43 protein-coding genes and 1 pseudogene are annotated in these 50,617 nt (G+C 40.7%); 26 read left to right on the top strand and 18 right to left on the bottom strand.

Annotated features, from left to right (window positions below; all coding sequences use genetic code 11):
- Nucleotides 1-53: 53 nt before the first annotated feature.
- Nucleotides 54-782, bottom strand: a complete 729-nt coding sequence (locus V7L20_RS21980) for an ATP-binding protein (protein WP_334746129.1) — start codon at nucleotides 780-782, stop codon at nucleotides 54-56.
- A gap of 54 nt (nucleotides 783-836) precedes the next feature.
- Here V7L20_RS21980 and V7L20_RS21975 point away from each other — a divergent pair, with 54 nt between their 5' ends.
- The gene (locus V7L20_RS21975) at nucleotides 837-1,400 is read left to right on the top strand and encodes a Uma2 family endonuclease (protein WP_334746128.1); all 564 of its coding nucleotides are present in this window, start codon (nucleotides 837-839) and stop codon (nucleotides 1,398-1,400) included.
- 14 nt (nucleotides 1,401-1,414) lie between these two features.
- Here V7L20_RS21975 and V7L20_RS21970 read toward each other — a convergent pair whose 3' ends face one another.
- Nucleotides 1,415-2,761, bottom strand: coding sequence for a WD40 repeat domain-containing protein (locus V7L20_RS21970; RefSeq protein WP_334746127.1), 1,347 nt, complete (start codon nucleotides 2,759-2,761; stop codon nucleotides 1,415-1,417).
- Nucleotide 2,762: 1 nt separating this feature from the next.
- Nucleotides 2,763-4,328: an AAA family ATPase gene (locus V7L20_RS21965; protein WP_334746126.1), complete on the bottom strand. Its 1,566-nt coding sequence runs from the start codon at nucleotides 4,326-4,328 to the stop codon at nucleotides 2,763-2,765.
- A 485-nt stretch (nucleotides 4,329-4,813) separates the two neighbouring features.
- Here V7L20_RS21965 and V7L20_RS21960 point away from each other — a divergent pair, with 485 nt between their 5' ends.
- From V7L20_RS21960 to V7L20_RS21950, 3 genes are all read left to right on the top strand, one after another.
- Nucleotides 4,814-5,002, top strand: coding sequence for a hypothetical protein (locus V7L20_RS21960; RefSeq protein WP_334746125.1), 189 nt, complete (start codon nucleotides 4,814-4,816; stop codon nucleotides 5,000-5,002).
- 113 nt (nucleotides 5,003-5,115) lie between these two features.
- The gene (locus V7L20_RS21955) at nucleotides 5,116-5,841 is read left to right on the top strand and encodes a GDSL-type esterase/lipase family protein (protein ID WP_334746124.1); all 726 of its coding nucleotides are present in this window, start codon (nucleotides 5,116-5,118) and stop codon (nucleotides 5,839-5,841) included.
- A 194-nt stretch (nucleotides 5,842-6,035) separates the two neighbouring features.
- Complete coding sequence (locus V7L20_RS21950) at nucleotides 6,036-6,470, top strand: hypothetical protein (protein WP_334746123.1); 435 nt, start codon at nucleotides 6,036-6,038, stop codon at nucleotides 6,468-6,470.
- Between the two features lie 363 nt (nucleotides 6,471-6,833).
- On the opposite strand, the gene V7L20_RS21945 is transcribed toward V7L20_RS21950, so the two are convergent.
- Nucleotides 6,834-7,166, bottom strand: a complete 333-nt coding sequence (locus V7L20_RS21945; RefSeq protein WP_334746122.1) for a hypothetical protein — start codon at nucleotides 7,164-7,166, stop codon at nucleotides 6,834-6,836.
- A gap of 1,661 nt (nucleotides 7,167-8,827) precedes the next feature.
- Here V7L20_RS21945 and V7L20_RS21940 point away from each other — a divergent pair.
- Nucleotides 8,828-9,997, top strand: coding sequence for a PAS domain S-box protein (locus V7L20_RS21940; RefSeq protein WP_334746121.1), 1,170 nt, complete (start codon nucleotides 8,828-8,830; stop codon nucleotides 9,995-9,997).
- Nucleotides 9,998-10,074: 77 nt separating this feature from the next.
- Here V7L20_RS21940 and V7L20_RS21935 read toward each other — a convergent pair whose 3' ends face one another.
- A complete protein-coding gene (locus V7L20_RS21935; protein ID WP_334746120.1) occupies nucleotides 10,075-10,764 on the bottom strand; it encodes a CPBP family intramembrane glutamic endopeptidase in 690 nt (229 codons plus the stop codon).
- Between the two features lie 53 nt (nucleotides 10,765-10,817).
- Between V7L20_RS21935 and V7L20_RS21930 the strand changes: the two are divergent.
- Together V7L20_RS21930 and V7L20_RS21925 are read left to right on the top strand one after the other, a co-directional pair.
- Nucleotides 10,818-10,985: pseudogene (locus tag V7L20_RS21930) on the top strand (Uma2 family endonuclease); the annotation flags it as partial.
- Nucleotides 10,986-11,084: 99 nt separating this feature from the next.
- Nucleotides 11,085-11,876 (top strand): Rpn family recombination-promoting nuclease/putative transposase, encoded by a 792-nt coding sequence (locus V7L20_RS21925; RefSeq protein ID WP_334746119.1) that lies wholly within the window; start codon nucleotides 11,085-11,087, stop codon nucleotides 11,874-11,876.
- 170 nt (nucleotides 11,877-12,046) lie between these two features.
- On the opposite strand, the gene V7L20_RS21920 is transcribed toward V7L20_RS21925, so the two are convergent.
- The 3 genes from V7L20_RS21920 to V7L20_RS21910 all read right to left on the bottom strand — a co-directional run bounded on the left by V7L20_RS21920 (nucleotide 12,047) and on the right by V7L20_RS21910 (nucleotide 15,258).
- Complete coding sequence (locus tag V7L20_RS21920; protein ID WP_334746118.1) at nucleotides 12,047-13,282, bottom strand: DUF445 domain-containing protein; 1,236 nt, start codon at nucleotides 13,280-13,282, stop codon at nucleotides 12,047-12,049.
- A 178-nt stretch (nucleotides 13,283-13,460) separates the two neighbouring features.
- A complete protein-coding gene (gene ubiE / locus V7L20_RS21915; RefSeq protein ID WP_334746131.1) occupies nucleotides 13,461-14,153 on the bottom strand; it encodes a bifunctional demethylmenaquinone methyltransferase/2-methoxy-6-polyprenyl-1,4-benzoquinol methylase UbiE in 693 nt (230 codons plus the stop codon).
- A 166-nt stretch (nucleotides 14,154-14,319) separates the two neighbouring features.
- A complete protein-coding gene (locus V7L20_RS21910; RefSeq protein WP_334746117.1) occupies nucleotides 14,320-15,258 on the bottom strand; it encodes a response regulator in 939 nt (312 codons plus the stop codon).
- A 306-nt stretch (nucleotides 15,259-15,564) separates the two neighbouring features.
- Between V7L20_RS21910 and V7L20_RS21905 the strand changes: the two genes are divergently transcribed.
- From V7L20_RS21905 to aqpZ, 3 genes are all read left to right on the top strand, one after another.
- Nucleotides 15,565-16,653: a RuBisCO accumulation factor 1 gene (locus V7L20_RS21905; protein WP_334746116.1), complete on the top strand. Its 1,089-nt coding sequence runs from the start codon at nucleotides 15,565-15,567 to the stop codon at nucleotides 16,651-16,653.
- 493 nt (nucleotides 16,654-17,146) lie between these two features.
- Nucleotides 17,147-17,371 (top strand): hypothetical protein, encoded by a 225-nt coding sequence (locus V7L20_RS21900; RefSeq protein WP_334746115.1) that lies wholly within the window; start codon nucleotides 17,147-17,149, stop codon nucleotides 17,369-17,371.
- 221 nt (nucleotides 17,372-17,592) lie between these two features.
- Nucleotides 17,593-18,345: an aquaporin Z gene (gene aqpZ, locus V7L20_RS21895; RefSeq protein WP_334746114.1), complete on the top strand. Its 753-nt coding sequence runs from the start codon at nucleotides 17,593-17,595 to the stop codon at nucleotides 18,343-18,345.
- Between the two features lie 275 nt (nucleotides 18,346-18,620).
- Here aqpZ and V7L20_RS21890 read toward each other — a convergent pair whose 3' ends face one another.
- Complete coding sequence (locus V7L20_RS21890) at nucleotides 18,621-18,863, bottom strand: hypothetical protein (protein ID WP_334746113.1); 243 nt, start codon at nucleotides 18,861-18,863, stop codon at nucleotides 18,621-18,623.
- Nucleotides 18,864-19,141: 278 nt separating this feature from the next.
- On the bottom strand, nucleotides 19,142-19,639 hold the full coding sequence (locus V7L20_RS21885; RefSeq protein WP_334746112.1) for an FAD-dependent oxidoreductase: 498 nt from the start codon (nucleotides 19,637-19,639) through the stop codon (nucleotides 19,142-19,144).
- Nucleotides 19,640-19,756: 117 nt separating this feature from the next.
- Here V7L20_RS21885 and V7L20_RS21880 point away from each other — a divergent pair, with 117 nt between their 5' ends.
- The gene (locus V7L20_RS21880; protein WP_334746111.1) at nucleotides 19,757-22,180 is read left to right on the top strand and encodes an ATP-dependent helicase; all 2,424 of its coding nucleotides are present in this window, start codon (nucleotides 19,757-19,759) and stop codon (nucleotides 22,178-22,180) included.
- 446 nt (nucleotides 22,181-22,626) lie between these two features.
- Here the strand turns inward: V7L20_RS21880 and V7L20_RS21875 are convergent, their stop codons facing one another.
- The 3 genes from V7L20_RS21875 to V7L20_RS21865 form a co-directional block, all read right to left on the bottom strand.
- Nucleotides 22,627-23,202 (bottom strand): GNAT family N-acetyltransferase, encoded by a 576-nt coding sequence (locus V7L20_RS21875; protein ID WP_334746110.1) that lies wholly within the window; start codon nucleotides 23,200-23,202, stop codon nucleotides 22,627-22,629.
- A gap of 142 nt (nucleotides 23,203-23,344) precedes the next feature.
- A complete protein-coding gene (locus tag V7L20_RS21870; RefSeq protein ID WP_334746109.1) occupies nucleotides 23,345-24,013 on the bottom strand; it encodes a DUF1345 domain-containing protein in 669 nt (222 codons plus the stop codon).
- Nucleotides 24,014-24,421: 408 nt separating this feature from the next.
- On the bottom strand, nucleotides 24,422-25,303 hold the full coding sequence (locus tag V7L20_RS21865) for an SDR family oxidoreductase (RefSeq protein WP_334746108.1): 882 nt from the start codon (nucleotides 25,301-25,303) through the stop codon (nucleotides 24,422-24,424).
- Nucleotides 25,304-25,859: 556 nt separating this feature from the next.
- Between V7L20_RS21865 and V7L20_RS21855 the strand changes: the two genes are divergently transcribed.
- On the top strand, nucleotides 25,860-27,008 hold the full coding sequence (locus V7L20_RS21855) for an alanine--glyoxylate aminotransferase family protein (protein WP_334746107.1): 1,149 nt from the start codon (nucleotides 25,860-25,862) through the stop codon (nucleotides 27,006-27,008).
- Nucleotides 27,009-28,116: 1,108 nt separating this feature from the next.
- Here V7L20_RS21855 and V7L20_RS21850 read toward each other — a convergent pair.
- Nucleotides 28,117-29,544 carry a hypothetical protein gene (locus tag V7L20_RS21850; protein WP_334746106.1) on the bottom strand — a complete coding sequence of 476 codons (1,428 nt, stop codon included), beginning with the start codon at nucleotides 29,542-29,544 and terminating at the stop codon, nucleotides 28,117-28,119.
- Nucleotides 29,545-30,365: 821 nt separating this feature from the next.
- Nucleotides 30,366-31,394 (bottom strand): DMT family transporter, encoded by a 1,029-nt coding sequence (locus V7L20_RS21845; RefSeq protein ID WP_334746105.1) that lies wholly within the window; start codon nucleotides 31,392-31,394, stop codon nucleotides 30,366-30,368.
- 251 nt (nucleotides 31,395-31,645) lie between these two features.
- On the opposite strand from V7L20_RS21845, the gene V7L20_RS21840 reads away from it, so the two are divergent.
- From V7L20_RS21840 to V7L20_RS21785, 12 genes are all read left to right on the top strand, one after another.
- Nucleotides 31,646-32,026: a hypothetical protein gene (locus tag V7L20_RS21840; protein WP_334746104.1), complete on the top strand. Its 381-nt coding sequence runs from the start codon at nucleotides 31,646-31,648 to the stop codon at nucleotides 32,024-32,026.
- Nucleotides 32,027-32,151: 125 nt separating this feature from the next.
- Nucleotides 32,152-32,880, top strand: a complete 729-nt coding sequence (locus tag V7L20_RS21835) for a DUF4079 domain-containing protein (protein WP_334746103.1) — start codon at nucleotides 32,152-32,154, stop codon at nucleotides 32,878-32,880.
- A gap of 45 nt (nucleotides 32,881-32,925) precedes the next feature.
- Entirely contained in the window at nucleotides 32,926-34,344 is a 1,419-nt protein-coding gene (locus V7L20_RS21830; protein WP_334746102.1) for a sensor histidine kinase, read from the top strand.
- A gap of 194 nt (nucleotides 34,345-34,538) precedes the next feature.
- A complete protein-coding gene (locus V7L20_RS21825) occupies nucleotides 34,539-36,407 on the top strand; it encodes a hypothetical protein (protein ID WP_334746101.1) in 1,869 nt (622 codons plus the stop codon).
- Between the two features lie 194 nt (nucleotides 36,408-36,601).
- The gene (gene gshA / locus V7L20_RS21820) at nucleotides 36,602-37,741 is read left to right on the top strand and encodes a glutamate--cysteine ligase (RefSeq protein WP_334746100.1); all 1,140 of its coding nucleotides are present in this window, start codon (nucleotides 36,602-36,604) and stop codon (nucleotides 37,739-37,741) included.
- Nucleotides 37,742-38,588: 847 nt separating this feature from the next.
- Entirely contained in the window at nucleotides 38,589-39,110 is a 522-nt protein-coding gene (locus tag V7L20_RS21815; protein WP_334746099.1) for a phycocyanin subunit beta, read from the top strand.
- Between the two features lie 90 nt (nucleotides 39,111-39,200).
- Entirely contained in the window at nucleotides 39,201-39,689 is a 489-nt protein-coding gene (gene cpcA, locus V7L20_RS21810; RefSeq protein WP_334746098.1) for a phycocyanin subunit alpha, read from the top strand.
- Between the two features lie 399 nt (nucleotides 39,690-40,088).
- Complete coding sequence (locus V7L20_RS21805; RefSeq protein WP_334746097.1) at nucleotides 40,089-40,901, top strand: phycobilisome linker polypeptide; 813 nt, start codon at nucleotides 40,089-40,091, stop codon at nucleotides 40,899-40,901.
- A 131-nt stretch (nucleotides 40,902-41,032) separates the two neighbouring features.
- Nucleotides 41,033-41,902: a phycobilisome linker polypeptide gene (locus tag V7L20_RS21800; protein ID WP_334746130.1), complete on the top strand. Its 870-nt coding sequence runs from the start codon at nucleotides 41,033-41,035 to the stop codon at nucleotides 41,900-41,902.
- A gap of 93 nt (nucleotides 41,903-41,995) precedes the next feature.
- Entirely contained in the window at nucleotides 41,996-42,223 is a 228-nt protein-coding gene (locus V7L20_RS21795; RefSeq protein ID WP_334746096.1) for a phycobilisome linker polypeptide, read from the top strand.
- A gap of 11 nt (nucleotides 42,224-42,234) precedes the next feature.
- Nucleotides 42,235-43,080, top strand: coding sequence for a HEAT repeat domain-containing protein (locus V7L20_RS21790; protein ID WP_334746095.1), 846 nt, complete (start codon nucleotides 42,235-42,237; stop codon nucleotides 43,078-43,080).
- A gap of 170 nt (nucleotides 43,081-43,250) precedes the next feature.
- On the top strand, nucleotides 43,251-43,979 hold the full coding sequence (locus V7L20_RS21785; RefSeq protein ID WP_334746094.1) for a HEAT repeat domain-containing protein: 729 nt from the start codon (nucleotides 43,251-43,253) through the stop codon (nucleotides 43,977-43,979).
- Nucleotides 43,980-44,090: 111 nt separating this feature from the next.
- Here V7L20_RS21785 and V7L20_RS21780 read toward each other — a convergent pair whose 3' ends face one another.
- The gene (locus tag V7L20_RS21780) at nucleotides 44,091-44,741 is read right to left on the bottom strand and encodes an HD domain-containing protein (protein ID WP_334746093.1); all 651 of its coding nucleotides are present in this window, start codon (nucleotides 44,739-44,741) and stop codon (nucleotides 44,091-44,093) included.
- 274 nt (nucleotides 44,742-45,015) lie between these two features.
- Between V7L20_RS21780 and pruA the strand changes: the two genes are divergently transcribed.
- Complete coding sequence (pruA, locus tag V7L20_RS21775; protein WP_334746092.1) at nucleotides 45,016-48,051, top strand: L-glutamate gamma-semialdehyde dehydrogenase; 3,036 nt, start codon at nucleotides 45,016-45,018, stop codon at nucleotides 48,049-48,051.
- Nucleotides 48,052-48,298: 247 nt separating this feature from the next.
- Here the strand turns inward: pruA and V7L20_RS21770 are convergent, their stop codons facing one another.
- Nucleotides 48,299-49,009, bottom strand: a complete 711-nt coding sequence (locus V7L20_RS21770; protein WP_334746091.1) for a cadmium resistance transporter — start codon at nucleotides 49,007-49,009, stop codon at nucleotides 48,299-48,301.
- Nucleotides 49,010-49,276: 267 nt separating this feature from the next.
- On the opposite strand from V7L20_RS21770, the gene V7L20_RS21765 reads away from it, so the two are divergent.
- Nucleotides 49,277-49,714 (top strand): hypothetical protein, encoded by a 438-nt coding sequence (locus tag V7L20_RS21765; RefSeq protein ID WP_334746090.1) that lies wholly within the window; start codon nucleotides 49,277-49,279, stop codon nucleotides 49,712-49,714.
- Between the two features lie 42 nt (nucleotides 49,715-49,756).
- Here the strand turns inward: V7L20_RS21765 and V7L20_RS21760 are convergent, their stop codons facing one another.
- Entirely contained in the window at nucleotides 49,757-50,554 is a 798-nt protein-coding gene (locus tag V7L20_RS21760) for a sulfite exporter TauE/SafE family protein (RefSeq protein ID WP_334746089.1), read from the bottom strand.
- Nucleotides 50,555-50,617 lie beyond the last annotated feature (63 nt).

Raw genomic sequence — 50,617 nt, 5'->3', positions numbered from 1 at the left:
AAGTGGACAAATCAAATCAGTCGCTAAAAAATTTTGTGTATGCTAACTTCTGGTTACCCTAATTTTCTCTCATCACAATGAATTAGCCCTGCCTTGGAAAGGGGGGTTGGGGGGATCTCTTGAAGGGTTAAGTAACTTTGAATATATGCCTGAATATCTTGCCGATTTTCTTCTGAATAATCTGCTAAATCAAGACTTTGCGACGGTGTTTCAATTAATAAACCTGACTTCTCTGGCAAGAAAGGTCTACGAGTGAGGAGAAAATAGACCTTATCTGGGAGATAGCGGGAGAGATAAAACAGATTTGTACTAGGTGGTTGGCTGTTACGGTCAATGCAATTCAACCCATCAATGGCTATTATCAGTTTTTGATCAAGTTCTAACTCATCGCTGATTTGCTGGAGAAGACTAGAGAAAAACCAACTTCCCTCTGTGGCGTTATCAGGAAGAGAGGTGTAATTAAGCGAGTATTGATTAATGAGTTGTGTGCAGATATTTATGAGAAATTCGTCGGCACGATTTTTATCCTCAAGTTCGGCATTGTAATAAATAACTTGAGGATTGTTTGTCACATATTTGGCGAAGATGGTACTTTTACCGCTACTAGGTGCGCCAATGATGGTGAAGTAACCCTGGTTGTGGCGGTGGAGAAAGTTGTTAATAGCCGTGAACATAAATTCACGACTGACAAAATTGTGGCTTTTTTCTTGAATGATTTGCTCAAACTCTGTTGGATGTCCTCTGGAATTGATTGCAGTGGGTGGTTTGGGTGGTGAGTTCATAATTTTGGAAATTTTGGAGAATAATTAAGAGATAAGGCAACAGTGGAGGTGGCGATGTCTGTACAATTGCTAAGACGGAAATTTACTGTTGAGCAATATCATAAGATGGTTGAGTCGGGGATTCTCACAGAATATGACCGAGTGGAATTGATTCGGGGAGAGATTATTGAGATGTCGCCTATTGGAACAAAACACGCTGCTTGTGTGAAACGGTTAAACAAACTCTTGTTTCAGAAGTTACGGGATAGAGTTCTCATTGCTATTCAAGACCCTGTGGAACTGAACGATAACTCAGAACCTCAGCCAGATGTGGCATTACTTAAACCCCGTGATGATTTCTACGCCACTGCACATCCCCAATCCCAAGATATCTTTTTATTAATTGAAGTAGCTGATTCGACTGTAATGTATGACCGGCAAGAGAAAATTCCTTTATATGCAGAAGCAAACATAATTGAAGTTTGGTTAGTAGATATTAACGAGCAAATTGTGGAAGTTTATCAACAACCAACAGCCGCAAGATATCAGCTTATGCAAAAGTTCGCTAGTGGCCAAACTTTATCAATTAAAGCTTTTCCTAATATAAACATTACCGTCAATGAAATCTTTGGCAGATAAAATTATTTCTCTCCTCATTCCTCTCTCATCCCTTGAAGACGCAAAAAATGTATCCTACCTAATTGTTCGCCTGCCACAATTGTCATGCCGTCTGGTGCAACTGCACAGCAATTAATGGAACTATCCCCTGTGAAAGTGGCAGTGAATTCTCCTGTTGCCAAATTCCAGATTTTGAGGGTCTTGTCATCGGAAGCGGAAATTATCTGCTGACCATTGGGGGTAATGGCGATCGCTTTTATTGGATAATTATGTCCTGTAAAAGTAAATAGTTCTTCTCCTGTTGCCAAATTCCAGATTTTGAGGGTCTTGTCATTGGAGGCGGAAATTATCTGCTGGCCATTGAGGGTGATGGCAACTGCTTTTACCGAGTCCTTATGACTATTGAGGGTCAATAGTTGTTTTCCAGATTCCAGGTTCCAGATTTTAAGGGTCTTGTCTCTAGAAGCAGAAATTATCTGCTGACCATCAGGGGTGACAACAACGGCATTTACCCAACCGTTATGACCATTGAGGGTCAATAGTTCTTCTCCTGTTATTAGATTCCAGATTTTGAGGGTCTTATCTCTGGAAGCAGAAATCACCTGCTGACCATCAGGGGTGACAGCAACGGCATTTACCCAGCCATTATGACCATTGAGGGTAAATAATTCTTCTCCTGTTATTAGATTCCAGATTTTGAGGGTCTTATCTCTGGAAGCAGAAATCACCTGTTGACCATCAGGGGTGACAACAACTGCATTTACTGAGTTATTGTGACCCTTGAGGGTAAATAATTCTTCTCCTGTTATTAGATTCCAGATTTTGAGGGTGGAGTCAATTGAAGTAGAAATCACCTGCAAGCCATCAGAAGTGACGGTGACTCCACTTACCCCGGAAGTATGACCAGTGAGGGTACGTAGCAAGCGTCCTCCTGGTGGAATTAAGCTAGGAATCAATGGACACAACCAGGGGAAACTTGTTACTTGCTTTGCTTGTGCCAATAATGCCTGAATTTCCTCTGGCATTTTCTGGCTTGATAAACGTCCCCACAATTGACTCGCTAATTGTCTCTCATCCGTTGCTAAAATATGCGCTGATAGTTGCAATGTTCCTTGGATAAATTTTAGTGCCTTTACTTTCTCCAGGTTGTATTTGGAGTTTTCTAATACCTCTAAATCGTCAACCAAATCATAATCTTCAATTAGCGCTTGCACTCCAAACTCAGGATGGTTAATCTTTGCACTTAGGAAATTAAAATCAGTCAGAGTTTGGTAATACTTCTGCAAATTTCCCGACTTCATCAAGTTTGACGCTAAACTACCCAAGTAAGCACGTTGAAAAGCAGGACTTTGTACCGCTAACTTGTCAGCAAATTTTCCCATCTCACGCCACCTTCCTTTCAAGGTAGTCCACAATACGTTGATTAACCTCTTGAAGTCGCTTCCGTTTGGAATCTAGAACCCCTTGTGCTTTCAAGAAGTCTAAAAAACTAGTGTGATAGATGCTATAGCACTTTTCTCCCTCTATATCTTGCGACTTCAAATATTCAACCCACTCATTTAAAACTGATTGCACATCATATTCATCCTGTTCAGTAATCTCCGCTATCATCTCACAGGGAATTGGTGTGCCAATCTCCACTAAAATAAACAGGATAAATACTTTTACTTCTTGGGGTTTTTCATCCATTCCCATCTGTACCCAATGGACTTGATAATAGTCCTGAAGACCATTAGGTAATTGCTTTAAATTCAGATCATTATAATCACCCTTAGCAATTCCTGACAAAATATAGCGCAAGTACATAAAATTATTTTCACTCTTAGTTGCCACCTGCTCCACAAAATCGTTATCAGAAATATTGCGGTCTTGAATCCATTGTCTAAGTGCATTCTTATAGTCTTGACCGCTATTCAAAATAAACCGAATATATTCTTTAATATCTTCACGACTCAAATTAATATACTGACTTCCCCTTAAATCTAGCTCCTCTACCGGGACATCTGGTGTAGACAAGCGTTTTTTATCTCTGGTATAGGGTCGTCTAGTTAAGACAAAATATAAATTTTCAGGGAGCGACGGTGGTAAATCTAAAAGATTTCCCCCTGCTTCTTGCTCCACTTCATCCAAAGCATCAACTACAATTACAAGACGATCGCCAGCAGTCAGTTGTTTGCTAACCTGTTCTAGTAAATCTGCTAAATTAGCCTTCTCGGCATTCTGCAACTGGTAACGCTTAATTAATTGTTTGCGAAGATTTTCAAGAAATAGCTCCGGTCGATTGCGACCATCGGAGCGAATATTAAAATAGCATGGTGACTTATTGTCCCAGACGTATTTAGCAGCAATGGTACTCTTCCCCATCCCCGCATCACCCACTACTGTAAAATAACCACTGCGATTTTTATTGCAAAATTGCTTAAATGCGTCAAAAACAAACTTACAACCGCAAAACGAGCGAATTTTTTCTCTAATTAATGACTTAAATTCTGCTGGATACTCGTCTAAATTCCATTCAGGGAAAGGCTCAAATTCTTTGGATTTAGTTGTTTTAGCAACCTTAATAAATATTTTTCCAAACTCTTCTAACTGCACTTGTAGTTCAATTCTCATCAATCGGATATCAAATTCTGAATCCTTACCCTGCAAAAACTTTTCTACTTCCTTGTAGAAACCCAAGGGATTATTTGAAGTATAAGCACTCCAAAAAGCATTTTTAATTTCTCTTTCTCGAAAAAGATTCAGCAGTACTTCCTGCTTATCCACACCATAGTCAATTAAAGAATAAATATAAACACCATCAACATCTTTAGGTGGTTGTACTGGGTCAAAATTGAATTGTTTTAAAGTTCTAACTACAGTTTCATTGCGTTGAGCTTGATTAATAACTATAGAAGCCGCAGGTTTAGCAATACTTTTAAGTGCATTAACTACAGGATCAATATTCATCTTTGCTAGCAGTAAAGATAACTTTTACACCTGTAACCTATCCTAACGACTGATGCTAAAATTAAGCAAATACACAGTTATATCATAGCGATACCTTTCCTTCTCTACGAGAGGCTGCGCCAATGGAACGTTACGCGTAGCTTGCTTAAGAATAAGAGTACGATAAGCTGCGTTAACGCTCCCTCTTCTCTCTTCCTCAGTGTCCTCTGCGCCTCTGCGGTTCGATTCTCAGACTCATTTATTGCAGTATGAGCGCTCACTTATACTTAAAATAAAATGAAATATGGTGCAGGCGTAGCCCGCACTTCTCTACGAGACGCTGCGCATAGCTTGCTTCTCTGAAGGAGTACGGCATGGTTCGACTTCGCTCATCAGCCGCTCAGTGACCATCGTAGACATCGCATAGACGTTTCAGTACCAAACTCCAAACTTGAGCTTTTAAACCGCAAGTTTCAGGCTCAAAGGTGCAAGTTTCAGCATAAAAGGTGCAACTTTCAAGCTCAAAGGTGCAACGTTCACCCTCAGAAGCTCAACCTTCACCCTCAGAGGCTCAACATTCACCCTCAGAAGCTCAACCTTCACCCTCAGAGGCTCAACGTCCACCTTCAGAAGCTCAACCTTCACCCTCAGAAGCTCAACATTCACCTTCACAAGCTCAACTGTGGCAATATTAACCTTGCAACCATATCAACAAGTAGAAACCCCATATATGCTTGGACATTAAAGATAGCCATCTATGGTATAGAAATGTATAGAATCTTGTAAAGATATAAAATATAGTTTTTAAATGCACACATTTCTAGCTTCTTCCTCAATGCAGGTGTCTGTACCACCAAATCACTTTCAGCCAATGAAGATTGTCGCGCTGGGGGACAGCTTAATTTATGGATTCGGCGACCCAGAAAAAGGGGGATGGATTGAGCAACTACGGCGATGGTGGATGTTGCCGGATAGTGCGGGTCATGTTCTTTATAATTTAGGGGTAAGAGGCGATCGCACGCAACAAGTAGCACAAAGGCTAGAAGTTGAATTTCGCCACCGGGGTGAACTGCGAAATCGTGTCCCCGACTTGATTATTTTATCCGTAGGCGTGAATGACTCAGCACGGTTGGCACGTCTTGATGGTCGAAGTTACACAGATTTTACCGTGTTTGAAAAGGAAATTGCTTCTCTGTTAGATTTAGCACAGCAACTATGTCCTGTGTTATTTGTGGGCATGGTACCAGTGGATGAAGCCAAAATGCCATTTTTAGATTGCTTTTACTATAATCATGCCGACCAGTACCGCTACAAAGAAGCAACTCGAATTGCTTGCACCAAACGGCAGATTCCCTATTTAGATATTTTTGAGCAATGGATAGAACGTGGTGAAAATTGGCGGCTCAAACGCTTGAGTGAAGATGGTCTTCATCCCAATACACTAGGTTATCAAGCTTTGCTAGAAGATGTGATCAGTTGGGATGCGATCGCAACTTACCATTCTAAATTTGATTACCACCTTAAGCGATCGTAATAATATAGATGTGTTGGTGCTTTGGGGTTAGCTTATATTTTTGTATTTGCCATCCTCGCAAAAGCACCACAATCTTGCTGAATTTTCAATGAAAACGAGTCAAAATCTATTTATAAAAACTCTAATTTCTCTATTATTCATTACTCATAACTCCTGTACAGACGCGATTAATCGCGTTTCTACTCCTAACTCCTATGACACCAACATTATTTGGTCGTTGGCAAACTCGATTATTATTACTTGCAACGGTAGGCCTACTTGTGTCTTTGCCCTTTGCAGTGGGTTGGATTGGTTCAAGTGCTAACTCGGTTTATTTTTGGATACTTGGTTATGTCGCTGTCTTTGGCATAGGTTGGGATGTGCTTTATAACTATCTCCAAAAATTCCGATGGGATAGAGATTGGCCAGCAGCCTATCAACTCTTAGCTGGTATATGGGAATTAGTATTTGTGTACTGTGGGGTCAAACTATTTGGTTTTTTACCAATACCTTTGCCTAAAGAAGAACTCCCGTTAGCAGTTTTTTTATTGCACTATAGCGTTGTTTGGCTAACAGTTTTTATTAGTTCACAAAGCCTGATGCGAATTATTTTTCCTCGTTGGCGTTTCCGCGGTGGGGAGTGGTTTTAATATTGCGTCCCCAAATAAGCTGTTAAGCATTTAAGCAAGCACATTGAGACCGCATGGGTGCAGTTCTTGCTGGGAGCACAGGAGAGGGTTTGCAGATTTTTTCTTAAGTTGACACCAATGGGCATAGGGAAGATCGTACCGCCACTATGCCCAATGCCCCAAGCGACGGGGGGAACAACCTTGTCCACTCACTCTTAAGATAGAATTTCCCATCGCTTTCAATAAATAATATTCGTCCTACAGTGAAGAGAGAAAAATTAAAATCTTTCACTTGCTAATATTTTCACTAGTTCAGCTTGTATATAATGTATAAATACATATTTCTACCAGCCCAAACTATTAAACCAAATATTTAGCTTCTGATTATTGCTGCATTGAAGGTGTAGGAAAAATTCTGCTAAATATAGGAATCCGTGGTTTCGGCTTAGTTACAGTTATACTCGCATTATCAGCTATATTGGCATAAGCACCAGAAGAGTTATTAGCTGCCTTAGAAAGGATAGGTGGTTTGCTATTAATAGAATTGGCAAAATCACTCAATTGGATAGCCGAAGGTGAATTTGAAGATATGGAAGTAATATTACCAGTACTTTGGGTGTTAGATTTTACCGGAGTTTCAGCTTGAGATGGAGTAATAAGGAAAGTCGAGCTTGTTCCTAATACCAGTATTAGCAAATTAAAAAAATATTGTCGCATGGGGATTTGTCAAAAAAGCTTCAAGAAGTTATATTTGTTCTCAGTCGGAAATAAAACCGTGATTTTCCAAGATAAATCGCACCTTAGTAAATCAATTCACTCACAAAAACTTAACCCCTTGAGTTACCTTGCTTATAAGGTGGGGCAAAGCAAAACTCTCCTCTTCTTTAAAGAGAGGGGTTATTCTAGAATTACGGAATTGATATTATAGAGAGCTTGCAAATAGATATACCTGGAATAATTGACGTTTATTCATCAATTAGTTCAGGACAACTATTAATAATTTAGTTGTATTTTTTGATTATTTAAATAGAAATTTTACTGAACTTTTTGAAAATTGCTATTTTCAGTAAGTCAGCTAATAAATCGCATATTTAATGAAGTACAACCAACAATATATAAAGTTTTAATAAAAGCTGATTTTATAAAAATGCGTGTATGCCTTCTGGGATGGATACTAATCTGTCTATAATAATCAGATTTAATTTTTGAAAAAACCTAAGTATATCTAGGGTGGATGATAGACATTAGTCATAACTTGCCAAAGCTTTTGGACAGTGTGTTATACAATTTCAGTCATTTAAACTATGACCGAAACGGGAAGTAGTGAGTTGGGAACCGTGTAGTTCAATTACTTGATAAGCGCTGTAAACTGAAGTGAGTAAAAAAAGTGATGAGATGAGATTTTGTAGTATTAATACCTCACCCATCACTTTTTAATAACTTGCGCGTTGATAAACTGTTACGTATTTTTAATTACACCAGCTTATTGCTTGATTTATCTTCTAACTATAGAGGCGGATACTTGTTAAGTTGTAATGTGACTTACTATACAAATAGTTTTAACTTCTTAATATCCATTAGTCTTACTTTTGCTTATACCAGGTAGTTCTGAATAGATTTGTGAAAATCCAAAAGCTTAGATTTCCGACTTTTCTAAGAAGTCGGAAATCTTTTTTTCAAAAAAATGTATTTATAAACACAAAAAAACTTAACTTAGACTATATATCTTTGGTAGTACTAGCTTGATGCTTGTGATAGAAGTTGGGAAAAAGATTATTTATTATTCTGAGTAATCATGGAAACAATTATGATTAGCACTAAATTATTCATTGGAAAATGAGAAAGTTAATTAAGCAAGAATAGTAACTTAAAGTTGAGAGCCAGGGTTTTCTAACTGTGCTATTTTATCTAATTTCTCTGCTAGTCATAATTGCGACTGGCTTAGAAGTTTAATTACAAATTAGCATCATCTGAGATCAACGGATTTTGCATTTGTATTCAGCTGAGTTTACCAAATCTTCCCACTAAAGGTAGAAACAATACTTAACAAAATGTTGTAACCTTTCTTGTAAACTTGTAAACAAAGCATCTGAGTGCAAAATTTATTAATGGACACTCTCTAATTGCCTAGATTTAATTTGCATTGCTCATTTAGGTTAAATGCAATAATGTATGTAATTTATGATACTATGTAATATATAGTGCTATCAGACCTAAATTGTTGAAAAGCTAGAATAAACATACTTTTATAGGTTATATTGAAAATAATTGCAGTTCAAAACTGGTTAATTTTATAACATAAAATACTGCAACTTATCCAAAAATTTACCTAGTAAATTTTTTGCTTTAACTCTGCAAGTAAGTAGCGGGAATTTAAGGTGAACATAGAACAATTTATCCAACGCTCAGAAACATTACACAATCGTTTAGCAGATTTATACCAAACTGCTAGTGTATTACCTTGGATTTCAGCGGATCTGCTGCCGCAAGCTTTTAAAGAACTTTATAACACCTCAAAGGTAGTGCAGTTAGCAGCAGAGGAACTCCATCAACAAAATGAGGAATTAATACAAACACGGAATTGCTTAGAAACAGAACGTCAACATTATCAAGAATTATTCGAGTTTGCGCCTGACGCCTATTTAGTGACTAGTACACAAGGAATCATCCAAGAAGTTAACTTCACCGCAGCTAAATTGCTCAATGTTTCAAAGCAATTTTTGCTGGGCAAACCAATAATTAACTTCGTCCCTTTAGAAGAACGTCAGCACCTTCGTAGCGAACTTATCAAACTATCTCAATCAGACAGAGTTAAAGAGCTATTGATACGCTTGCAACAACGTCACGGTGAGTTATTTGATGCAGCTTTGACAGTGGCAGTTGCCCGAAATCCGCAGAATAAAGCAACCTCTTTACGCTGGCTGTTACGTGATATTTCTGAACGCAAAGGAGTAGAATCATCAGTAGTCAAAAACAATAGTAACCTTTTGTATGATCGTCCTGTGCAGAAATATTCTAAAGGAGAAACTATTCCCCTTAACCCATTAGTAATTTTGTATGTTTGTCAGGGTTTGGTCAAACTTAGTACCTACTGTGAAACGGGTGAAGAAGTTTTAATAGGATTGGCAACAGCAGAAATGGTTTTTGGTTCTAGCTTAACATCTTTAAACATTTACCAAGCAATAGCACTCTCTGATGTTGAGTTGGTATCAATTTACGCAGCAGAGATAGCAGTTTCCCCTAACCTGAGCCATATCCTTTTACCAAAAATTAATCAACGCTTACGCCAAACAGAATCTTTTCTAGTCATTTCTGGAAGACGACGGGTACAAGAGCGCTTGCACCATCTATTACAACTTTTGAAAAGAGAAGTTGGCGAAGCTGTGCCGGAGGGAACTCGCTTAAGTTTTCGCTTTACTCACGAAGATATTGCTAGCGCCTGCTGTACTACCAGAGTAACAATTACACGATTGATCGGCAAATTACAAGAAGAAGGCATAATCAGTTTTGACTTAAAAAAACACATGATCTTAAGAGATTTTGATTAATTACTTTATTAAAGATTGATGACTTTAAATTTTGAATTTTGAGCATACTCCTACAAAGTAGCAACGTGACATCTTTGTTAAGCAAAAATCAGTTGCCAGCCAATTATGAAAATTGCTATATCTGCAAAAATATGGCTGATGTATCCAGGCCAGATTGAGCAATAAGTTAAGTAGCACCATGACCAAATCGCCCCTGCTAAAAACACGCCCAATGAGCATAATGTTGTTGCACGCCAGTCAAAGTAAGCTGCCAAACCAAAAATGTGATGAATTGTAAAAAATAGTGCAGATAGTACTACAGCTAAAGGACTTGATACCAACATTTCACATTTGCGAAAAACAAACCAACGCCAGACAAATTCTTCAAGTAAAGAATTGACAAATATCCAGTACGCTGACCCTACTAAATAAACTACAAAACTGTCCAATCCAACTTGCGTTGCTCTATCACGAGCATATTTAACATCTATCCACTTTGCACCTAGCAGCCAATAAACAATCCACATAATGCATAGCATCAGTAGCCCTAATCCGACTCCAGCTAACAAATCTCGTTTTTTAGGATATTGAACTTTTAAATTTTCTTTATCGATAAATAACAACCAAATAATGGGTATTATAAACATCCAGATTTTAGATAATAAAGCTACTAAATGTCCTTTCAGACCGGGGAGCATATACAGTTGAGTTGCAACACCAATGCTCGGAACTGGCACAAGCAATAACAGAGGTAGTAGTGCATTTCGATTTAGGTTAAGTTTGAACATGCGAAAGTTTTGTTATATTTTGATAGTTTTAACTATTACTATTACTTTTGATATGGATTGACAACGGTGTGCGTTTAGGATTGCTGATTGACCCCCAGAACCAACAGGTGGAAATTTACCGCCCAAGACAGGATGTTGAGATTCTACAATCGCCTATTAGCTTATCGGAAGAGGATATATTGCCTGGGTTTGTGCTGAATTTAGCACAGATTTTGAGTTAAGCGATCGCTCTGTTTCAAAATTCCAATTTTTGCATCATTAAAGATAGTTTTTGAGTTACTACGACTCAGTTTAAAGCTTTGAAGTGGTAGGATTTTTGGATGTTTGATAACATCTGCAAATTCCTCGCCGAAAACTTTTCCACTGACTTTGCTACTTGGCTGTTGGGAGAACCCATTTCGCTCACGGAGTTAAGTCCTTCTGAACTCTCGTTAGAACCTATTCGAGCCGATGCATTAATTTTATTAGAATCAACTGAACTAGTGCTTCACCTAAAGTTTCAGACTCAACCTGATGTTAATATGCCATTTCGCATAATTGACTATCGACTGCGAGTGTATCGCCGTTTTCCCCAAAAGCAGATGCGTCAAGTGGTGATCTATCTTAAAGAAACAAGCTCAGAACTCGTGCAACAAAATACTTTTACCATTTCTGGTACTCGTCACGAGTTCGAGGTAGTTCGATTATGGGAACAGCCAACAGAAGTATTTTTACGCTATCCAGGTTTATTTCCATTCGCGGTGCTGGGTGGGACAGATGACCGTGCAAGTATATTACAGCAAGTAGCACAGGAAATTATCAGGATTCCTGACCAACGGTTGCAGAATAATGTCGCAGCTGCCATAGCAATTTTAGCTGGTCTAGTATTAGAGAAAGGGTTAATTCAAAGAGTATTACGGAGAGACAATATGCGCGAATCTGTAATTTATCAAGAGATTGAGGCTGAAGCTAAAGCTGAAGGTAGAGCCGAAGGTTTACAAGAGGGGATTTGGCAGGTTGCGGTGAATCTGCTTAAAAGCCAAATGCCTTTGGCAAAAGTGGCAAAATTAACTGGGTTGTCAGTTGAAGATGTAGAGTTGTTGCAAACACAGATACAAGGTAAGTCAACATAATTCGTAATTATTACCCTGTGGATGAATCCGGGTGGCTCTGAATAAAAACGAGAGCGATCGCTTTTTACTCGCACCTTTTCTCAAAAGGCGATCGCTCAATTTTACTCATCTGACAATCTGGGTAATTTGCAACTATAATTTGATAAAATTTTACAGTCAAAAACACAAAATCAATATTGACTAAATATTAAAAACACTGTCTGGAATAACCCTACAACAAAACCCAAAACACCACCTAAAGTTACAATAGCTTGCAATTCATTTTTTACAATTCCCTCAATTGCAGCTTCTAAATCCGCTGGTGAAGTTGATTTTACCCGGTCAACTATCACTTGATCTATTGACAAAATTGGAATTGCTTGCGCCACAATTACTTCTAAATCTTTTTCCAAATACTTATCTAATATTAAAGCCAACTCTTGACTCATCACTTCTAAAGAAGTACTAACAACAGGTGAAGTACTCAGACGATTCAGCAGCACTACAGCAATATTTTCCCAATCAACAGAATCAGTTAATCCTTGTAGAAAATCGCTGCCACTGTTTTGTAGGTAATGGCGGACACTTTCGCGGGTAGTCTTTCGGAGTTGGCGCACCGTCCCCATTGGCAAGTTTTGTAATGATAGATTTTGCAGTAATTTACGAATGCGATCGCGGATTTGCAAATCTTTAGTCAATTCCTGCAAGCGAGTATTCGCAGCCTCTTTTTCATCCAAACAAAAAGTTCGTAGTCGCGTGAGAGTATTACGTAAGCCAAACAAATTTGCTACTACCCAATAAGTCCCACTGGTTTTTTCGCGGAAGCCTTCATCAATAATTTGAATTGTGCGATCTGTCAAAAAATCAACTATCGTCTGCCGCAATACGTCTGGCGGTAAAACTACTTGCAACAACCAATCAGCAAGCCGCGTAGCTTGTTCTTCACTCAATTGAAATTCTAGCAATATCTGGTCAAAAATTTGATTTATCTGCACTTCCAAAAAGTCTTCACGTCGCGCTAAAACCTTGAGTAACCGTGGCAAGGATTCCCCTAGTAAATCCCGTAAAATACCTGCCACAATTTTGGCACTTTTCTCGTTTTTATCTGTTTTGATTTGTTCAATTGCCAGCCGCAACAACCAGAGAATTGCTCCTTGCACGCGTTCTGTTTGTAACAAACGCCGCGCCAGATTTTGCAATTCTTGTGGTGTCAACAGCGACCCCATGATTGTTTTAGAAATATTCAGAGCCAAACGTTCCTGGTTGCGGGGAATCAATCCAGGAGTGAAGGGTACTCTTCGTCCAGCAATGTAAATTGCTCGGTAAGGACGGAACAACATTTTGATGGCTATATCATTTGTGAAATAGCCAATAATTCCACCCAGTACCGGGGGAGACACATAAAGCCAAAGATGAGACCAGTCCACAGGATTTTGGATTTTGGATTTTGGATTTTGGATTCTAGATTAGAAATTAGGGATTGAGTATTGGTAATTGGTATTTGGTGGTTATTAATTGTTAGTTGTTTTTCCACTAACCACTAAGGATTCTCCATTACCCATTATCTATTCCGCAGTCCCCAATCCAAAATTGCAAATCTAAAATCTAAAATTTGCTGACTACCAGCACTCCCATCATACCGTTCACAATGGGGTAGTGTGTGGCAACAGCAAAACCAACTTGACGCGCTAACTTTATTTGCTCTCTGCCGATGGGAAAGCGGTCTAAGCTAGGGCTGATATAAGCATATTCTTCTTTTAACCCTAAATAACTGGCAACTGGCACCACAAAATTATCCAGATACAACTGCTCAAAGGCACGTAGCTGAGGATTACTCGGTCGATGAAAGTCTAAAATTGCGGCTTTAGCACCCGGCTTCAAAACCCGGTATAACTCTTGGAGACTGCGGGGAATATCTTTAACATTTCTTAAACCATAGCCCATTGTTGCAGCATCAAATTGGTTATCGTCAAAGGGTAAATTTAGCACATCGGCTTCTACCCAGGCGATCGCAGGTTGGGGGTACTGCCAATGTGAGCGTTCTTTAGCTTTTTCTAGCAGGTTGGGTGAAAAATCCACTCCGTAGACCTGTCCTGTTGCTCCTGTCCGCCGTGCCAGACGTAAGGCTAAATCACCACTACCGCAACACAAATCTAATGCAGTATCACCCAATTTAGCTGCACTCCATTTCACTGCCATTTCCTTCCATATTCGATGCTGTCCCAGACTCAACCAATCGTTCAACTGGTCATAAACCGGAGCAATACGGTTAAAAATGGACTGAATTTCGTTAGTCATTGGGTATTGGGTATTAGGCATGGAGCACTTCTTGCCCTGAGTTTAGCCCGAGCAAAGCCGAGGGGCGTAGTCGTAAAGCCTGCGGCATAGCTACGCTTAACGCGTAGCGTCCCGTAGGGAAGGAAGTCGAAGTATTGGGCATTGGTTTTTCACTAATGATTAATGACTAATGACAACTAGTAAGAGAGATCGCTATCAGTTGGGCTGATAAATTAATTAGCATTAATTCATCTTCCCATAAAGTGCAGGGTTGTTTCCACTGTAGTGATAATACGCCCAAAAGTTGATTACGATAGCTAATTGGGATAACTAAATGTGCTTGAACACCCGTGTTTTTGTAGTGAATAGCATCAACTAATTTAGTGTCTTTAAGTATATTTAAGGAAACTTGCATTTGCCCAGTGGCGATCGCTTCCTTTGTTAGTGGGTCAAGAGATAGCCAATTCTCTATTGTACTTGTATCGCTATAAGTTCCTTGAGTCGCAATCAGAGTATTTCCATCTGTCAGTTGTAGAATACACCCGTCTGTTCCAAAAGTATCACTCACAGCCCTAGCAATTGGAACGAGAGTTTCTTCTAAGCTAGAAGCTGCTTGAGTTATCTGTACCAAAACACTCAGCAGAGCTATTTGAGCATGAGAACGACGTAATTCTTCTGTACGTTGCTTGAGCAAGTCGTAGGTTTCTGCTGCTCTTTGCACCACTGCCTTCAGTTCACCTGGGTCCCAAGGCTTGGTGATATATTTGTAGACTTGCCCCGCATTAATCGCTTCTACTAAGTCTTCAATATCAGTAAATCCGGTGAGAATTATCCTAACCGTATCGGGAAACTGAGGTACAGTTTTGCTGAGAAACTCAGTTCCTTTCATTTCTGGCATCCGTTGATCGGAGATAATCACCGCTACCTCCCCTTCTGCTGCTAAAACTTCTAGGGCGTTCACCCCACTATCAGCTTTTAGAACATTAAAGTCGCGTCGAAAGGTGCGATAAAGCAGATCGAGATTATCTGGCTCATCGTCAACTACCAGGATTTTCAGCTTTTTTGGTTGTTGGAGAGTCATCACTGGATATTGGAGTTTATCAATTTCGACACTGGGCTTATCCATAAAATATTTCCTTTAAATATTCACTATCTTGTTATATTCCATACCAAGCTTAGTTGAGAATAGCGAAAAATCATCAAGGGTTTTTACGGAGTTAACTTGAATATTTCAATACGGTAACTGTGAGTGTTACAGAGGATATTTGTTTGTGCAAATATCTGAAGCAAGAAAAAATTCCACCAGAAGAATTAACTAATCAGTTTCCACAGATCAACTCAAAGCAGTAGGTATAGGTAGTTCATAGATTAGAATAAGACTTGCTCATGAGGTATTTAATCAACCTCTCAAGTTGAAGCTCGCACTCTGATTATGACTGATCTACCACCCAACGCTCAGAATCCCGAAGAAAATGCTACCAACGATGTAGCACTAGAATTACTGCGAAGGCTGAGGCAAAAACAAGGTAACTGGGTGGAATGGGGAGCCGCGATCGCCTCGCTGCTAAAAACCGGTTACAACCCCCAAGACATTTTTGAGGCGACTGGATTTGAGCCGATTCAACAAAATCAGGTGGTTGTTGGTTCTCAAGTTTACAATTCTTTAGAAAAGTTTGGAGTATCGGAAGAAGCGCGATCGCACTATGCCACACGCGGCAGTGATGTTTTATATGAACTGCGTTTACTGACTCAAGAAGAACGCGCCGCCGCTGCCGAACTAATCTTCGTCCACAACGTTGATGCTGATGAGGCACGGGATATAGCAAAAGCAATTAAAGAGTTCTCCTATTTCCGTACTTTACCAGAAGGATTTTCTGCCCACCCTGGGGATGCTGTTGCTCATCAAGTTTGGAAACTGGCACGCCAAAATGCAGATTTACAACAGCGATCGCGTCTAATCGCCAAAGGTTTACGCTTTGCTCACACGCCAGCAGCAAGGCAAAAAATCGAACAGCTACTGACTGATTTTACTACTGTTCCCCAGCGTCCAGCGCCAATTTTACCCTTTTACCGCCTGGAAGTCGAAGAACAATTACCTCGAATCTTGCCTGTGGTAGGCGAGTTGCCTTTGTCACGGCAAGACTTGCAAGCTGTGCCCATAATGACAGAAATTGAACCATTTCGGATGGTCAAATTTTCTGGAGAGCAAGCTTGGGTGGCGTTACCAGGTTGGCAAGTGTTGTTGGCGGCAGAAGATCCAGTAGTGATTTTAGCGAATAGCGATCGCTTCCCCATGCAAACCCAAACCCAAACTGGCCCCGTCGTCATTGTGGTAGATCGTGCTAAACGAGAATGGGATGCTTCCAGCTACTTTGTCGTTGAAAATGGTAGTGAATTAGATTTTCAGTGGTTTGAAACTAAGCCAGAAATTCCCTTACTAGGACAAATTATTATCATTGTGCGTCCTAAGAAAATTCTGGATGAAGAATTAACTAAGGATTCATGGCAGATTGACGAATAAATTCAATTTTAGACAGAACTAACTGCGTGATGTGAACTTGTTTTGACTGTCCAAACAGCGGATAGCAAATGGCGGCATTGGTTCAATTTTTTGTTTGGTCAATGCCCCATCTGCTTTAACTCTCTTAACATGAACTTGGCACTGGCTTGGCAATGCTTTACTTAAACCCTTGATTTTTCGTTGACTTGTGTAAGTCCATATTTTGAAGGATGATGACATCCCCTGAACAGTCACAAAGTAACGACCGTAACAGGGAAAACCCAAATTTTTAAGCTGAAAGTGTATAAAGCACAAAAATTATTTGAATTTTGTAATAACTTTTAATAGAACGCACTGGATCAACAATCTCAACAGATATAACAATCCGATTTGATTTTTGAAAAAATTTAAGTATATGTAGGAGAGCCAGCCGTGTGGGCGGGTTTCCCACGCCAGTCCACACAACGGGGGAAACCCCCGCAAGCGGCTGGCTCGACTTGAGCGGACTGGCATTGTGTTATCGCCTAACCTAACGCAACGCCAGTTGCTACAACGGATAACGCAGCCTAAAGCCTTTGGCATGGCAACGCTTACGAGCGTCGGGAACCTCCCTTCAGGTGACGCTACGCACAGTCGCTACCGCTACGCTAACACCAGTCGCCTACAGTGCTGGATTCACCGCAACGCACTGGCTCCCCTACAGATATTTAAAAAATCAAATATGAGTCCTATATCATGAGAGCAAAATTCCTAATTTACTAAGCATTTTTTTGGAATTTTAGCTTTTCCAGTATCTTCATATTTGATCACCACAATGATTGAGGAAAAAACAAATTCCTATTTTTTCGATTTAGTTTCATAACCAAACAAACGCAATGGATTTCCTGTTTATAGGAATGACTCAAGCATTATTCAACATAGCCATTACTCGTTTATAGCTGAACAAGGAGTTTTCCGAAAATGTCTCTCACGAAACGTTGTTTGGCCGAATTTATCGGTACATTCTGGCTTGTTTTAGGTGGCTGTGGTAGTGCTGTTCTAGCCGCCGCCTACACAGAAGATGCTGCAAAAATCAGCGAGAATACTTCTTTTCCATTGGGTATTGGATTAGTAGGTGTATCCCTGGCATTTGGGCTTACTGTCCTCACAGGAGCTTATGCTTTTGGTCATATTTCTGGTGGTCATTTCAACCCGGCTGTTTCGTTTGGACTATGGGCAGGTAAGCGCTTTCCAGGATCTGACTTACTACCTTACATCCTCTCTCAAGTGATTGGTGCAGTTGTTGCTGGGGGCATTATCTACCTGATTGCTAGCGGCAAAACTGGATTTACGCTGACTGGCTTCAATCCACTGGCTACCAACGGCTATGGTACTCATTCTCCAGGTGGTTACACGCTGTTTGCTTGCCTCATTACTGAAGTTGTGATGACTTTCATGTTTTTGCTGATTATTCTGGGTGTGACTGATAGCCGTGCTCCTAAAGGATTTGCACCATTGGCAATTGGTTTTGGACTCACCTTGATTCACCTAATCAGCATTCCTGTAACCAATACCTCGGTTAATCCTGCTCGTAGTACTGGAGTTGCTCTATTTGCAGGTGTAGAACTCTTTTCGCAAATCTGGCTGTTCTGGATAGCTCCTATCTTGGGGGGTATTTTAGCAGGATGGTTGTATGTAGCTATCTTTAGTGAATCAACTGTGGAAGAACGGTAAAATGTCAAAGAGCTACCTAAAAGTCATTTTCAACTGTACGAGTTGGCGCGATATTTCTGGTTTTACACCAGCTGATCAAAATCGGCAATAGTTGGTGCTTGTTTCTATAATCAATCTTCAAGTGAAGCTGCGTAAGCACAGCCTGCCGTAAGCATCGCTTGAGATTTTATTTTTAGACTTCCTAACAATCCTTTGACTGAATAAATAACACTTGGCTAATTTGTTCAGTCAAAGGATTGACAGAATGTTTTAATTGCTTGCCCAGAAATTGCTTCTCAATGCCAGGATATTCTTGTGGCTTCGCCACTGACGAAAACACTAAGTACAGTTTTGCATAAAAGCATAGCGTTTTTAATGCAATGGAACGCATTAGCATTGTAAGTTAAGGCATTGGCATTGCAAGCCGACGCATTGGCATTGTAAGTTAAGGCATTGGCATTGCAAGCCGACGCATTGGCATTGTAAGTTAAGGCATTGGCATTGCAAGCCGACGCATTGGTATTGCAGGGTATTGCCAAATTTAATTCGCTACGAATTAATGAAATTCTGTACTAAGTAGTTTTGTGTGTCGCATGAACCGGAAGAATGACTGTAGTCCGGTGCGATCGCTAGCCAATTACTCTTGCTCGCAACCAACTTTAAGAATCAACATAAAATCAGCATTTATCGAGTTTTAAGCTAACTCTGTAAGCATGAATAGCTCTATAATCATTGTCAAACTGTTGTGACAACAACTTCATTAATGTATTTATTACTGCCACAACAACAGGGTTCTCTAATTGAGCAACTTTTCCTATTAGTAATGCGATCGCACCTTTGATTTGAGTCCATCGGCTCCAATCAACACATCGCCGACCTCTGCTAAACTACCAGTGAAATAGGCACGAACTTTGTTTCCAACTGGCTCGAAACACTCAAACGCCTGACCCAAAACAAAATGCTCACTCGACAGTTTCCGCCAGAGCAGCGCCTGCAAATCAGCACGATGGATGGCTACGGCTGGCACTTCAAAATGATTGATGCAAAGGTTCATTAATTCTTTGCCCATCTGCGAGAAGAACTGATAATTGGTAATTGGATCGCTCTGGCGTAACACATCGTCTAACACGCCTAACTCCTTTAGGACATGGGTAGCGTTCGCCCAAAGCGCGACTCCTGCGCCAACTTCGCGTAATGTTGCCGTGCGCTCGTAAACAATGGGTTCAAATCCAGCCCGGTAAAGAGCAAGCGCGGTTGCAGTGCCACCGATGCCACCGCCAACCAAAATAATTTTCTTTGTTGTTAGTATCTTCATATAGCTATTAGCTAATTGGTTTGCAATTAAATATTTGTCACCACAGATAAACAGCAATGATTTTTCATATCTGCGGTTTTGGAATTAAATCCCAAATTTAAAATATAAAATTTTATAATGTCAAACACTAATTTTACTGCTGCTGTGCCTCCAGAATCACTCCACCCAGAATTGTCTGAACGATCGCCTGTGTCATCCCTACGGGCAGAAGCCATAGCACGCATCCGCAACAGTCTACGCCCTGGACAGCAACAAATGGCTGACTGGCAATCTGGCCCACTAGCTATTTCTGCCGTTCCTGGTGCAGGCAAATCTACTGGGATGGCAGCGGCAGCGGCGATTGCGATCGCTCGTCAGTATGAACGTTCATCTTCGCGTCGTCAATTGGTAGTTGTCACCTTTACTCGTTCGGCTGCTGCCAATATTAAAGCGAAGATTCGCAAATTCTTACGAGATGATTTATCCTTACCTCAAACTGGATTTTTTGTCTATACACTACATGGTCTAGCGTTGAACATTGCCAGTCGCCATTCTGATTTATCGGGTTTGCAGTTAGAAAATGTCACATTAATTACGCCAACTCAAAGTCACCGTTTTATCCGAACAGCCGTAGAGCAATGGATTGCAAATAATCCAGGAATATATTTGCGGTTATTAGAAGGTCATCAATTTGACGGAGAAGATACAGAAAGATTGCGTCGCCAATCAGTGCTGCGAACAGAAGTATTGCCAGAATTAGCTAATACGGTAATTCATGAAGCAAAAAGTTCTGGGATATCACCAGAAAAGTTACGGGAGTGGAGTAAACAAACCACAGACGAATATGCAATTTTAAGCATAGCGGCGGGATTGTATGAGCAATATCAATACTTAATGCGATCGCGTGATTTCATCGACTACGACGATATGATTTTAGCCGCACTGCGCGTTTTAGAAAACGACAGCGCCCGTCGCATTGAGCAAAACCAAGTTTTCGCCGTCTTTGAAGACGAAGCCCAAGATTCTAGCCCTCTACAGACGCAGTTGTTAGAAATTTTGGCGAGTAATCGGGAATATGAGGGGATGAATACAGACGCGATAAATCGCGTCTCTACGCACTCCTCACTCAATCTAGTACGAGTTGGCGACCCCAACCAAGCGATTAACTCTACCTTCACCCCAGCCGATCCGATTTATTTTCGGCAATTTTGCGAAGAGTGCGATCGCATCAAACGATTGGCAACGATGGATCAAGCTGGTCGCAGTACTAGAATTATCATTGAAGCTGCTAACTTTGCCCTCAAATGGATCAATAAACAGTCGTCAGCAACAATAAATAACGGACAAAAAACTCCTGACAACAGACAAGTACCATTTCGCTTGCAGACAATTCGCCCTGTTGAAGTTGGCGATCCGCAAAATAACCCCAACCCAGCACCAGTAGGACGAGGATTGGAACTTTATACCCCGCGTGATATTCATCACACTGTTGAATTGTTATCTCAAAGAGTGATCGAGTTATTTAGCAAAGACCCAACACAAAATAGTGCAGCGATTTTAGTCCGAGAAAATCGCCAAGGACAATGGTTAGCAGAAGCTCTGACACCTGTGTGCAAAGAGCATAAAATTACACTGTACGATGTGGGAGAACGCGATCGCCGTTCCCATGTTCCCCAAGAAATTTTAGCATTGCTGCAATTTTGCGATCGCCCCCACTCCCCCGATTACCTCAAAGCTGCATTAGAAGCATTAGTACAGCGCCAATTAATTCCTACCCAAGACCTCAATGCCCTTGCTAGTCTCCCAGAAGAATTTTTGTATCCTGGCCCCCTAGCAGCACCACAGCCAGAAGCAGTCCAAAAAGCTGCTCGTTTGTGTCGCAATTTACTTCGCGCCCGCTTAGAATTGCCCCTATACCAGCTAATTTCCTTTCTCGCCTTAACCTTAAATTACGACCAGGCAGAATTGGCAACTGCTGACAAACTTGCAGAACGGGTAAACCAGCAGATAGCAGGCAATAGTTCGATGGGAGGAATACTGTCAGCTTTAAGTGAAATCGTCAGTTCCGAACGGTTTGAACCAGTGGAAACCGAGGATTCCGAAGAACGTTACACTCGTAGCGATCAACTGACTATTATTACCATGCACAAAGCCAAAGGGCTAGATTGGGACTATGTGTTTCTTCCCTTCCTCCACGAAAACTTGATTCCTGGTAGATTTTGGGTTCCTCCCCAAAGCCAGTTCTTAGGGGATTTTACCTTATCAGAAGTAGCCCGCGCCCAAATTCGTGCTGCTCTCCACGGAGAATCTGCCATACCAGATGTTACACAAGCATGGGAACAAGCAAAGCATTTAAAAATATCTGAGGAGTACCGTTTACTCTATGTTGCGATGACACGAGCAAAGCGTCTGGTGTGGATGTCAGCAGCGCAGAAAGCCCCCTTTACTTGGAGTAAGCCGGACAATTTACAAGAACAAGCGCCTTGTCCGGTTTTTCCCGCATTAAAGCGCCAATTTCCGGAATGTGTGATGAATTTAGCAGTAATGACCAAACCAGCCTAATCAAAACTTTTAAGAAATTGAATGGAATCCACAGTTAGTAGCGATCAGATTGTGAATATTTGTACGAAATAAGCTACCTAAAGTGAAAGTTGGCCTTTGAAAATTGGTGTTATAAATTGGTGCTGAGATTTTAATCATAAATTTATTTACCAATGAAAACCCAACGGTTAACAACGACACCAGAAAAAAGACCCAGTAAGATAAAATACAGTCTTTTCTGTTGATTAGAATACAAGCTTGCTCCTGCGATAAAAACAGAAAGCGAGATTGCGGTCACACTGCCAATATGATTAAATAAAGTCCCTAGCATGAGGGTTAATGCCAAAATAAATAGCAGGAGCAAATAAATTATCAAAAGCCGTAACATACCCTAACTTTTGATTTACTTTATAAATAGTCTCTAAGATACGTTTCCCCTGGGAGATTAACTGAGGAACTGTTGTAAATTAGGAGTGCAATGGATTCTTTCGGTCTATTGCCATGAGCCAACAATCTGAGTGTTCTCCTTCATGCAGTTCATGGGCGGGCAATAGTTTTATTTTCACAAAACCACATTTTTCATAGCAACGGATAGCGCGAGGATTGTCAACATGAGGATCTATAACAATTTTATGAGCTTGTCGCTGTTCAAAAATATAACTGATAACTGCTGACAAGATTTTTGTACCAATTCCCTTGTTCCAATAGTCGGTTTCGCCTATGAACAAGTCAATTCCGTAGACATAATCAGTTTGATCGAGATGATACAATTGTCTATCAGTTTGGGATAAGTCATTGAGCGCACAATACTGCAAATAACCAATCGGCATATTTCGATAGTAGAAGAGACACGGAACAACTGGGTCATCTCCCCTGATCATAGGTTTGTACGTTTCTATAATTCTTTCTAAATCAAAAGGATTATCTCTTCCTTCATAAAATTTCAAAATTTGTTCATCAGTTAACCATTTTGCCATCAACTCATAATCATATATTTCATCTTGCATTAGACGAATAGCAATTTCGTCTTGTTCAATTAGCATTTAATGTATCTATTTTTATAGACGATATTTAAATAATTATAAGTCAAACGGCGTAAATAATTAAAGGTTTGTAGTCAAGACTTTAGTCCTAAAAAAGGGTAGAGAAGCAAATAATTATAATTTTGGCTGAGTTAAGCAATTGTTAAATCAGCGATGCAACGATATTAATAGTCATAGCCAAAATGGTGGTGTTGAAAAAGAAGGATAATATGCTATGTAACAGAGTTAAGCGCCTCATATCAGGTGATCTCGTCTCCACATCTGAAACTTGACTAGTCATGCCAATTACAAAAGAATAATATAAAAATTCCCAATAGTCTGGATAGTCGTTATTAGGAAAATCTAAACCTCCGATGATTTCTTCACTATTATTATGATTAATATATTTGTAATAGTTGTGTGCATATTGCACTGCAAACATCGTATGCACTAGTAACCAGGAACCGACAATGGTCATAATTGAAAGTATGACATGTAGGGTAAGCAGAATTGTTGACAACCCTTTTTTATCATTTAGTAAAAACCCAATAGCTAAAACACTCGCACTAGCTGCACCTATTACCAGCATGAATATAGCCAAATGTCCTTCATATTCATTCTCAGCATAACGGCGAATCTTTTCTGGCGTAGCCTTGTTCATTTTCCACCACGTTACGGCTAAGAAAAATTCAGCACCGGAGTTCCAAGCGCAGAGAATGCGAGTGGGTAAGTGCAGCCAAGGCGGAACGATTACTAAAACGAATACAGCGAGTCCGACAGCAATGATCAGTCGGGGTCGGGAGTCAAAGTTTTTAAATAAATTAAGGTTCACAAATATCTTGTACCAACTGATAGAGATTAGAAATTGTACTTCAATTGCTAGCCTTTGGAGAACCTGAAGGAGTACAAGTCTATGAAGTCACCCAACACACTGACTCGGCTATGCAGAAGCGGCTTCCCTTAGTCCGTAGGGAAACAAGCTACGCGCAGCGCCAGCCATAAAAGAAGGGTAGTCCGCCTAATGGTTAACGCTCTTTTATGTCTCTGAGGAGAGAAAAATAAGATGCTGACCTTGAATCTTTTTCAAAGCCTCGCTTGATAAGGATTGCCAAAAAATCCTTGCTTGGAATCAAGCACGGAGAAAGAAGGCTTTAAATATTCTCTAATGAGACTAATAAAAGAGCGTTAATTGAGATGGTAGCTGGATTTGAGCCAAGCTGTATTAGAGCGTGCTGCATTATCAACCCTTTGTATGTGCAGAAAAATCTTGAGCGTGAACCTGGGCGTAATACTCAGCAAACAATTCAAATGAAGTTGCAGGCTTGTGTAAGATATCTGTGATCAGCGTTGTCACCATTGAGCCTGCTCCAGCTTTCCAGCAGTCAAATAACTGCCCTTCCGCATCCAAATACCATTCGGGTTCTCCATTGGCGAGTCGAGCCGCTTTGAGGTCAGCAGGTGTAAGATTGACGTACTTAACTTCTTGGTTTAAGACTTTAGCAAAATAGTCCGCAACTTGATCAAATGAAACGGCTTCGGGGCCTGTCAGGTCGTAGGCTTGATTTTCATGTCCTGACTGAATAAGACAGACGGCTGCCACTGCCGCTACATCTCGCGCATCGACATGAGAGATTTTTGTGTCTCCGACTGAATTATAGAATGCACCTTGTTGCGCGATCGTTTGAGTAAACCAACGCATATTCTGCATCAACATATTCGGGCGTAAATGTGTCCATGCCATGCCTGATTCTTCCAAGTGTTCTTCAATTTGGCGATGCCACTGTTGAAATTTACTAGGTAATTCCCCAGCATGAAGCACAGAAACCTTTACAACATGGCGAACGCCTGCCCGTTTTGCTGCATCAATAAAATTGCATTCTAACTCAACTTGACGTGGCTCGTTGGGGGTAACCAGAAAGGCGGTTTCACAACCTTGAAGGGCAGGGTCTAAAGTCTGTGGCTGTGAGAAATCACCTTGTGCCAGTTCGATCCCTTGCGCTTGGAGTTTAGCAGCTTTTTTCGGATCTCGTACCAGTCCTCGAATTAGAACATCTTGGTTCAGTAGATGCTGAATGACTTCTCCTCCAATGTTCCCAGTTACACCAGTTACTAAAATCGTCATTGGCATTCTCCTAAAATAAATAAAGCATTAGTACAATACCTGTTTATTAGCAGTGTGTCGTCACGCGTTAGTTTGGATTCCAACTTCTTGCGGTAAGTCTAATTGTTCATGTTTTTGAATGCAACCGGCTTGAACATCTTTAACGTACTTATTTCACTAAGGGTAAGCTTTTAAAAGCTCTCTCACCAGGAATTTTTTACAATTAATCAATTTTAGAGTATCTGGTTCTCTAAAATAAAGTCAGTGGTGCAATTTTGTGAACTGCATCTGCACTCTGACTAGAAAGGCAGTTAAGGTAATTAGGGCAAGGTGCTAATTTACTGTTGTTAACACCTAAATTATTCAGACGTTTACTAGTAAAAACCATAATTATGTCTTAGGGAAAGTAAATAAGTATACTCTCACACTTTGGTTTTAATCACTGTAATACTTTAGTGCGATCGCATCTTCTGGTAAATGACAGATTCACTAAAACATTGGTGATCCGTTCGCCTCTGGCGTTGGCGAAGCCATCGCTTTATGATTCGGTAAGTATGGTCTAAGCGAAAACAGTATTATGACGCAAACAATTTCAATCAACGACTCTGGGCGCTTGCAACTCACACCGCTAGAAATTCCATCCCGTCTGCTGTTGGGGCCTGGGCCCTCCAATGCCCATCCTACAGTTCTCCAGGCGATGAATACTTCACCCGTTGGGCATCTTGACCCAGCTTTTCTTGCACTCATGGATGAAATTCAGTCGTTGCTACGCTACGTATGGCAAACAGAAAACCCACTCACTATTGCAGTTAGCGGTACGGGAACAGCCGCAATGGAAGCAACCATCGCCAATGCTGTAGAACCTGGTGATGTGGTTTTGATTGGTGTAGCTGGTTACTTCGGTAATCGCCTTGTGGATATGGCTGGACGTTATGGCGCAGATGTGCGAACCATTACCAAACCTTGGGGACAAGTTTTTAATCTAGATGAACTCCAAACAGCATTAAAAACTCATCGTCCAACTATTTTAGCTCTAGTTCATGCCGAAACTTCCACCGGCGCACGTCAACCGTTGGAAGGTGTCGCTGATTTGTGTCGTGAATTTGGCACTTTGTTGTTAGTTGATTCAGTCACAAGTTTGGGTGGTGTCCCCTTGTTTTTAGATGCTTGGGGAGTTGACTTAGCCTATAGTTGTAGCCAAAAAGGGTTGGGTTGCCCGCCTGGTGCTTCGCCCTTTACAATGAGTCCGCGTGCCGTTGATAAATTGCAACAGCGCCAAACAAAGGTTGCAAACTGGTATTTGGATATGTTGTTACTGGGTAAGTATTGGGGCGCTGAACGCACCTATCACCACACAGCACCGATTAATTTATATTATGCATTACGGGAAGCATTACGTTTGCTTGCAGAAGAGGGATTAGTAAACTCCTGGCAGCGACATCAGAAAAACGTAGAATATCTTTGGGAAGGGTTGGAGAATTTAGGATTGAGTATGCACGTTGAGCAGCAGTATAGACTACCAACGCTGACTACTGTCTGCATTCCAATAGGGGTAGATGGTAAAGCGATCGCCCGGCAGTTACTCAATGAACATAATATTGAAATTGGTGGTGGTCTTGGCGAACTAGCTGGTAAAGTTTGGCGCGTCGGATTGATGGGCTTTAATAGTCGAAAGGAAAGTGTTGACCAACTTTTAGCAGCACTACGGCAAGTTTTGCCTAAGTAGTTTTGGGTGATAGTGGTGCGTTAACAGTAGCTTAACGCACTTGATATAAAAACGCGATAGGCAGGGAGTGGGGAGTAGGGAATAGGGAACTTGTACTGAGTGACTCGTGCCAAGCGGAGCCGAGGTAAGCCGAAGTATAGGGAATTAGGCTTTTCGAGTTGTACCGAGCTTTTTCAAAAATCAAATATTAGTCCGATACAATTGCATTGTCAGTCAATACAATGGCATTGTCGGGCGACACAATGGCATTGTAAATTAATACAATGCCATTGTAAATTAATACAATCGCATTGTCAGTCAATACAATGGCATTGTTGGGCGATACAATCACTTTGCAGGTCGATGCATTAACAATTCACGAGATTGGGTTAATATGGCACGGCAATACAAAGTATGACTTATTCAGGTTTTGTAAAAAAGTCGGGAGAATATATCTATTGAGTATTCCTCACTAACTCATTGCGATAAAAAACCAACAAACAGTAGAGGCAAGAATATTAGTAGGGACACAATTAATACGAGGGTTGCTGGCTCAATTTTAATCTGGTTCTTCTGTGGTTCGGGCATTTGGGACTCCCTCGAACAATAAGTATATTAACTCAGCCTAAAGGATGTTTATTCCTTTTTTCAAGCCCAATCAGGTTGAAAAATGTAAATTTTTTAATTAGCTTAGTGTATTAAATTTACAGAGAAAGGCAGGAGTTAGGAGACAAGAGGCAGGAGGGAATGAGTATTAATTAAAACTTGCTATTTTCAAAGGGTTTAGAGCCACGTTTAAACTAATAATTATACCGAGACTGTAAGAGCGTTAACGTAGCGGCACGAAGTACAGTATAAAACGTCTACAGTCACTCGTCCCACATGAGTAAGGGTGGGTTCCTCCAGCATAGCTGCCTTCTGCTTGCAGAAATTTTTTGATTTTAATAACTGTTAATCCTTGATTCATCCGCCTATCTGCTTATTTCTTCCAGGGGAGTTTAGTTCCCATTTCAGTCAATGCAGAAAAGATGAGATACAGGACGAGTAACCCAGCCGCCGCACAAAAAGTCAGTAAATCGTTATCCATAAGTGCTATTTGCTAAAACTTCGCTAATCATAGCGGAATCACTTAATATTTAGCATTTTTTTGAGCCTGTAATCTTTGGTCTTCTGGATGCAAATTGTACCAGCCATACCAGTGACGAACTGCTAGCCAAACAGCTGAAAGCAAACCTGCAAGGCTGAGGGTTAGTCCACTAAACGGTACTAATAAGCCAAAGATAGGTAATACTGCTCCGGCAATAGTGCAGATAATAGCAGCAAGGGAAGCACTGCGACTTGCCCCCAATCCCCATGTCAGAAACAGTAAGATGATGGAAATTAAAGTCCAAGCCAACTGAGCATTGATAACGCGAGCTAAATAGGTCAAAGTCAACAGACAAGCAAAGAAAATACTAGCAGCGATCGCAATATTTTTAAAACTCATTGGCAGTGATAAATATAACAATAATATCCACCACAAAAATATTGCTGGTGCTAGCAATAAAAGACGCGAAATTACTCCAGTGTGACGAATAGGCTCGGTGTTGGTAAACACTCCAAATGGATTTTTGACTGAAACATTATCGTCAAATTTCCAAGTAAATTGCGTACTGCGTCCGTCAACTTTAATTTCATTAGGTACAATACCACTGGCAAAATCAACCGGAGCAAAGTTAGCAATTGCTGTGAAGCTAAAATTAGAAAGCAACTGTCCTGTTGCACTATAAACCCAGCGCGGTCCTCCTTGAGCCTGATAGGTGACTCGAAAAGTGGTTTCTTCCCCTGGTTCTAAGCGGAAGGGAAAACTATAATTACCTGCATTGGTTGGTTGTAGCCTAGTGCCGTCACGCTCAACTTTATAGCTAGCAAGCAGTGTGTAACCGTTGGGTGGAGGTGCTTCAAAGAAAAAATTATTAATATCCTTGAGTTGGTTAACTACTTTATAATCGGCAGTATAATTTGCTTGATAAATCGAGCTGCGACCTGGAACGTCTACACTTTGGTCAAGCTTGACTTGAATTTGCGAACCAGCCAGCATCATGAAGCGGGTAATCTCTCGCGTCTGATTTACCTTAACAATCTTGCCATTGACTTGAGTGTTATAGGAGTATGGCTCTTGAATAGAGTAACGGACTTGGGGGGCAAATTGTTCGAGCCTTTCACCTGCAACAGTTTGAGTCACTTGAGCCACTTTTGCTTGTTCCCAGTGATGGTAGCGATTGCTTAAAGTTGAACAGAGAAAAAATCCCGGTACTAACAGAATTAATACTAGAGTTAAATGCTGTAATCCTCGCAGCAGTTGAGAATAACCAACAGCCCATTCGCTGATGAATATAACTTGTTCCGGCTGGCTTCGACGCAGAGAAAAACTGATCAGTGCGATCGCAACTCCCAAAGCTACGACCAAAAATACTAATAACAGTGAAGCTTTGAGCGCCTGGGTTCCAAATTGCACAAGCTCAATTGGATGCGTCAAATCGGGTAATCCGGGAATACCTTGAGCAGAAGATGACATTGGTTGATTTTTGTAGAATTTGGAAAACCAGACCGAAAAAATCTTTTAAAAGTTTCTAGAATAAAGTTTTATTTGATACGCTAACAGTTACAGCAAATGCTGCGTAGGCGTAGCCAGCACTTCTCTACGAGACGCTCTTGCTAGCTTGCTTCCCTGCAGGGGTACGGCATGGTTCGACTCCGGCTCCATCGAGCGACTTGTACGCTCGCTAGTCGAAGTAAGCCGAGATGCTCACCAGCCGCTCAGTGACCACCGTAGGCATTGCTTTGACCCTGACTTACACAAAAACTCTCTCAAACTCTTATATCTCTGTGTTCTCTGTGCCTAATAGGGTTAGTTTTTCCGATACCCATCTGTAATTACTATTGGTATAAACATCAAAAGCCCAGTCTTAGTGACCAGGCTTTTGAGTGTAAACAATGGGGCTATATTCCCCGAAGGTTAGTTATAGAGGTTCAGTATAATATCGATGCTCTAATAAGTGATACCACTTTGCTATTATCGATTCCGGAAAATTCGCTAAAAATTTTTGAGTAGCCTTTATCTTCCAAAATACAGCAAGCGACTGGCAGCTTCAGCGTGTAGGATTTAAAAATATTGATTTTCCGGCTTTTGCTGATGAATAATGAATTTGGTAGCTGGCAAGAATGGCTGACAGTATTCACATATCTAGGTTTTACGGTCTTTATTATCTGGCGCGTGTTTTCCACTGAGAAGAATTAAAAAAGCTGCATATCATTTCACCAGGGCCTTTTTGCTCAAAGGGGAAAATGAGGCAGAAATAACTCCTGTACAAACGCGATTAATCGCGTCTGTACTTTTTAAATCCCTTTAAATCCCATACCTTGTTCTATTTGAGTTGCAACTTTACGAGAAATCTGAAAGCGAATACTAAACTGGGCCAGGAATATGCCAACTAAAATCAAGCTACCACCGATATATTGAGCGAAGGTCGGGACTTCACCCAATATTAAATAAGCTGCCAAAATTCCCACAATTGGAGTAAAAGAGCCAGCTAAGGAAGCTGTTGACACGGTAGAAGCTCTCAAACCCTTGAGCCAAAATGATTGACCTAAAACCACAATTACACTAGCATAAACAAGCATCCACTGCCACAGGAAAGGTGAAAATATACCCATAAAGTGGTCGTGGCCATAGAGAACTAAAGCTGCAAAGAAAAATATTATAGTTCCTAGAGCAGTACGAAAGATACTCAAGATTCCTGCTGGGATATCAGAAAGCCATTCTTTAAGAATAATTGTTGAAACTACTGAAGCCACAGCTGCGATCGCCGCCAATAATTCCCCAAGACCTAATCTGAAAGCACCCATGTTGATCATAGCCGTCTGTGAGGGTTGCAGAAGAATAGTTAGGGCAACCCCGACAAATGCAGCGATCGCTCCTATAACTTCCCAACGATTTACCCGTTCTCTCAGCAACCAGACTGATAAAGCCATAGCCAGAGGTGGTTCCAAGCGTCCAATCAAAATAATATTGTTGACTCTTGTTAATGCTAATGCCTGAAAAATTAAGCCAGGGACAAGCGCTCCTAATAAAATAGCTACTGCTATCAGAGCCAACCAATCTTTCCTTGACAATTGCTGCAAAGCCTTTTTGTTCCACTGTCGCCTATAAATAGGTAACATAACTATCAAGGCACATAGATTTCCTACGAATAAAACATTACATAAAGAAATCGGATTTCGACCATCCATGAAATGTTGAGCGCCAATTTGTGTCAGTTTGCGGGTAACTGCACTAGAGGCTCCAAAAATTAAAATTGCTAGCCAGAGATAGGTTTGACTGGGAATTTTATAAATAAAAGGATGCCATCTTTTCGGTCTGCTCATAATAATACTGCTGCAAAAAATACTTTTTACTATACTCTGCTAACTTGGGTAATTTAAGCTGAGATGAATCTGAGAAAACACTTAAAGCAGGCTGAGATTGAAAATCTCACAATTTCCTGAGAATATGCTGAGTCTAAACTAAATTTCTCTAAGGAATAAATTCAGACAATTACTAGATTGGTTTCACTTGAGCTTCAGTAGCAGATGAGATGCTTTAGTTCATCAGGAAACTTCAACACAAGGAAAAACAAATGAAAATTGCTTCTTCTCTGCTTACAAGTGTTGCTCTTGTTGGTATGCTAACAGTCTGGGATGTTCCACTTAAAATCGTCAGTCCTTCACTAGTGCAAGCATCAGCCGCAGAAAAGAAAGATGTTACAGGTTTGACTACTCAACAAAAGATTGATTTGGTTATCAAGCATAAGGGTCAGTTTGGTGGTGGTGATGAACTACGTCGTTTCTTTTTTGGTGATCTTGAACCGCTAGGTATTCAACCCGGTGGTGCAGGTATGGTGGTTAATCTTTACAATAAAGCCAATAATGTGACCTTTTCATACTGTTCTACCTTTGATGTAGTAGTTGCGGTTAAAAAAGGTAAAGTACCAAAGTTTGAGGCTGATGAGGTCAAGTAATCCTTATTTGTAAATAGGTAAATATAAATAATTGAACAAGAATTCAGGAACGTCTTTGGCTTTGCTCCTGACTCCTGAATTCTGTTCGATAAAACTAATTTATAACTTTTGATGAGAGGTCAGATATGGAATTTAGAGATGCTATTTTGTTGTTACATCCAGCGATCGCTGTACTTGTAGTATTTCCCTTAATTGGCGTCATTGTCAACCGCGCTTTACAAGTCCGTCAACGCCGATTACAAACTTTAGCCACAGGTAAGAGTAAAATTCCCCCCACTGTAGGACAAGAGCATACTCAGTTGGGTCGCTGGCTAACGGGAGCAGTTGTAAGTATTGTTTTAATAGCGTTTGCCAACGATATTTTTGGTAATATTTTAGAAAATCAACTTTGGATGAAAGCACCATTTCAGGTAGTATTTATCGGATTATTGTTTGTGGCTGCGATCGCTTCTCTGTATTTTCTCTATCAAGCAAAGCAGAAAAACTGGCGTGCTATATTTGCAACTCTTACAGGAATGGCATTAGTGGTGCTTGGATGTCAAGATGGTATCTACCGTAAAACTGACCAATGGTATGTCTCTCACTATTATTATGGGCTAACCTCTGCTCTGCTGATGATTATTTCACTTTCCATTTTGCCAGACATTTATAAAGATAATCGCTGGCGTAAGGTTCACATTACTATTAGTTGTCTTGCTTTATTACTATTTATTGGGCAGGGGATAACAGGAACGCGCTCATTGTTAGAAGTTCCACTCACTTGGCAAGAACGCTATATCAATATGCTTTATGAGCAAAAATGTGATACTAAATCTTGTATAATCCAGCCACAATCTCTACCTAAAAATCAATAATGAACATAACTAACAATCATGTTAATACTTTAGATAAAACTAAAAGTGAAGCAACCCACAAATATTTGGATAAATCTTGACCCTTTTTCATTGCAATTACGCCTAACCATTGGTATTGCCACATTTTCAACTTTAATATTAGGTAGTTTTGCTGCATGGACTAGTTGGAAAATGCAGCAAATTTTGATTGATAGTCGTAAGCATAATATAGAAGAAATCACTGAGCGCTTGCCGCGTGATGTGCAACTTTACAGTGAAATGATGCAACCGGAAACTGGATTACAAAAAGCTATTAATAACTTAGCAAATACCAACCTATTTTTATGGTTAAAAAGCCCTGATGATAAAATTTTAATAAAATCAGCTACTTTGGATTTATTACCCAACTCTACGGTGACTGAGTTAATGTTCCTTAGTAATATGAAGATTAAACCACAAATTTACAAAGTTAATCAAAGGTACTTTGTTATCAGTAGTGGTCTTTTGCAAGTGCAGGGTAAGTATCTGGGTAAGCTATTTGTAGCGCATGATATTACTCGTGAACAGACAATGTTTATGGCAATGTTGCAAAGTTTAAATATTAGCTGTATTTTGGCAATTATTGTAATAATAACTATAAGTGCATTTTATATTAGGCGTTCTCTGCAACCACTGCGCCAGCTAAGTCAGATGACTTCTGTCATTTCTATAGAAGACTTAGGAAAAGCACAATTATGTGTTGACAATGCACCCAGTGAAGTCAAAGAATTAGCTCAAACTTTAAGCATGTTATTATCACGTCTCTCACAATCTTGGGAGCAAGAACGAGAATTTGTGAGTAATGTTTCTCACGAATTACGTACACCATTGACGATTGTACATGGGTACTTACAAAGCGTGTTACGACGGCAGAATAACTTAACCGAAATTCAACAAGAAGCCTTAGAAACTGCTGCTTCAGAAGCCGAACGTACCATCAGGTTATTACAGGATTTACTTGATTTAGCCCGAGCAGATAGTGGCTATTTGAATTTCCAGATGAAATATTATGTGTTAAATGACTTAGTTGAAGAAGTGGTAGTGATGGCACAAAAATATAGCGATCGCTCAATTAAAATCGAATCAATAACTTATCTTATTAGAGTGAAAGTAGACTATAGTCGTTTTAAACAAATATTACTTAATTTAATTAATAATGCTATTAATTATTCTGAAGCTAATACACCTATACTGTTAAAGTTAAGTCAAATTCATAACAAAGCGATTATTCAAGTTTGCGACAAAGGTTATGGTATTCCTTTACAACACCAAACACGTATTTTTGAACGATTTTACCGCGTAGATGAATCCCGCTCTCATGCTACTGGTGGCTGTGGTTTGGGTTTATCCATTGTTAAGACTCTTGTAGAGGGTATGGGTGGTAGTGTATCTGTGCAATCAAAATTAGGAGAAGGAAGTGTATTTACTATCACTTTACTTACATAGCTAGTCAAACCTTTCTCACAAATAAGCTGTCACGCATTTAAATTGTATATTTACTTATATTCGCGCAGCATCTCTTTCAAAAGAAGGTTGTCATTTATTATTTGTATTTAAATTGTTTACTTAGCAGCATGGACAAATCGGGAGTATGTACTCCAAAGTTTCAAATATCATTCGTCTACATGGAGGTTTCGTTGATGTTTCTCGCCTTTTCTGCTAAACCGATTGATGAAAATCTCAAAAAACTAGTAGACGAAATAGAAGCACAAAGTCATAATTTATCAGTTTTAGCAGCGCGTCAATTCCGTTATAGTTTGCGTCAAACTCCTGTAGAAGTAAACATTAAAGAACCTCGCCAGTTTAACGTACTCGAAGAATTTATTATCCGCGCTGCTATTGAATTTCAACCTCCGCCAACAGAGGATGAATTAGCCTCTGTACTTGGGCTTGATTCTGTATTTATTAAAACTACTACTACAACTTTACGTTCTTTACAAACTCTATCACCAACATCGCCAATTACAGTCACTCCTGAAGGTCGCTCATTTTATGAAAAAGGGTCTGTACTGCAGCCGCCATATCCTATACAAATTTATGCTATTACAGACCCTCTAAGCGATAAGATAACCTTTCAATCTGAATCTTTAAATGAGACAACGATAAATTTACCTGACTTGGCAGACTTTATCGCTATTGATCGTACAATTGCTGATATTGCCTCCTTACCTCTTGAAGAAATACAAAAAAGTATTCAAGCTTCAGGTTTAGCACTTCATGTACCAGAAGAAAGAAAAATCGTAACTTCCTATAGGGTAATAGCTTCGACTCAAAAATTTTGGAGAAAGATATCGCTTTTCGTTATCTTCGATGTCCTTGAAGATAAATTGAACATTCAAATGAGAAACGGAAAGCAAATTTTAGAATCACCATCAAATTGGTTAGAACTGCTACATGCCGAAGGTAAAATATCTTTGCACGCACTATGTAAATTATCAACTGAAACTATCAATTTTCAAAGTGAAGCCATTCTCAAAAATAAAAATTATGAAATAGAAGCTAGACTTGAAAAGACTCGCCAAAATGTGCTAGAAACTGCCATAAAAGCCACTGGTAAGTTAGATAGTTATAAAGTATTAGGTGAAGCTATACAGTTACGCAATGGACAAATTAACCTAGCTTTTTTAGAAATTTTAAATTTGGCTAAAAGTCAGATTATAATCTATTCTCCTTGGTTGAATGAGGCAGTTTTTAATGAAGAATTTTTAACTTTATTACAGAAATTAGCTAATCGCGGAGTTTGGATTTTAATTGGATATGGAATTGCGCGGCGACAAGAAGATGAAGATAAATCAATTTCAGTAGTACAAAAAAAACTTCGAGCGCTCAAAACACCTGATGGTTTACCATCTGTACAGGTTTTTTGGTTGGGAGATTCCCATGTAAAAGAAGTAATAGTTGATAAAGAAATCTATCTTTGCGGATCTCATAACTGGTTATCATATCGCGGTGATTATCTACCACGAGGTGAGTTAGTTTATAAAGTTACCATTCCAGCTCAAGTTCAGGAAGCTTATGAATTTCTTGTTAATCGCTTCCAAAATCACGCTCAAAATTTATGGCAAAATGCTTTAGAAAATCGTGATTATCAACTTGCTGTAGAGTCTTTATGTGTGTGGGGTGCGCTATATATGGAAGATATTGCCCTCAAAGAGGTACAGAAAAATAATTGGTTGGAACTTCTGCCTGTATGGTTGAATGTAGCACTACAGGGATTAAAATCGAAAAATTTATCAGGTGATTCAGAAAGTTTTAAAACTGCACTTTCGTTGCTGAGTCAAGTTTCTATTGAAGAGGCTTTTATTGAAGAATTGCAACAGAGATGGCAAAAAGTTATAGGCGCGATCGCAATTAATAATCCCAAAACTGCTCTCAACTTACTTACTGATGAAGTCTGGGCGCAATTTCTCCGCCTCAATATTGTCCAAAAGAGTGATTTGCCTGATAATTTTATTTCGCAATATACCAAAACTGGTAACATACATAAGTCCAAATTATACCCTAAATAAATTTAATTAATATATTTATTACATTTTAGTAGTAAGTAATAATTCTCTGAAAGACAGCGAATAAATTTGTCGTCCTGATTTGGTATGAATTATCAACAAGACGATTTTTAACCTTTGATTAACTTAAAGATAGATCCAGAGATTCGTGTTATTCGATACAATTTATAGGTAGAGAGAGGCGAGGAGAAATTAAAGTGGTCTTATTAAAAGGCTTTGAGATTGAGATGTACACTGGCATGCCTCAAGGTGAAATCGTCGGTCTCTCCGACAAAATTGTTGCAGATTTGGATGGATTTATGCGGGAGCCAGATAGCCGCAACGTCGAATACATAACCCAACCATTCCATAATTACGAAGATTTATTGTGTGCCTTGCTGCGTCCGAGACGGGTGTTGCGAAACTACCTCAATCGTTTGGGTGATTATACCCTGATACCGGGGAGTACTTTATCTTTGGGTGGGAGCGATCGCTTTCTCCGTTCTGATCCTGCAAATCCTTATCATGATTACATTGAGAACACCTACGGCACAAAAGTAGTCACCGCCAGCGTACATATCAATGTCGGCATTAGCGACCCAGAAGTATTAATGCGGGCCTGTCGAGTCATCCGTATGGAAGCACCTCTATTTCTCGCCCTCAGCGCCTCATCTCCCTTCCTAGATGGCAAAGCTACTGGCTATCACTCCACCCGTTGGGGCGTATTTCCGCAAACGCCTAGCCATGTGCCATTATTTGCCAACCACGCTGATCATATTCAGTGGGTGGAAGATCAACTCCTTTCCGGAACCATGCAAAACGTGCGGCATTTGTGGGCATCAGTGCGACCAAATGGCGATCGCCGTCCTTATGACCTAAATCGTTTAGAATTGCGAATTTGCGATTTAGTCACAGATCCCATTGCCTTGCTAGCCATTACTGCCTTATTAGAAGCGCGTTTGTTGCAAATAATCGAAAATCCCACTATTGATCCATTAACCCAAAGTACCTTCTGTGCCGAAGAACTCATCACCTTGAATGCTGACAACGAAGCTGCTGCTGCTGCTGGTAGTCTCGATGCTCAGTTGAAGCATTGGCAAAATGGTAGAAGTATCCTAGCCAGAGATTGGATTTCTGAAATGTACCAGGATGTTTGGGCGATCGCTAAACAACAAGGCTTTAGTTGTTTCCTTTCCCCTTTGCACAAAATCCTCCGCGAAGGCAATGAAGCTCAACAGTGGTTGCAATTACACGCAGTCGGTTTTGACAGCCAGCGCGTCATCACCCAGGCTATTGTCGCCACCCAAGACCGCGAAATCGAACTCGAAAACAAACTGTGTTCATCCCTACTGGTTTAACTCAAAGGGCATTGGGCATTGGGGGAGAGGATAAGGAGACAACGAGAATTGGGGACAAGGGGAAAGATTTATTGTAAGTTCTCACCTTTTGTCACCTTGTCCCCCTCATCTTCCTAATTTCCCTCATCCCCACTGCCTACTCCCGTCTTCAGAGGTAGATTTTCTTGGAGACATTAGTGGTCTATCAAGTCAACTTTGACGAGTAAATAAATTCTTCAACAATTATTCAGTTATCAGTTAAAAAATGTAACTCAATTGGGAGTCAGTATCCCCCACTTCTAACAAGTGGTGTGTTTCAGTCGGGGTGGTCACTGAGCGTAGCCGAAGTGTCAAATCCCCGAAACAGTTACCATGATAAATGATTTAATTTCTTTTCGGTGTACTTTGCGTTTCCTCTGCTAGACGCACTCGCATTCGCAGTTCATTCTTTTACCCTTTAAACTTAGCTTACAAGTGCCATGCCTGCGGGGAACTGCACCTACACACCCTTAAAGGTATTTCCCAAAAATTAATTATCCCATCTTTTGGGGGAAAAAATGCAAATTTATGTAAAGGAAATTAACAAACATAACAATAATTTGTAATAAATAATGACGCAACAGCATTGTATAAAGATAACTGAGAAAGAAGAAACAACATCTTAATCAGGTTTTCCAGTCATTCACATAAGTTTGAAGTTTTGTAACAAAAGTTTTAATCTGAAAGCCTGGAGATCGTAAACTTATTCTGTGGATGTCCGTTTTAAACCTTTCGTAACTCGTCAGGTAGTACTGACATCAAAAATAAACTGAACCATTCAGTTTTGAGTTCAATTATCCTTAATTAAGCAAACTAGGAGACAAAAGCAATGGTTTTAGATGCATTTGCAAAAGTAATCACCCAAGCTGATGCACGCGGTGAATATCTCAGCGCTGCTCAGTTGGACGCTCTAAGTGCCCTTGTTAAAGATGGCAACAAGCGTACAGATACCGTAAACCGGATTACCAGCAACTCCTCAGCAATTGTTGCCAATGCAGCCCGCGCTTTGTTTGCAGAACAACCTCAGTTGATTGCTCCTGGTGGTAATGCTTACACTAGCCGCCGAAATGCTGCTTGCTTGCGCGACATGGAAATTATCCTACGCTATGTCACCTATGCAATCTTTGCTGGTGATGCAAGTGTGTTAGATGATCGTTGTCTAAACGGTCTGCGCGAAACCTATTTGGCGCTAGGAACTCCTGGTGCTTCAGTAGCAGTTGGCGTACAAAAAATGAAGGATGCAGCTCTTGCTCTTGCTGGCGACCCCAACGGTATCACCAGAGGTGATTGCAGCGCAATATTATCTGAAGTTGCTAGCTACTTTGATCGTGCAGCCGCAGCAGTAGGTTAAACTAAACCGCTTTAAGACATATTGCCTGACTACTGTCAGTTAGAGAAAACAAAATTTCAACAAAATTGTAAATAGGGAGATACTAAGCCCATGAAGACACCTCTTACCGAAGCAGTTGCAGCTGCCGATTCTCAAGGTCGCTTTCTTTCCAGCACCGAAATTCAAACTGCTTTTGGTCGTTTCCGCCAAGCTCCTGCTAGCTTAGAAGCAGCAAAAAGCTTGTCTGCTAATGCCCAACGTTTGACAGAAGGCGCAGCTCAAGCGGTGTACAACAAGTTCCCCTACACCACTCAACAACAAGGTCCTAACTTTGCTTCTACCAACACTGGTAAGGAAAAGTGTGCGCGTGACATTGGCTACTACCTGCGGATTGTTACCTATTCTTTAGTTGTAGGTGGTACAGGTCCCTTGGATGACTTCTTGATTTCTGGTTTGGCTGAAATCAACCGCACCTTTGATCTATCTCCCAGCTGGTATGTTGAAGCTCTCAAGTACATTAAATCTAACCACGGTCTAAGTGGTGACCCTGCTGTAGAAGCTAATTCCTACATCGACTACGCAATTAACGCTCTAAGCTAGAGAGTGTATTTAGCCCGGAAAGGAAAACAAGCTCTGTTAGCAAATAGCTAGGAGTTGGTTTACCTTTCTGGGCAGTTTTATTTTCAAAAGACTGTTAAAGAAGAATATAGAATTCGGAACATAGAATTTAGAAATCTTTGAGTGTGGGATTCACCCACCACTACTAAAATTGACCACTAATGCATATTTAGGGTGGTGTTTCACCTTTGATTCAGACGCTTCTGGACTATCTTGTGGTGCGTTATCCACCAGTGGCCATTGAGCTTGTCGAAGTGTCGTCGCATAGAATTAAATTCTAAATTCTTGCTCCTAACTCCTGAATTCTTTCTTTCTAAAAGACGAGAAAAGATTTTTCTAAAAAGTTTTCAGTTTTCCAGTTAAAACTGAGGAGGTTTAAAGATGGCAGCTTTGGGACAAGCAGCAAGGCTAGGAATTGCAGCCTTAGAAAACTCAGGACTGGTAGAACTACGTCCAGATAGAACAGAAACGGATGTGCAAGTGATCATCCGCACAGCTTACCGTCAGGTTTTTGGTAATGCATACCTGATGGAATCACAGCGTCTTGTCAGTGCAGAATCACTGTTGCAGCAGGGTGTGATTTCAGTTCGGGGGTTTGTGCTAGCCATTGCTCAGTCGGAACTCTATCGGGAGAAGTTTTTCCATTCCAACTCGCAAATTCGGTTTATCGAGTTGAATTATAAACATTTATTGGGTCGCGCCCCAGAAGATGAGTCAGAGATTTCGTACCATGTTGAGCTTTACAACTCAGAAGGTTACGAAGCTGAGATTAACTCATACATTGACTCGCAAGAATATCAAGAAAGTTTTGGCGAAAATATTGTGCCATACTATCGTGGCTTTAATAGTCCAGTAGGGCAGAAAAACGTTGGCTATAGCCGACTATTCCAGCTGTATCGGGGTTATGCCAATAGCGATCGCGCTCAAGGGCTAAAACAAGGACGCCTAACTTGGGAAATAGCTAAGAATCTGGCTTCACCCATCTACCCAGTCTCTACAGGAGCCTTAACGGGCCTCTCATCAGGTGGAAGAGGAGAAACATACCGAATTAGGATACTACAAGCAGCTTCTCCAAACTCATCTGTAGTGCGGCGAAGTACTGCGGAATTACTTGTACCCTACGAACAACTTTCTAGTAAATTGCAGCAGCTTAATCGTAAGGGCAGCAAAGTGATTAGTATCACAGCTGTCTAAAGAGGGAATCGGGAATTAAGTGAGGAGTTAGGAATCGGGAGTGAGGAGTTATGAGTTTTCAATTTCTAACTCCACCCCTACTCTTAACTCCTAACTTTTCCCAACTACCAATTACAAAAGGAAAATTACCAATGGCTATTACAACAGCAGCATCCCGTTTGGGAACAGAAGCTTTTAGTGATAACGCTCCTGTAGAATTGCGCCTAAATGCAACTAAAGAAGACATAGAGAAGGTGATTTCTGCAGTCTATCGTCAGCTCTTGGGCAACGATTACTTAATGAAATCTGAGCGTCTCACAAGTGCTGAATCTATTCTGCGCGATGGGAAAAGTACAGTACAAGAGTTTGTGCGTCAAGTAGCTAAATCAGAACTGTACAAATCCAAGTTTTTCTACGACAGCTTTCAAACTCGCGTCATTGAACTGAATTATAAGCATTTATTGGGTCGCGCTCCCTATGATGAGTCTGAGGTGGTTTATCACTTAGACTTATATCAAACCAAGGGATATGAAGCCGATATTGATTCTTATATTGATTCGGCAGAGTATCAAAGTAACTTTGGTGAAAATATTGTGCCTTTCTATCGCGGCTTTAAAACCCAAACAGGTCAGAAAACTGTAGGATTTAGCCGGATATTTCAACTTTATCGCGGCTATGCCAGTAGCGATCGCTCCCAACTTAAAGGTAATTCCTCTCGCCTTGCCGTTGAACTAGGTCGCAATAGTTCATCTGTTGTTGTTCCTCCATCTGGTGGTCCTTCCGGCTTTTCCTACGTTGCCCCAGAAAAAGGCGTTACCCCCAACAGTACTTTCGGCGGTGCAGGAACTTTCGGCAAAGAAGGCAGACTCTACCGCATTGAAGTTGCAGGCGTTTTTGGAGCCGGGTATCCTAGCACACGCCGGGTCAATCAAGCGGTAATTATACCTTATGAAGAACTATCAGCTTACTTCCAGAGAGTGGTAAAACAAGGTGGTAAAATCGCCAGTGTGAAACCACTTTAGTCTCATTGGTCATTGGTCATTAGTCATTAGTCATTAATTTCAGACCAAGGACTAATGACAACTTAAATTTATAAATTTGGATGGAATTGATTTATGTTTGGACTAATTAATGGTATAAATAGTAAGCGCTCCTTCCGCTATGAAGTAGTCGGTCTGCGCCAAAGCGAAGAAACAGAAAAAGTCGGCTATCCCATTCGTTCTAGTGCTAGTGTATTTATTACAGTGCCTGAGAACCGGATGAACCAGGAAATGCAGCGCATTACTCGCTTGGGTGGCAAAATAGTCAGCATTGAGCCATTGAACGCTGATACAACATCATAGCGAACACAGCCATGAATCCCAGTCTGGAGAACATTAAAGATTTATCACTGACAAGTGATAATGCCGACGGTGGATCTTTAACTGTAGAGCAGGCTCTAGCTAATCTTGAGAGTGCAGATTTAGGTCTGCGATTTTATGCTGCTTGGTGGTTGGGAAGGTTTCGCATAAATGAACCAGCTGCGGTTACAGCACTGATCGAAGCCTTAGATGATGAAGCCGACAGGACACCAGAAGGCGGATATCCTCTGCGACGAAACGCGGCTAGAGCCTTAGGCAAACTTGGCGATCGCCAGGCAGTACCACCTTTAATTGGGTGTTTAGACTGCTCAGATTTTTATGTGCGAGAAGCAGCAGTACAATCTTTAGAGATGCTGGGCAATCCGGTTTGTATTTCGGCGCTAATCAAGCTATTAGCAGTAGGTTTGGAGGGAGAGCAGCTTATATCAAAGCAGCCTGATTTATCTCAACCCTACGACGCTATCTTAGAAGCCTTGGGAACCTTGAGAGCGACTGAGTTTGCCCCTTTAGTAAAAGCATTCTTAGAGCATCCAATCGAATTGGTGCAATATTCTGCCGCCCGAGCCATGTATCAATTAACCCAACAACCAGTTTATGGAGAACGACTGGTAAAAGCTCTGACGGGAGAGAAATTGCAATTGCGTCGAGCGGTGTTGGCAGATTTGGGAGCGATTGGATATCTACCCGCAGCAGATGCGATCGCACAGACTCTTGCTGAAAATAGCCTCAAGCTAATTTCTCTTAAAGGATTACTAGAACATCAAGTTAATCACATAACACCAAGCACTTTCTCAGAAGGTGCGATTAAAGTGATGAATTTGATGGACTCGCTGTTGTAGTCATAAATTCTAGATAATTAGTTGTTATTAATACGTTGCAACAAAATCTATACCACAGATAAACCCCCAAGCTCACAATAAAATCAAGGCTAGGGGGTTTATGTATGATGCCAACTACGGAGAGCTTAAGCTACAATTGGCTGACGACAAATTACTCAAGAGAAATTATTATGAATAATAGCGAGCTGGCCCAAATATTGATCCGTGCTGTAGAAGAAGCAGATTCCTCGGATCGGTTATTAGACGCAGTTCAACAGTTAGCAGCAGCTGGTATAGAAGAAGCTGTTCCTACACTAATTGCAGCTTTGGGCTATAACAATCCAGGTGCGGCGGTGGCGGCGGTAGATGGACTGATTGCCATCGGCGAAGCCGCAGTGCAGCCACTATTGCAACTAATTGATGGCTACAACTATGGTGCTAGAGCCTGGGCTATTCGTGCCTTAGCGGGAATTGGTGATGTCCGGGCGCTGGATACCTTGTTAGAGGCAGCAAAGACCGATTTTTCCCTGAGTGTACGGCGGGCAGCTGCCAGGGGATTAGGCATTTTACGCTGGCAGCAAATACCGCCTGAGAAACTAGAATCTATTCAAACTCAGGTCTTAGAGGCGCTATTACTAATTTCTCAAGATCCAGAGTGGGTAGTGCGCTATGCAGCAGTGACAAGTTTAGAAACATTAGCGATCGCTATAGCAGTTACTTTACCCGATCAAGCGTCGCGGATTAAAAATCAACTTCAGCAAATGCTCGATACAGATGTTGATCTCGGAGTTCGTACCCGTGTCAAGTTTGCACAGGAAAAAATTCAGCCGCAACAGCCGCAACAACATCAAGAAGTTTTTGCACCTAAAATAAAGCTACAAGACACTGAAGTACCTCATCGTGGCGGTAGCAGACGCTAAGAAATTTCAAATTTGTAGCTGATTTCAATTGTATGGAATACAAGTTTGTGGTGGGGATGCATCGCTGTGCTACCCTACCGCGTGTTGCATCTAAATGAGAATCGCCTAAAACTAACGAGACAATAAAGACTGAATTTCTCCCTGGATATTGCTACGGGCACATGGTTCAGCAAACTCTGACATTAAAGGCGTAAAATAAATATGCGATCGCTGTAAAAATCGTTCTAAAACCTGTTGACGACCTATGATATAATCTTTTTCTGCTATCCAGCTATATTCCTGACGAATCGCATAGGCGTATTCTCCATACTGGACTGGGTTAGTAGCCAAAATCGCTAAATCTGCATCAAGTAGAACTTTGCTATCATAGTCATCCACCGCAGCTTGGTGGTCTTTAGTGTTCAGAATTAGACGGGTGACAATAGTTATGGTACTTTCTGGAATACCCAAATTACTCAGCAGCTCAAAAGCATAGTCTGCACTTCGTTGTTCATTATCTTGAGCTTGAGTGTCATATACTACATCATGAAACCAAGCAGCTAGTTGAACAGCAGCTAGATTGTTGGTGTAGCCTTGCAAAATCTGAATTGTGCTGAAGACGCGATCAATATGTTTCAGTGTATGGTAGTAGCGACCAGGGGTAGAGTAAGCTGCAACCAAATCATTAAAAGCCTTCTTAGCCGCTACCTGGTCAACGCCAAAGGGTTGAAGTGTGTGTTGCCACTTAGAAAATAAGATATGCGTGAGGTTTTCTGTAGGCATAAACGTAGTATCCACACTCTTAGTATGACTGAGTTAATCTTTTGTGCTGCAACATCTGTCTAATCAAGTTAAAAATAGATCAACAAAAGGATAACACTTGTTATTAAATTGGGCATGAGGCATTAGTTATTTGTCCTTTGTCATTAGTTATTAGGGTTATTCTTTCTTTGTCTACCCCCACTCCCTACTCCCCACTAGATATATGAAAGCGTCAAAATAGAAGACACAGGCTTTGTACAAAAAGCCTTGCCTTGATTTACGGAGTTTATTATCAGTGGTATTACAAGTACAAACAAGCACCTACGAAGCTAAAACCCAAGAAATTGCTAAACAACTTCTAGCAGCAACGCAGGAAAATCGTTCGTTTTTTTCTTCCCTGCGGGATCAAATGCGCTGGGATGATAAATTATTAGCTTGGGCAATGAGTAATCCTGGGTTACGGGTGCAACTATTTCGCTTTATAGATACGCTACCTGCTTTGCACAGTAAATCAGAAATTGCCTCACATTTACAAGAATATTTAGGTGATGAGTCGGTAGAATTACCGTCAGCTTTGAAGGGAATGCTAAACTTTGCTAATTCCGATTCGATGCCAGGACAAGTTGCTGCTACAACTGTTGGGACAGCAGTTGAGACTCTTGCCCATAAATATATTTCTGGGGAAAATATTAAACAAGTCATCAAAACAGTTGAACGATTAAGAAAAGAGAAAATGGCTTTCACCATCGATTTACTTGGTGAAGCAGTAATTACCGAAGCCGAAGCGCAGTCCTATCTAGAACGCTATCTAGAATTAATGCAACAATTGGTGGAAGTATCGAAGAATTGGGCAGCTATCCCGGCTATTGATGAGGCTGATGGCGAAACAATCCCAAAAATTCAGGTTTCTGTTAAGTTAACAGCGTTTTATTCCCAATTTGACCCATTAGATGCTAAAGGTAGTGAGGAGCGAGTTAGCGATCGCATTCGTATTCTCTTACGTCGTGCTAAAGAATTAGGTGCAGCTGTGCATTTTGATATGGAACAGTATGCCTATAAAGACATAACTCTCAGCATCCTAAAAAAACTGTTACTAGAAGAAGAGTTTCGGCAACGCACAGATATCGGCATAACAATTCAAGCATATCTGCGTGATAGCGAGCAAGATACTAAAGACGTAATTTCCTGGTTAAAAGAACGTGGCTATCCTCTAACAATCCGCTTGGTAAAAGGCGCATATTGGGATCAGGAAACTATCAAAGCAGCGCAGAAGCATTGGCCACAGCCAGTTTACAACGACAAAGCTGCAACTGATGCTAACTTTGAAACCATCACTCAATTGTTGTTAGAAAATCCTCAATATGTGTATTCTGCCATTGGTAGCCATAATGTGCGATCGCACGCTCGTGCCATTGCCATAGCTGAAAGTTTAAATGTCCCCCGCCGTCGCTTTGAATTGCAAGTCCTCTACGGTATGGGTGATAAAGTTGCCAAGGCGTTAGTTGACAAAGGTTATCGGGTGAGAGTTTACTGTCCCTATGGTGAATTATTACCTGGGATGGCGTATTTAATTCGGCGATTGTTGGAAAATACGGCTAATAGTTCTTTTTTACGGCAAAATCTCGAAAATCGACCAATCGAAGAATTATTAGCGCCGCCGATTGTTAAAGATGAAAAGAACTCTTTAACTCCTAACGTACAGACGCGATTAATCGCGTCTCTCCAAAGTACAGACGCGATTAATCGCGTCTCTACTCACTCTCATTTCCTCGGTGCTGCTGATACCGATTACGCCCAAAAAGAGGTGAGAACGAAAGCCGCGCAAGCTTTCCAAAGCGTTCGTCAACAGTTGGGTAAAACTTATTTACCAGTAATTAATGGCGAATATGTGAATCCGCCGGAATTTGTTGATTCTCTCAATCCTTCTAATTTCAGTGAAGTAGTTGGTAAGGTTGGGTTGATTAGCGTTGAACAAGCAGAACAGGCGATGCAAGCTGCCAAAGCTGCCTTTCCTGGTTGGAGGAAAACACCAGCTAAACAACGCGCTGATATTTTGCGGAAAGCTGGCGATTTAATGGAAGAACGCCGCGCTGAACTTTCAGCTTGGATAGTTTTGGAAGTTGGGAAACCAGTTAAGGAAGCTGATGCAGAGGTTTCGGAAGCTATAGACTTTTGTCAGTATTACGCTGAGGAGATAGAACGGTTAGATAAAGGTGTGAATTACGACATACCTGGTGAAACTAATCATTATATTTACCAACCACGGGGAATTGCTGTGGTAATTTCTCCCTGGAATTTTCCGCTAGCGATCGCTTGTGGAATGACTGTTGCAGCACTGGTTTCAGGCAATTGCACTCTCCTCAAACCTGCGGAAACATCTTCTGTTATTGCAGCAAAACTCACAGAAGTCTTAATAGATGCTGGTTTTCCCAAAGGTGTATTTCAATACGTACCAGGTAAAGGTTCGCAAGTCGGCGCTTATTTGGTAAATCATCCAGATACTCATGTAATTGCTTTTACGGGTTCCCAGGAAGTAGGTTGTAAAATTTACGCAGAGGCGGCAATTTTGAAACCTGGACAAAAGCACATGAAACGGGTGATTGCTGAAATGGGTGGCAAGAATGCCATTATTATCGATGAAAGTGCTGATTTAGACCAAGCTGTTGTGGGGGTAGTGCAGTCGGCATTTGGTTACAGTGGACAAAAATGTTCTGCCGCCTCCAGGGTGATTGTGCTGCAACCGATTTATAATGCCTTTGTGCAACGGTTGGTGGAAGCGACAAAATCCTTGAATATTGGGGAAGCTGAATTACCGAGTACACAAGTTGGGCCAGTGATTGATGCTAATTCCCGCGATCGCATCCGGGAGTACATTGAAAAGGGTAAGACAGAAGCACAATTAGCTTTGGAATTACCAGCACCCGAACAAGGATATTTTATCGGCCCTGCAATCTTTAGTGAAGTATCACCAAATGCGGTAATTTCCCAAGAAGAAATTTTTGGCCCTGTGCTGGCGGTAATTCGGGTGAAAGATTTCCAAGAAGCGCTAGCAGTCGCCAACGGTACAAACTACGCCTTAACTGGAGGACTTTATTCTCGAACACCTTCGCACATTCAGCAGGCACAGACAGAATTTGAAGTCGGGAATTTGTACATCAACCGCAATATTACAGGAGCGATAGTTGGACGACAACCCTTTGGTGGATTCAAACTTTCTGGAGTAGGTTCTAAAGCAGGCGGTCCTGATTACCTCTTACAATTCCTTGAACCACGCGCGGTAACAGAAAATATTCAGCGCCAAGGTTTTGCACCAATTGAAGGTGCTGAGTGAACATTCCCAATTACGTTTTGTAACAGGGATTTAAACCCGACAGAAAACCTGCTGCCTGTCTCGCTGGGGACTTAAACCCCCACCACTTGTTAAACCTTGTAGGGTGGGCAATGCCCACCTTATCCCTCTTCTAAAAAACCAGATTTTCTGAATTATGAATTTTACTATATTACCCAAGGAGCAATCCTTCTTCATGCAACCGATTTTTTAGATTTTTCATTAAAATTTAAATCTAAAATTGGCTTGATTATCTACTAGAATTTTCCCCAATTTCATCCGTACTTTCATTATTTTTCACCAAAATAATCAAACATAAACAACTAGCAGCTAGCTTGATTAAGCTCAAAGCTCCACTTTTTAATATAATAAAAGCACCTAATCCTATAAGAACGAAAGACACAACATTATTACCATAGCGAGTCAATACATCAGCTATTACTCTGTATTTCATTAATTTGTATGCTGCATAACACCAAACTCCTAACAATAGAAAAAATAATCCGATAATAATTACAAAACTCTCTAAATTGCTGCTAGCAAATAACGGTACATAGACACTAATATTATCACTACCGTTTGCAACTGTAATGGCTGCCACGCTGTAAGTTTGAGGAGATAGGAAACTAGTAAGTGTTGATGCTTCAGATTCTTCAGTTGTAGCTACAACTTCTTCCAATGCATCTTCTTCCTTATTGACTAAGCTGCTAATACCTATGGCAATTGGTAGTAAACCAAGTAATCCAATCCAGCTTTTTGATAAAACTAACCCACCAAATAAACCAGAAAGGCTAAGGATTAACAAAACTGTAAAACCTAGAAACTGACCAGCAACTATATGCCTACCGCAAAAATTAGCATTGATTTGAGAAAAAAGCAACAATAGAATGACAATATCATCAATGTTAGTAGCAATGAACGCAATTGACCCTGTACTAATTGCAGTAACTAACTCGTTCATATTTTAAGATAAATATAGATATGCTTTTATCTTGCAGAAAGCATCTCACCTGAGACATTTCTATAAATTAAATATGCGTTATATAGAACCCTTGTAGAAACGTAGCACTGCTGCGTCTCTACATTCTTTTTTACCAGATGTCTAATTGAGTTGTGGTAATTTTTGTTTCAGCTGAAACTGCTGTAAGAGAAAGAGCTATCTGCAAAGATAAAATTCTCAAAGCCAGTTGTCAAAAGGGTAATCAGGTTTCCATTGTTGTTGAAGGTAATGTTAGCAGGGTTTAGACTATTGCCAGAAATAACACCAGATACACTAACTCCTGCATTGAGACTACCAGTGTTGTCGATGCCAGTGCCATTGATACCAGTGCTTATCAATTTCAATTTTAAGTCAAAACCGCCAGTACCGATGCCAGCGATCGTGTCACTTTTATCGCCTGCATTGAGAGTACCACTGTTGTTGATGCCGATGCCAGTACCAGCAGCTTTCTTTAACTCACTAGTACCAGTACCAATAATACTGTCGTTTGCTCAAAGTGTACTAATCACACCTCGATTTAAAATATCAATATCAATTGCCACAGATGCATTTGAATCTTGTGCGACTAATGTCGCTAATTCTTGTTTTCCTACGAATACTGGAACGAACGGAGGAATAGATTTAGTTGCACCTAATCTAGGTGCCGTCTTTTTGGAGAGTAAGTGAGCAGCGAAAAACTTTACAACTAAACTCTATTACCGAGTTCTGTCAAACCTGATGAACTAATTTCCAACTCACCATCATCAAGATGGCATAAATAATAAATCGTAGTGGACGCTGGGGAGCTACTTGGCAGATTTTAGCGCCTAGTAACACCCCTGGCACAGAGCCTAGCCAGATAGGTATTACCAAACTCCAATCAACTGTTCCCAGGCTGAGATGACCAAGGGCTGTAAACAGCAATAAAATTGCTGCATGTGAAATATCAGTACCTACTAACTTCCGTACATCAAGGCGAAAAAACCCAATTAGCACTAGGGCAAACATTGAACCTGATGAAACGCTTGTCATACCGACGAAACAGCCTAAAATTGCTCCCAAAGTGATTGTTAGGAAACGGCCAAAGTTAGTTTCTAAGTTTAACTTTGGCAGTTCGGGTAAATTAAATTTGGGGAAAAAAGTCAATAACAACAATTGCACTAGTGCTAACGCTGTGACTAACAAAATCATCCCACCAAGCAAACGGAGCAATATGTTATCCAGGTTATACTCACCTGTACGTTTAAGAAAGTGCAAAATCCCCACCCCAAATAGCGAGCCTGGAACACTCCCGAATGCCAGCCATTTGACAACTTCTATGTCCAGGGTTTTCTGTTCCCAATGCTTGACGCTACCAACAATTTTCATCAATGTGGCAGCCACAACATCAGAACTCACAGCGATAGAAGGCGGAACCTGAAAAACAAAAATCAACATTGGGGTAATAAGAGAGGCTCCGCCAATTCCCGTCAAACCAACGATAATGCCAACAAAAAAGCTTAAGAACGGTAGTAATAAATATTCCATACTCTTTGAGGGTTTCAACAATCAGTTATGAGTTATCAAAGTCCTGTTGAGTCTCCCACTTCT

It is taken from the genome of Nostoc sp., from assembly GCF_036916735.1.
In the GTDB taxonomy this organism is placed as follows: Bacteria; Cyanobacteriota; Cyanobacteriia; order Cyanobacteriales; family Nostocaceae; genus Nostoc.
Note: the sequence above shows the minus strand (reverse complement) of the source record. Positions and strands in the feature narration are given on the sequence as shown.

Coding starts and splice junctions, on each gene's coding strand:
- V7L20_RS21815 (WP_334746099.1), top strand. CDS start 38,589: ATGGTTTTAGATGCATTTGCAAAAGTAATCACCCAAGCTGATGCACGC.
- V7L20_RS21865 (WP_334746108.1), bottom strand. CDS start 25,303: ATGACGATTTTAGTAACTGGTGTAACTGGGAACATTGGAGGAGAAGTC.
- V7L20_RS21855 (WP_334746107.1), top strand. CDS start 25,860: ATGACGCAAACAATTTCAATCAACGACTCTGGGCGCTTGCAACTCACA.
- V7L20_RS21780 (WP_334746093.1), bottom strand. CDS start 44,741: ATGCCTACAGAAAACCTCACGCATATCTTATTTTCTAAGTGGCAACAC.
- V7L20_RS21875 (WP_334746110.1), bottom strand. CDS start 23,202: ATGCTAATTGAACAAGACGAAATTGCTATTCGTCTAATGCAAGATGAA.
- V7L20_RS21935 (WP_334746120.1), bottom strand. CDS start 10,764: ATGTTCAAACTTAACCTAAATCGAAATGCACTACTACCTCTGTTATTG.
- V7L20_RS21840 (WP_334746104.1), top strand. CDS start 31,646: ATGAAAATTGCTTCTTCTCTGCTTACAAGTGTTGCTCTTGTTGGTATG.
- V7L20_RS21905 (WP_334746116.1), top strand. CDS start 15,565: ATGACTGATCTACCACCCAACGCTCAGAATCCCGAAGAAAATGCTACC.
- V7L20_RS21980 (WP_334746129.1), bottom strand. CDS start 782: ATGAACTCACCACCCAAACCACCCACTGCAATCAATTCCAGAGGACAT.
- V7L20_RS21845 (WP_334746105.1), bottom strand. CDS start 31,394: ATGAGCAGACCGAAAAGATGGCATCCTTTTATTTATAAAATTCCCAGT.
- V7L20_RS21765 (WP_334746090.1), top strand. CDS start 49,277: ATGTTAGCAGGGTTTAGACTATTGCCAGAAATAACACCAGATACACTA.
- V7L20_RS21785 (WP_334746094.1), top strand. CDS start 43,251: ATGAATAATAGCGAGCTGGCCCAAATATTGATCCGTGCTGTAGAAGAA.
- V7L20_RS21790 (WP_334746095.1), top strand. CDS start 42,235: ATGAATCCCAGTCTGGAGAACATTAAAGATTTATCACTGACAAGTGAT.
- aqpZ (WP_334746114.1), top strand. CDS start 17,593: ATGTCTCTCACGAAACGTTGTTTGGCCGAATTTATCGGTACATTCTGG.
- V7L20_RS21950 (WP_334746123.1), top strand. CDS start 6,036: ATGACACCAACATTATTTGGTCGTTGGCAAACTCGATTATTATTACTT.
- V7L20_RS21760 (WP_334746089.1), bottom strand. CDS start 50,554: ATGGAATATTTATTACTACCGTTCTTAAGCTTTTTTGTTGGCATTATC.
- V7L20_RS21925 (WP_334746119.1), top strand. CDS start 11,085: ATGTTTGATAACATCTGCAAATTCCTCGCCGAAAACTTTTCCACTGAC.
- V7L20_RS21955 (WP_334746124.1), top strand. CDS start 5,116: ATGCACACATTTCTAGCTTCTTCCTCAATGCAGGTGTCTGTACCACCA.
- V7L20_RS21850 (WP_334746106.1), bottom strand. CDS start 29,544: ATGTCATCTTCTGCTCAAGGTATTCCCGGATTACCCGATTTGACGCAT.
- V7L20_RS21795 (WP_334746096.1), top strand. CDS start 41,996: ATGTTTGGACTAATTAATGGTATAAATAGTAAGCGCTCCTTCCGCTAT.
- cpcA (WP_334746098.1), top strand. CDS start 39,201: ATGAAGACACCTCTTACCGAAGCAGTTGCAGCTGCCGATTCTCAAGGT.
- V7L20_RS21970 (WP_334746127.1), bottom strand. CDS start 2,761: ATGGGAAAATTTGCTGACAAGTTAGCGGTACAAAGTCCTGCTTTTCAA.
- V7L20_RS21835 (WP_334746103.1), top strand. CDS start 32,152: ATGGAATTTAGAGATGCTATTTTGTTGTTACATCCAGCGATCGCTGTA.
- V7L20_RS21770 (WP_334746091.1), bottom strand. CDS start 49,009: ATGAACGAGTTAGTTACTGCAATTAGTACAGGGTCAATTGCGTTCATT.
- V7L20_RS21885 (WP_334746112.1), bottom strand. CDS start 19,639: ATGAAGATACTAACAACAAAGAAAATTATTTTGGTTGGCGGTGGCATC.
- V7L20_RS21945 (WP_334746122.1), bottom strand. CDS start 7,166: ATGCGACAATATTTTTTTAATTTGCTAATACTGGTATTAGGAACAAGC.
- V7L20_RS21975 (WP_334746128.1), top strand. CDS start 837: ATGTCTGTACAATTGCTAAGACGGAAATTTACTGTTGAGCAATATCAT.
- ubiE (WP_334746131.1), bottom strand. CDS start 14,153: ATGACTAACGAAATTCAGTCCATTTTTAACCGTATTGCTCCGGTTTAT.
- V7L20_RS21965 (WP_334746126.1), bottom strand. CDS start 4,328: ATGAATATTGATCCTGTAGTTAATGCACTTAAAAGTATTGCTAAACCT.
- V7L20_RS21825 (WP_334746101.1), top strand. CDS start 34,539: ATGTTTCTCGCCTTTTCTGCTAAACCGATTGATGAAAATCTCAAAAAA.
- V7L20_RS21880 (WP_334746111.1), top strand. CDS start 19,757: ATGTCAAACACTAATTTTACTGCTGCTGTGCCTCCAGAATCACTCCAC.
- V7L20_RS21910 (WP_334746117.1), bottom strand. CDS start 15,258: ATGGATAAGCCCAGTGTCGAAATTGATAAACTCCAATATCCAGTGATG.
- V7L20_RS21800 (WP_334746130.1), top strand. CDS start 41,033: ATGGCTATTACAACAGCAGCATCCCGTTTGGGAACAGAAGCTTTTAGT.
- V7L20_RS21805 (WP_334746097.1), top strand. CDS start 40,089: ATGGCAGCTTTGGGACAAGCAGCAAGGCTAGGAATTGCAGCCTTAGAA.